The sequence below is a fragment of the Kitasatospora sp. NPDC088742 genome (assembly GCF_055584905.1).
Window position 1 is genome coordinate 1 of record NZ_JBVJLD010000004.1, and the last position, 55,538, is coordinate 55,538.

The 55,538-nt window shown below is 73.5% G+C and carries 52 protein-coding genes and 1 riboswitch (1 of these 53 running past the window's edge); of the genes, 27 read left to right on the forward strand and 25 right to left on the reverse strand.

Going from position 1 to position 55,538, the window contains the following annotated elements; all coding sequences use genetic code 11:
• Window positions 1-23: 23 nt before the first annotated feature.
• Window positions 24-587, reverse strand: a complete 564-nt coding sequence (locus ACZ6ZR_RS05595) for a YidB family protein (protein ID WP_465640054.1) — start codon at window positions 585-587, stop codon at window positions 24-26.
• Window positions 586-767: riboswitch (cobalamin riboswitch) on the forward strand. It overlaps the preceding gene by 2 nt.
• 69 nt (window positions 768-836) lie before the next feature.
• Here ACZ6ZR_RS05595 and ACZ6ZR_RS05600 point away from each other — a divergent pair.
• The 6 genes from ACZ6ZR_RS05600 to ACZ6ZR_RS05625 all read left to right on the forward strand — a co-directional run bounded on the left by ACZ6ZR_RS05600 (window position 837) and on the right by ACZ6ZR_RS05625 (window position 7,914).
• Window positions 837-1,793 carry a cobalamin biosynthesis protein gene (locus ACZ6ZR_RS05600; protein WP_465639653.1) on the forward strand — a complete coding sequence of 319 codons (957 nt, stop codon included), beginning with the start codon at window positions 837-839 and terminating at the stop codon, window positions 1,791-1,793.
• The gene (locus ACZ6ZR_RS05605; protein ID WP_465639655.1) at window positions 1,790-3,310 is read left to right on the forward strand and encodes a cobyric acid synthase; all 1,521 of its coding nucleotides are present in this window, start codon (window positions 1,790-1,792) and stop codon (window positions 3,308-3,310) included. The genes ACZ6ZR_RS05600 and ACZ6ZR_RS05605 overlap by 4 nt, the downstream gene beginning before the upstream one ends.
• On the forward strand, window positions 3,307-5,325 hold the full coding sequence (locus ACZ6ZR_RS05610; RefSeq protein ID WP_465639657.1) for a putative cobaltochelatase: 2,019 nt from the start codon (window positions 3,307-3,309) through the stop codon (window positions 5,323-5,325). Before ACZ6ZR_RS05605 ends, ACZ6ZR_RS05610 begins: the two co-directional genes overlap by 4 nt.
• Window positions 5,326-5,329: 4 nt before the next feature.
• On the forward strand, window positions 5,330-5,926 hold the full coding sequence (gene cobO, locus ACZ6ZR_RS05615) for a cob(I)yrinic acid a,c-diamide adenosyltransferase (protein ID WP_402300539.1): 597 nt from the start codon (window positions 5,330-5,332) through the stop codon (window positions 5,924-5,926).
• Window positions 5,927-5,942: 16 nt separating this feature from the next.
• Entirely contained in the window at window positions 5,943-7,307 is a 1,365-nt protein-coding gene (locus ACZ6ZR_RS05620) for a cobyrinate a,c-diamide synthase (protein WP_465639659.1), read from the forward strand.
• A 139-nt stretch (window positions 7,308-7,446) separates the two neighbouring features.
• Entirely contained in the window at window positions 7,447-7,914 is a 468-nt protein-coding gene (locus tag ACZ6ZR_RS05625) for a hypothetical protein (RefSeq protein WP_465639661.1), read from the forward strand.
• Here ACZ6ZR_RS05625 and ACZ6ZR_RS05630 read toward each other — a convergent pair.
• The 6 genes from ACZ6ZR_RS05630 to ACZ6ZR_RS05655 form a co-directional block, all read right to left on the reverse strand.
• Complete coding sequence (locus tag ACZ6ZR_RS05630) at window positions 7,907-8,473, reverse strand: GNAT family N-acetyltransferase (RefSeq protein WP_465639663.1); 567 nt, start codon at window positions 8,471-8,473, stop codon at window positions 7,907-7,909. The two genes, ACZ6ZR_RS05625 and ACZ6ZR_RS05630, sit on opposite strands and share 8 nt — an antisense overlap.
• Window positions 8,474-8,541: 68 nt before the next feature.
• Entirely contained in the window at window positions 8,542-9,675 is a 1,134-nt protein-coding gene (locus tag ACZ6ZR_RS05635) for an FAD-dependent monooxygenase (protein WP_465639664.1), read from the reverse strand.
• A gap of 41 nt (window positions 9,676-9,716) precedes the next feature.
• Entirely contained in the window at window positions 9,717-10,280 is a 564-nt protein-coding gene (locus ACZ6ZR_RS05640) for a GTP-binding protein (RefSeq protein WP_465639665.1), read from the reverse strand.
• Window position 10,281: 1 nt separating this feature from the next.
• Window positions 10,282-10,638: a DUF742 domain-containing protein gene (locus ACZ6ZR_RS05645; protein ID WP_465640056.1), complete on the reverse strand. Its 357-nt coding sequence runs from the start codon at window positions 10,636-10,638 to the stop codon at window positions 10,282-10,284.
• Window positions 10,639-10,682: 44 nt separating this feature from the next.
• A complete protein-coding gene (locus tag ACZ6ZR_RS05650; protein ID WP_465639666.1) occupies window positions 10,683-11,123 on the reverse strand; it encodes a roadblock/LC7 domain-containing protein in 441 nt (146 codons plus the stop codon).
• Window positions 11,120-13,570 carry a nitrate- and nitrite sensing domain-containing protein gene (locus tag ACZ6ZR_RS05655; RefSeq protein ID WP_465639668.1) on the reverse strand — a complete coding sequence of 817 codons (2,451 nt, stop codon included), beginning with the start codon at window positions 13,568-13,570 and terminating at the stop codon, window positions 11,120-11,122. Before ACZ6ZR_RS05655 ends, ACZ6ZR_RS05650 begins: the two co-directional genes overlap by 4 nt.
• A 318-nt stretch (window positions 13,571-13,888) precedes the next feature.
• Here ACZ6ZR_RS05655 and ACZ6ZR_RS05660 point away from each other — a divergent pair, with 318 nt between their 5' ends.
• Both ACZ6ZR_RS05660 and cobC read left to right on the forward strand, forming a co-directional pair.
• Window positions 13,889-14,365: an OsmC family protein gene (locus ACZ6ZR_RS05660; protein WP_465639670.1), complete on the forward strand. Its 477-nt coding sequence runs from the start codon at window positions 13,889-13,891 to the stop codon at window positions 14,363-14,365.
• A gap of 67 nt (window positions 14,366-14,432) precedes the next feature.
• Complete coding sequence (gene cobC, locus ACZ6ZR_RS05665; protein WP_465639672.1) at window positions 14,433-15,914, forward strand: Rv2231c family pyridoxal phosphate-dependent protein CobC; 1,482 nt, start codon at window positions 14,433-14,435, stop codon at window positions 15,912-15,914.
• Here cobC and ACZ6ZR_RS05670 read toward each other — a convergent pair.
• The 4 genes from ACZ6ZR_RS05670 to ACZ6ZR_RS05685 all read right to left on the reverse strand — a co-directional run bounded on the left by ACZ6ZR_RS05670 (window position 15,908) and on the right by ACZ6ZR_RS05685 (window position 19,387).
• Window positions 15,908-16,540: a hypothetical protein gene (locus tag ACZ6ZR_RS05670; protein WP_465639674.1), complete on the reverse strand. Its 633-nt coding sequence runs from the start codon at window positions 16,538-16,540 to the stop codon at window positions 15,908-15,910. The genes cobC and ACZ6ZR_RS05670 overlap by 7 nt on opposite strands.
• A gap of 80 nt (window positions 16,541-16,620) precedes the next feature.
• Window positions 16,621-17,898: a VWA domain-containing protein gene (locus tag ACZ6ZR_RS05675; protein ID WP_465639676.1), complete on the reverse strand. Its 1,278-nt coding sequence runs from the start codon at window positions 17,896-17,898 to the stop codon at window positions 16,621-16,623.
• Window positions 17,899-17,999: 101 nt separating this feature from the next.
• Window positions 18,000-18,830 carry an ammonia-dependent NAD(+) synthetase gene (gene nadE / locus ACZ6ZR_RS05680; protein WP_465639678.1) on the reverse strand — a complete coding sequence of 277 codons (831 nt, stop codon included), beginning with the start codon at window positions 18,828-18,830 and terminating at the stop codon, window positions 18,000-18,002.
• 41 nt (window positions 18,831-18,871) lie between these two features.
• A complete protein-coding gene (locus tag ACZ6ZR_RS05685) occupies window positions 18,872-19,387 on the reverse strand; it encodes an HAD domain-containing protein (RefSeq protein WP_465639680.1) in 516 nt (171 codons plus the stop codon).
• 164 nt (window positions 19,388-19,551) lie between these two features.
• On the opposite strand from ACZ6ZR_RS05685, the gene ACZ6ZR_RS05690 reads away from it, so the two are divergent.
• A complete protein-coding gene (locus tag ACZ6ZR_RS05690) occupies window positions 19,552-19,851 on the forward strand; it encodes a hypothetical protein (RefSeq protein WP_465639681.1) in 300 nt (99 codons plus the stop codon).
• 332 nt (window positions 19,852-20,183) lie between these two features.
• Here ACZ6ZR_RS05690 and ACZ6ZR_RS05695 read toward each other — a convergent pair whose 3' ends face one another.
• The 5 genes from ACZ6ZR_RS05695 to ACZ6ZR_RS05715 all read right to left on the reverse strand — a co-directional run bounded on the left by ACZ6ZR_RS05695 (window position 20,184) and on the right by ACZ6ZR_RS05715 (window position 25,526).
• Window positions 20,184-21,326: a M48 family metalloprotease gene (locus tag ACZ6ZR_RS05695; protein ID WP_465639682.1), complete on the reverse strand. Its 1,143-nt coding sequence runs from the start codon at window positions 21,324-21,326 to the stop codon at window positions 20,184-20,186.
• A gap of 85 nt (window positions 21,327-21,411) precedes the next feature.
• Window positions 21,412-22,434 (reverse strand): glutamine synthetase, encoded by a 1,023-nt coding sequence (glnII, locus tag ACZ6ZR_RS05700; RefSeq protein ID WP_465640057.1) that lies wholly within the window; start codon window positions 22,432-22,434, stop codon window positions 21,412-21,414.
• 185 nt (window positions 22,435-22,619) lie between these two features.
• Window positions 22,620-23,570 (reverse strand): SCO1860 family LAETG-anchored protein, encoded by a 951-nt coding sequence (locus tag ACZ6ZR_RS05705; RefSeq protein ID WP_465639684.1) that lies wholly within the window; start codon window positions 23,568-23,570, stop codon window positions 22,620-22,622.
• A gap of 127 nt (window positions 23,571-23,697) precedes the next feature.
• Window positions 23,698-24,378, reverse strand: coding sequence for a uracil-DNA glycosylase (locus ACZ6ZR_RS05710; protein ID WP_465639686.1), 681 nt, complete (start codon window positions 24,376-24,378; stop codon window positions 23,698-23,700).
• 62 nt (window positions 24,379-24,440) lie between these two features.
• Window positions 24,441-25,526, reverse strand: coding sequence for an amidohydrolase family protein (locus ACZ6ZR_RS05715; RefSeq protein ID WP_465639688.1), 1,086 nt, complete (start codon window positions 25,524-25,526; stop codon window positions 24,441-24,443).
• A 97-nt stretch (window positions 25,527-25,623) separates the two neighbouring features.
• Here ACZ6ZR_RS05715 and ACZ6ZR_RS05720 point away from each other — a divergent pair, with 97 nt between their 5' ends.
• Both ACZ6ZR_RS05720 and ACZ6ZR_RS05725 read left to right on the forward strand, forming a co-directional pair.
• Entirely contained in the window at window positions 25,624-26,706 is a 1,083-nt protein-coding gene (locus tag ACZ6ZR_RS05720; RefSeq protein ID WP_465639690.1) for an aminotransferase class V-fold PLP-dependent enzyme, read from the forward strand.
• Between the two features lie 99 nt (window positions 26,707-26,805).
• A complete protein-coding gene (locus ACZ6ZR_RS05725) occupies window positions 26,806-27,192 on the forward strand; it encodes a VOC family protein (protein WP_465639692.1) in 387 nt (128 codons plus the stop codon).
• Here ACZ6ZR_RS05725 and ACZ6ZR_RS05730 read toward each other — a convergent pair.
• The 3 genes from ACZ6ZR_RS05730 to ACZ6ZR_RS05740 form a co-directional block, all read right to left on the reverse strand.
• Window positions 27,173-27,349 carry a hypothetical protein gene (locus ACZ6ZR_RS05730; protein ID WP_465639694.1) on the reverse strand — a complete coding sequence of 59 codons (177 nt, stop codon included), beginning with the start codon at window positions 27,347-27,349 and terminating at the stop codon, window positions 27,173-27,175. The genes ACZ6ZR_RS05725 and ACZ6ZR_RS05730 overlap by 20 nt on opposite strands.
• 141 nt (window positions 27,350-27,490) lie before the next feature.
• On the reverse strand, window positions 27,491-29,059 hold the full coding sequence (locus ACZ6ZR_RS05735) for a glycoside hydrolase family 53 protein (RefSeq protein ID WP_465639696.1): 1,569 nt from the start codon (window positions 29,057-29,059) through the stop codon (window positions 27,491-27,493).
• 57 nt (window positions 29,060-29,116) lie between these two features.
• The gene (locus ACZ6ZR_RS05740; RefSeq protein ID WP_465639697.1) at window positions 29,117-31,135 is read right to left on the reverse strand and encodes a beta-galactosidase; all 2,019 of its coding nucleotides are present in this window, start codon (window positions 31,133-31,135) and stop codon (window positions 29,117-29,119) included.
• Between the two features lie 159 nt (window positions 31,136-31,294).
• Here ACZ6ZR_RS05740 and ACZ6ZR_RS05745 point away from each other — a divergent pair, with 159 nt between their 5' ends.
• From ACZ6ZR_RS05745 to tmpA, 6 genes are all read left to right on the forward strand, one after another.
• Window positions 31,295-32,614, forward strand: coding sequence for an extracellular solute-binding protein (locus ACZ6ZR_RS05745; protein ID WP_465639699.1), 1,320 nt, complete (start codon window positions 31,295-31,297; stop codon window positions 32,612-32,614).
• Between the two features lie 77 nt (window positions 32,615-32,691).
• Window positions 32,692-33,606 carry a carbohydrate ABC transporter permease gene (locus tag ACZ6ZR_RS05750; protein ID WP_465639700.1) on the forward strand — a complete coding sequence of 305 codons (915 nt, stop codon included), beginning with the start codon at window positions 32,692-32,694 and terminating at the stop codon, window positions 33,604-33,606.
• Entirely contained in the window at window positions 33,606-34,460 is an 855-nt protein-coding gene (locus ACZ6ZR_RS05755) for a carbohydrate ABC transporter permease (RefSeq protein WP_465639702.1), read from the forward strand. The genes ACZ6ZR_RS05750 and ACZ6ZR_RS05755 overlap by 1 nt, the downstream gene beginning before the upstream one ends.
• A 52-nt stretch (window positions 34,461-34,512) precedes the next feature.
• Entirely contained in the window at window positions 34,513-35,556 is a 1,044-nt protein-coding gene (locus ACZ6ZR_RS05760; protein WP_465639704.1) for a LacI family DNA-binding transcriptional regulator, read from the forward strand.
• Window positions 35,557-35,783: 227 nt separating this feature from the next.
• The gene (locus ACZ6ZR_RS05765) at window positions 35,784-36,779 is read left to right on the forward strand and encodes a zinc metalloprotease (RefSeq protein ID WP_465639706.1); all 996 of its coding nucleotides are present in this window, start codon (window positions 35,784-35,786) and stop codon (window positions 36,777-36,779) included.
• A gap of 135 nt (window positions 36,780-36,914) precedes the next feature.
• Window positions 36,915-38,522, forward strand: coding sequence for a 2-trimethylaminoethylphosphonate dioxygenase (gene tmpA, locus ACZ6ZR_RS05770; protein WP_465639708.1), 1,608 nt, complete (start codon window positions 36,915-36,917; stop codon window positions 38,520-38,522).
• A 32-nt stretch (window positions 38,523-38,554) separates the two neighbouring features.
• Here tmpA and ACZ6ZR_RS05775 read toward each other — a convergent pair whose 3' ends face one another.
• The gene (locus tag ACZ6ZR_RS05775; RefSeq protein ID WP_465639709.1) at window positions 38,555-39,385 is read right to left on the reverse strand and encodes an inositol monophosphatase family protein; all 831 of its coding nucleotides are present in this window, start codon (window positions 39,383-39,385) and stop codon (window positions 38,555-38,557) included.
• Window positions 39,386-39,416: 31 nt separating this feature from the next.
• Window positions 39,417-40,184: a GntR family transcriptional regulator gene (locus tag ACZ6ZR_RS05780; protein WP_465639711.1), complete on the reverse strand. Its 768-nt coding sequence runs from the start codon at window positions 40,182-40,184 to the stop codon at window positions 39,417-39,419.
• 267 nt (window positions 40,185-40,451) lie between these two features.
• On the opposite strand from ACZ6ZR_RS05780, the gene ACZ6ZR_RS05785 reads away from it, so the two are divergent.
• From ACZ6ZR_RS05785 to ACZ6ZR_RS05820, 8 genes are all read left to right on the forward strand, one after another.
• A complete protein-coding gene (locus ACZ6ZR_RS05785) occupies window positions 40,452-41,627 on the forward strand; it encodes an ABC transporter substrate-binding protein (protein ID WP_465639712.1) in 1,176 nt (391 codons plus the stop codon).
• Window positions 41,628-41,635: 8 nt separating this feature from the next.
• Window positions 41,636-42,592 carry an ABC transporter permease gene (locus tag ACZ6ZR_RS05790; protein ID WP_465639714.1) on the forward strand — a complete coding sequence of 319 codons (957 nt, stop codon included), beginning with the start codon at window positions 41,636-41,638 and terminating at the stop codon, window positions 42,590-42,592.
• Entirely contained in the window at window positions 42,592-43,407 is an 816-nt protein-coding gene (locus tag ACZ6ZR_RS05795; RefSeq protein ID WP_465640059.1) for an ABC transporter permease, read from the forward strand. The genes ACZ6ZR_RS05790 and ACZ6ZR_RS05795 overlap by 1 nt, the downstream gene beginning before the upstream one ends.
• A gap of 22 nt (window positions 43,408-43,429) precedes the next feature.
• Window positions 43,430-44,491, forward strand: coding sequence for an ABC transporter ATP-binding protein (locus tag ACZ6ZR_RS05800; RefSeq protein WP_465639715.1), 1,062 nt, complete (start codon window positions 43,430-43,432; stop codon window positions 44,489-44,491).
• Between the two features lie 24 nt (window positions 44,492-44,515).
• Window positions 44,516-45,250, forward strand: a complete 735-nt coding sequence (locus ACZ6ZR_RS05805; RefSeq protein ID WP_465639716.1) for an HAD family hydrolase — start codon at window positions 44,516-44,518, stop codon at window positions 45,248-45,250.
• Window positions 45,250-45,570 (forward strand): DMT family transporter, encoded by a 321-nt coding sequence (locus ACZ6ZR_RS05810; protein ID WP_465639717.1) that lies wholly within the window; start codon window positions 45,250-45,252, stop codon window positions 45,568-45,570. Before ACZ6ZR_RS05805 ends, ACZ6ZR_RS05810 begins: the two co-directional genes overlap by 1 nt.
• A 206-nt stretch (window positions 45,571-45,776) precedes the next feature.
• Complete coding sequence (locus ACZ6ZR_RS05815; RefSeq protein WP_465639718.1) at window positions 45,777-46,937, forward strand: serine hydrolase domain-containing protein; 1,161 nt, start codon at window positions 45,777-45,779, stop codon at window positions 46,935-46,937.
• A gap of 104 nt (window positions 46,938-47,041) precedes the next feature.
• Window positions 47,042-48,589: a S8 family peptidase gene (locus ACZ6ZR_RS05820; protein ID WP_465639719.1), complete on the forward strand. Its 1,548-nt coding sequence runs from the start codon at window positions 47,042-47,044 to the stop codon at window positions 48,587-48,589.
• A 27-nt stretch (window positions 48,590-48,616) separates the two neighbouring features.
• Here the strand turns inward: ACZ6ZR_RS05820 and ACZ6ZR_RS05825 are convergent, their stop codons facing one another.
• Window positions 48,617-48,760 carry a hypothetical protein gene (locus ACZ6ZR_RS05825; RefSeq protein WP_465639721.1) on the reverse strand — a complete coding sequence of 48 codons (144 nt, stop codon included), beginning with the start codon at window positions 48,758-48,760 and terminating at the stop codon, window positions 48,617-48,619.
• Between the two features lie 29 nt (window positions 48,761-48,789).
• Window positions 48,790-49,818 (reverse strand): NADP-dependent oxidoreductase, encoded by a 1,029-nt coding sequence (locus tag ACZ6ZR_RS05830; protein ID WP_465639723.1) that lies wholly within the window; start codon window positions 49,816-49,818, stop codon window positions 48,790-48,792.
• A gap of 140 nt (window positions 49,819-49,958) precedes the next feature.
• On the opposite strand from ACZ6ZR_RS05830, the gene ACZ6ZR_RS05835 reads away from it, so the two are divergent.
• Entirely contained in the window at window positions 49,959-53,159 is a 3,201-nt protein-coding gene (locus ACZ6ZR_RS05835) for an AfsR/SARP family transcriptional regulator (protein ID WP_465639725.1), read from the forward strand.
• Here the strand turns inward: ACZ6ZR_RS05835 and ACZ6ZR_RS05840 are convergent.
• Window positions 53,141-54,154 carry a phosphotransferase family protein gene (locus ACZ6ZR_RS05840; RefSeq protein ID WP_465639727.1) on the reverse strand — a complete coding sequence of 338 codons (1,014 nt, stop codon included), beginning with the start codon at window positions 54,152-54,154 and terminating at the stop codon, window positions 53,141-53,143. The genes ACZ6ZR_RS05835 and ACZ6ZR_RS05840 overlap by 19 nt on opposite strands.
• A gap of 90 nt (window positions 54,155-54,244) precedes the next feature.
• On the opposite strand from ACZ6ZR_RS05840, the gene ACZ6ZR_RS05845 reads away from it, so the two are divergent.
• Entirely contained in the window at window positions 54,245-54,820 is a 576-nt protein-coding gene (locus ACZ6ZR_RS05845) for a 3'-5' exonuclease (protein WP_465639729.1), read from the forward strand.
• Between the two features lie 21 nt (window positions 54,821-54,841).
• Here ACZ6ZR_RS05845 and ACZ6ZR_RS05850 read toward each other — a convergent pair whose 3' ends face one another.
• Window positions 54,842-55,538 carry the 3' portion of a helix-turn-helix transcriptional regulator gene (locus tag ACZ6ZR_RS05850; protein ID WP_465640061.1) on the reverse strand. The gene runs 326 nt beyond the window's last position, so 697 of the gene's 1,023 nt are visible here — the last part of the coding sequence; the start codon falls outside the window, past its right edge; the stop codon is at window positions 54,842-54,844.

Below are 55,538 nucleotides of genomic sequence, written 5' to 3' on the forward strand. Positions count from 1 at the left end.
CCCCTGGGGTGACCGCTTCGCCATCAGTGGAGCTTGCCGAAGAGTTCCTCGATGGTGGCCGGGGTGGGGAGTTCGCCGTTGGGGGTGAGGCGGTCGACGGTGGTGGGGAGGTGGGCGGCGAGGGTGTCCGCGGCCTGGGTGGGGGTGATGCCGGCGTTGCGGGCGAGCATTTCCAGTTCGCCGGGCGGGAGGGCGGCGGCGAGTTCGTCGCCGGTGACGGGGTGGTTGTCGCCGGTGCCGACCCAGGAGCGGGCCTGGGAGCCGAGGCCGCCCTCCGTCAGTTGTTGGAGCAGGGCGGCGAGCCCGTTGCCCCGGCCCGCGCCGTTCGCGGCGAGCGAGCCGAGCAGGATGGAGAGCAGGTTCCCCGCGCTGCCGTTGCCACCGCCGCTGCCGCCGAGCAGGCCACTGAGGAGTTTGCCGAGATCGGTCATCGCCGTCCCTCTGTTCTTCCGGGTCCGGCGCGGCAACGCTGCCGCGCCATGGTCAGCCTCGCCCGCCGCGAGGCGCGCCGCACGGCGGGGCGGACAACCGTGTGACCAAGCCCTCCGCCGGCTTTGTTGACGCCCGGTCGAGGGGCGTGGTGGGATCTTTCAGCCAATCGGAGGCAAGGAGAGGAAGCCGGTGCGAATCCGGCGCGGTCCCGCCACTGTCACCGGGGAGCACGCTCGATCCATGGTCACGACGGCCCGCCCAGGCGGCTGTTGGAAGGCCCGAGGGTGCATCGGACCCGGAAGCCAGGAGACTCTCGCCGCCGCTACGTCGATCCAGGGCGCGGACCCTGAGTGAGGACACGCACTGATGCCGCCTGCCCGGAGCCACACCGACTCGCCCGCACCGTGCGTCGTCTGACCCCCTTTCTGCTGGGCGCCGCCGCCGGCTACCTGGCGGACGCCCGCTTCGGCGATCCCCGGCGCGGCCATCCGGTGGCGCTGTTCGGTTCGGCCGCGACGCGGCTGGAGCGCCGGGTGTGGCGCGACGACCGGGCCGTGGGCGCCGCGTACACCGCCGTCTGCGTGGGAGCCGTCGCCGCCGGGGCCGCGCTGGCCGGGCGGGTGGTGCGCCGCAGCCCGGTGGGTACGGCCGCGCTGGCCGCCGCCGCGACCTTCACGGTGCTGGGCGGCAGTTCGCTGACGAAGGAGGCCCGGACCATCGGGGCCTCGCTGGAGGCCGGGGACCTGACGGCGGCTCGGGAGCGGCTGCCACACCTGTGCGGGCGGGACCCGAGCGGGCTGGACGGGCAGCAGATCGCCCGCGCCGTGGTGGAGTCGGTGGCCGAGAACACCGCCGACGCCGTGGTGAACGCGCTCGCCTGGGGCGCCCTGGCCGGGACGCCGGGGCTGCTGGCCTTCCGGGCCGTCAACACGCTGGACGCGATGGTGGGGCACCGCTCGGCGCGGTACCTGCGGTTCGGCTGGGCCTCGGCGCGCCTGGACGACGTGGCGGGCTGGCCGGGGGCGCGGCTGACCGCGCTGCTGGCGGTGGCGGCCGCGCCGGAGCCGGGGACGGCCTGGCGGGTGTGGCGGCGTGACGGTTCGTCACACCCGAGCCCGAACGCCGGGCAGGCGGAGTCGGCCTTCGCGGGCGCCCTGGGGGTGCGCCTCGGGGGGACGCTGCAGTACGGGGAGCGGGTGGAGCACCGGCCGGTGCTCGGGGCCGAGCTGCGCCCCGTGGGCGTGCGGGACATCGAACGGGCCTGCGCCCTGTCGCGCCGGGTCGGCGCGCTGGCGCTGGGCGTCGCACTGGTCGGACGGGCCGTCATCTCCGGCACGGGCCGGAAGGGGAGGACAACGTGAGCAACGCGCTGCTGGTCGCCGGGACCACCTCGGACGCCGGGAAGAGCGTCGTGACGGCGGGCATCTGCCGCTGGCTGGCCCGGCAGGGGGTGCGGGTCGCTCCGTTCAAGGCGCAGAACATGTCGCTGAACTCCTTCGTCACCGCCGACGGCGCCGAGATCGGCCGGGCCCAGGCGATGCAGGCGCAGGCCGCCCGGGTGGAGCCGGAGGCGGCGATGAACCCGGTGCTGCTCAAGCCCGGGGCGGATTCGCGCAGCCAGGTGGTGCTGCTGGGCAAGGCGGTGGCCGAGGTCGGCGCCATGGACTACCGGGAGCGCAAGCCGTACCTGCTGGAGCGCTCGCTGGAGTGCCTGGCCGATCTGCGCAGCCGCTTCGAGGTGGTGGTCTGCGAGGGCGCCGGTTCGCCGGCCGAGATCAACCTGCGGGACCGGGACATCGCCAACATGGGGCTGGCCACGGCGGCGAAGCTGCCGGTGGTGGTGGTCGGCGACATCGACCGGGGCGGGGTCTTCGCCGCGATGTACGGGACGCTGGCGCTGCTGTCGGCCGAGGACCAGGCGCTGGTGGCGGGCTGGTTCGTCAACAAGTTCCGGGGCGACGCGCGGCTGTTGGAGCCGGGGCTGAAGATGCTGCACGACCTGACGGGCCGTCCGGTGCTCGGCACCCTGCCGATGCTGCCGGGCCTGTGGCTGGACGCCGAGGACTCGCTGGACCTGACCACGGTGGTGGACCGGGGCGCGGTGCGCGGGCCGGTCGGCAAGGACGTGCTGCGGGTCGCCGTGGTGCGCTTCCCCCGGCTGTCGAACTTCACCGACCTGGACGCGCTGGCCCAGGAGCCGGGCGTGCTGGTGCGCTGGGCGACCAGGGCCGAGGAGCTGGCCGACGCGGACCTGGTGGTGCTGCCCGGCACCCGGGCCACCGTGGCGGACCTGGCCTGGCTGCGCGAGCGCGGCATCGAGCCGGTGCTGCGCGAGCGGGTGGCGGCGGGCCTGCCGGTGCTCGGGGTCTGCGGCGGGTACCAGATGCTCGGCCGGGAGATCGTCGACGAGGTGGAGTCCAAGGCCGGGCGGGTGGACGGTCTCGGGCTGCTGCCGACCCGGGTGGTGTTCGGCCGGGAGAAGGTGCTGGCCCGGCCGGTCGGCGAGGCGTTCGGCGAGCGGGTGGAGGGGTACGAGATCCACCACGGCGTGGTGACGGTCGAGGGGTCGACGGAAGCCTTCTTGGACGGCTGCCGGGTCGGGCCGGTGTACGGCACCACCTGGCACGGGGCGCTGGAGAACGACGGCTTCCGCCGCGAACTGCTGAGGATGGTCGCGAAGTTGGCGGGGAGGGCGTTCGTGCCCGCCCCGGACACCTCTTTCGCGGCCGCCCGCGAGGAGCGGCTGGACCGGCTCGGGGACCTGATTGAAGAGCATGCCGACACGGATGCCCTGTGGAGAATGATCGAGTCCGGCGCACCGGCCGGCCTGCCCTTCGTCCCGCCGGGGGCGCCGCACACCGTGGAGACCGACCGATGACCGACGTGCGTTACCCCTTCACCGCGATCGTCGGGATGCCCGACCTGCGGCTCGGGCTGCTGCTGAACGCGGTCTCCCCCGCCGTCGGCGGGGTACTGGTGCGCGGCGAGAAGGGCACCGCCAAGTCCACCATGGTGCGTGCGCTGGCCGGGCTGCTGCCCTCGATCGCCACCGTGCCCGGCTGCCGCTTCGCCTGTGACCCGGCGAGCCCGGACCCGCAGTGCCCGGACGGCCCGCACTCCGAGCCCGCGGCGGACGAACGGCCCGCCCACCTGGTCGAGTTGCCGGTCGGCGTCACCGAGGACCGGATCGTCGGCTCGCTCGACCTGGAGCGGGCACTGGCCGAGGGCGTGAAGGCGTACGAGCCCGGGCTGCTGGCCAGGGCGCACCGGGGCGTGCTCTACATCGACGAGGTGAACCTCCTGCAGGACCACGTGGTGGACCTGCTGCTGGACGCCGCCGCGATGGGCCGCTCCTACGTGGAGCGCGAGGGCGTCTCGGTGCGGCACGCGGCGCGCTTCCTGCTGGTCGGCACGATGAACCCGGAGGAGGGCGAGCTGCGCCCGCAGCTGCTGGACCGCTTCGGGCTGACCGTGGAGATCGCCGCCACCCGGGACCCGGAGGAGCGGGCCGAGGTGGTCCGCCGCCGGCTGGCGTACGACGCCGACCCGGCGGGCTTCGCGGCGCGGTTCGGGGCCGAGGAGGACGCGCTGGCCGAACGGATCACCACCGCACGGGAGTTGCTGCCGCAGGTGGAGCTGACCGACCTGGCGCTGCGTCAGATCACCGCCGTCTGCGCCGCGTTCGAGGTGGACGGCCTGCGGGCGGACATCGTGATGGCCCGCACCGCCGTCGCGCTGGCCGCCTGGGAGGGCCGGACGGAGGTGCTGGAGGAGGACGTCCGCAAGGCCGCCCAGCTGGCCCTGCCGCACCGGCGCCGCCGCAACCCCTTCGACGCGCCGGGCCTGGACGAGGAGCAGCTGGACCGCACCCTGGACGAGCACCGCGAGGAGCCCCCGCAGGGCCCCGAGGACGACGGCCCGGACAACGGCGGCGGCCCGGACGGCGGTGGCGAGCCCGAGCCGCAGGGCGACGCGCCCGACGGCAGCGCGGCCTCCGACGCGCCCGCCGGCGAGGAGCCCAACGTTCCTTCGCAGGGCGGGAGTTCGAACGCCCCGGTGGCCTCCGCCGGGGAGCCGTACCGGACCAGGCTGTTCAAGGTGCCCGGTACCGGGAAGGGCGCCCAGGGGCGCCGCTCCCCCGCCGAGACCGACGGCGGGCACACCATCCGGGCCCGGCGGCCGCAGGGCCACCTCTCCCGGCTGCACCTGAGCGCCACGCTGCAGGCCGCCGCGCCGCACCAGGTGGCCCGCGGCCGGTCCGACCGGGCGTTGCTGCTGCGCAAGGACGACTTCCGCGAACAGGTGCGCCAGGGACGGGAGTCCAACCTGGTGCTGTTCGTGGTGGACGCCTCCGGCTCGATGGCGGCCCGGCAGCGGATGACCGCCGTCAAGGGCGCCGTGCTCTCCCTGCTGATGGACGCCTACCAGCGCCGGGACAAGATCGGCATGGTCACCTTCCGGGGCGCCGGCGCCGAGTTGGCGCTGCCGCCCACCTCCTCGGTGGAGGTCGGCGCGGCCCGGCTGGAGCAGCTGCCGACCGGTGGGCGGACCCCGCTGGCGGCCGGGCTGCTGCGGGCCCACGAGACGCTGCGGATCGAGCGGATGCGCGATCCGCACCGCCGCCCGCTGCTGGTGGTGGTCACCGACGGCCGGGCCACCGGCGGCAAGGACGCGCTGGCGCAGGCCGGGCGGGCCGCCGGGCTGCTGGCCGCGCAGGGCACCGCCAGCATCGTGCTGGACTGCGAGTCCGGCCACGTCCGGCTCGGCCTGGCCCGCACCCTGGCCGGTCAACTGGGCGGCCCCGCCGTCACCCTGGACGAACTCCGCGCCGAGGGCGTCGCCGCCCTGGTGCACGCGCACCGCCCCTCCTCCTCCCTGCGAAAGGCAGCCTGAACCCATGCCCAAGGGCCAGCCCGAGACCGTCCCCGACGACGGTCTGACCACCCGTCAGCGCCGCACCCAGCCGATCACCGCCGTGCACACCGGCCCCGGCAAGGGCAAGTCCACCGCCGCCTTCGGGATGGCGCTGCGGGCCTGGAACCAGGGCTGGCCGGTCGGGGTGTTCCAGTTCGTGAAGTCGGCCAAGTGGAAGGTCGGCGAGGAGAACGCGCTCAAGGTGCTCGGCGCCTCCGGCGAGGGCGGCCCGGTGGACTGGCACAAGATGGGCGAGGGCTGGTCCTGGGTCCAGCGCGACATCGAGTCCTCCGAGGAGGCCGCCAAGGAGGGCTGGGAGCAGGTCAAGCGCGACCTTGCGGCGGAGAAGTACCGCTTCTACGTGCTGGACGAGTTCACCTACCCCATGCACTGGGGCTGGGTGGACGTGGCCGAGGTGGTGGACGTGCTGAAGAACCGCCCGGGCAACCAGCACGTGGTGATCACCGGCCGCTACGCCAAGGACGAGCTCCTCGAACTGGCCGACCTGGTCACCGAGATGACCAAGGTGAAGCACCCCATGGACGCCGGCCGCAAGGGCCAGCGCGGCATCGAGTGGTAGTAGGAAGCACAGCTACGTGAACATCCCCCGTCTGGTCGTGGCCGCCCCCTCCTCGGGGGCGGGCAAGACCACCGTCGCCACCGGTCTGATCGCCGCGCTCGCCGCGCGCGGGCTCGCCGTCTCCCCGCACAAGGTCGGGCCCGACTACATCGACCCCGGCTACCACGCGCTGGCCGCCGGGCGGCCGGGCCGCAACCTGGACGCCTTCATGTGCGGCCCGGAGCGGATCGCCCCGCTCTTCCTGCACGGCGCCGCCGGGGCGGACGTGGCGGTGGTCGAGGGCGTGATGGGCCTGCACGACGGGGCCGCCGGGCGCGGGGAGCTGGCCTCCACCGCGCACGTGGCCAAGCTGCTGCGGGCGCCGGTGGTGCTGGTGGTGGACGCCTCCTCGCAGTCCCGCTCGGTGGCCGCGCTGGTGCACGGCTTCGCCTCCTGGGACCCGGAGGTGCGGCTGGCCGGGGTGATCCTCAACCGGGTCGCCTCCGACCGGCACGAGCAACTGCTGCGGGAGGCCCTGGAGGAGGGCGGCGGCGTGCCGGTGCTCGGCTCCGTCCGGCGCTCGGCCTCGGTCGCCACGCCGTCCCGGCACCTGGGCCTGATCCCGGCCGTGGAACGCTCGGAGGCCGCCCTGGCAGCCGTCCGGGACATGGGTGAACTGATCGGCGCCTCGGTCGACTTGGACGCCGTCCTGGAGCTGGCCCGGACCGCTCCCGATCTGCCGGACGCACCCTGGTCCGCGGCGGCGGAGGTCGAGGTCGTCCCCGGGCGGCCGCGGATCGCCCTGGCGGGCGGGGCGGCGTTCTCCTTCTCGTACGCGGAGAACGCGGAGCTGCTGGCGGCGGCGGGGGCCGAGGTGGTCCCGTTCGACCCGCTGCGGGACACCGAACTGCCGTCCGGCACGGCGGGGTTGGTGATCGGTGGCGGCTTCCCCGAGATGTACGTCGGCGAGCTGAGCGCCAACGAGGGGCTGCGGAAGGCGATCGCCGGGCTGGCGGCGGCGGGGGCGCCGGTGGCGGCGGAGTGCGCCGGACTGCTGTACCTGGGGCGGGAGTTGGACGGGGTGGCGATGTGCGGCGTGGTGGACACCACGGCCCGGATGACGCAGCGCCTGACCCTCGGCTACCGCGAGGCGGTGGCCCTGACCGACAGCGTGCTGGCCCCGGTCGGCACCCGCCTGCGCGGCCACGAGTTCCACCGGACGGTCTGCGAGCCCGGGGCCGGCCCCGCCCCGGCCTGGGGCTGGCGCGGGCCGGACGGACCCCGGACGGAGGGCTTCGTCGAAGGCTCGGTGCACGCCTCGTACCTGCACCTGCACTGGGCGGGCGCACCGGAGCTGGCCGTCCGCTTCGTCCGCGCGGCGGCTGCCCACCGGGACCACTGAGCGCGTGTGCCCTTTCGGGCAGCCCTCGTCCGCATTCGAACATCCTCCGACGGGAGGCGTTGACGGGGCGTCAGATCCACCGGGAAGGTGACGGGGGCATGCCCGTTCGTGGGCTACCCGTCACCCTCCAGGAGGACCCTTGCCGAACTTCCGTACCCTCGCCGGCGCCGTCGCGCTCGCCGGGACCGTACTCGCCACCGTGCCGGCGCAGGCCGGTGCCGCGACCGCACCGAAGTCGGACGCGCCGGCGGCAGCCGTCACCATCCAGGCCGCGCGCAGCATGCTGGTGACGGTGCAGAACCGGGCCAACTACACGCTGAACCTGCAGTCGGCCACCCTCCGCCACGGATGCTGGACGGACAACCTGTTCCCGGGCAGCGTCGCCCCCCACACCAACCTCGTCTTCAGCAGCCAGTCCTGCGGCGCGCTGACCGGCACCGAGGGGACGGCGAGCTTCACCTCCCCCGTCGGGGAGTTCACGATCACCTGGAACAACCCCTACGCCGGATCCAACTCCAGCGACTGCACGTTCCCGCGCAACGGGCCCCGCTGCGCGCTCAGCGGGGGCAGCGGCGACAACGCGCACCTCGTGGTGACGATCAGCTAGTGCCGTGCCCGGTACTAGGCAGCGGGAGTTCGTAGATCAGCTCCAGGCCGTCCTCCTCGTCCCACTGTTCGCCGCAGTGGACGAAGCCGAAGGCGATGACGGTGGCGAGGGAGGCCTCGTTGTCCGGGCTGATGGTGGCGCGGACCACGGTGACGTCCGGTTCGGCGGCGGCCCGGCGGATCATCGCGGCCAGGATGGCCTTGGCGTAGCCGCGGCGGCGGTGGGCGGCGTCCACGCCGTAGCCGACCTCGACCATGCCGCGCTCGTCCGGCGGGCCGTGGAACCCGGCCGCGCCGATCGGGACGTCGCCGGAGAGGACCGCGCGGGTGACCCAGTCGGCGCTGGTGGGGTCCTCGGCGATCTGGTGGTAGCGGCGGCGCCAGGTGCCGCGCATCTTCTCGTCGGCGACGTAGTCGGCGAGCGGAAGGCCCAACTCGGCCACCGCGGCGGGGAGGTCACCGGCCATCAGGAGGCCCATCACGGGGCGGGGCACCTTCACCAGGCTGACCTGGAGCGGGGCGTCGGGGGCGGAGGTCCACGGAGCTGATCGTTCTGTCACGGACGGATGCTCGCCCACCCGGCGGGGGCTGTCCAGCGGTTATCGGCCGGACAGCCCCTGACGGCGGATCAGTACGGCTTGACCAGGACGTGGGCGGCGCCGGGGATGCCGATCTTGAGGAGTTCGTCCTCCTCGGGGGTGGTGGGCGTGCCGGTCTCCTGCTTGAGCACCGCGCGGGAGAGCGACTGGACGAACATCGCACGCGGGCGGCGGCGGGCCTCCCAGGCCGCCAGGGCGGCGGGCAGCGACTCGGCGGCGTCCAGCTCCTGGGCGAGCACCAGGGCGTCCTCGACGGCCATCGCGGCGCCCTGGGCCAGGTGCGGGGTGGAGGCGTGCGCGGCGTCGCCGGCCAGCACCACCCGGCCGACGTGCCAGGGCTCGTCCACGGTGACCTGGGAGATCCGGGAGTACACCACGGCGGCCGGGTCGGTGACGTGGCCGAGCGCCTCGGCGACCGGGCCGGCGAAGCCGGACAGCCGCTCGGCGAGCTGCTCGTGGGCCCGCTCCGGGTCCGGGCGGAAGTCCTCGGCCTCGGCGAACACGGCGCCCAGGTACATGAGTTCGTCGGTGATCGGGGTGAGCAGCGCCTTGGCGGCCTGGTTCCCGGTGCTCATCACCACGCCCTGCACCTCGGGCTGGCGGGGCACGGTGACCCGCCAGTTGGCGAAGCCGGTGTACTCGGGGCGGTGGCGGTCGCCGTACAGGCGGGTGCGCAGCGGGGAGCCGATGCCGTCGAAGCCGACCACCAGGTCGTAGCGGCCGGTGGAGCCGTCGGAGAGGGTGACGTCCACGCCCTCGCCGTCGTCCGCGAGTTCGGCGATGGTGGTGGAGAAGCGCACCGTGGCGCCGGCCTCGGCGGCGGCCCGGCCGAGCACCTCGGCCAGCGCCGGGCGGGGTATGCCGTTGTTGGCGGGGGCGTCGTCCATCCGGGGCTGCGGGATCTTCGCCAGGGTGGCGCCGGCCGGGTCGCAGATGGTCAGCACCTCCCACTCGAAGCCGGCCTTCAGGCACTCGCCCAGGACGCCGAGTTCACGCATCACGTGCAGCGCGTTGGAGGGCTGGATGATGCCGACGCCGAGGGCGTCGAGCTGGTCGCGGAGCTCGGCGACCTCGACGGTGTGGCCGCGGCGGGCCAGTGCGACGGCGAGGCTGAGGCCGCCGATGCCGCCGCCGTGGACGAGGACGCGCAGGGGTTGTGCCATGGGTGTCTCCGGGGGGAGTTGGGGAGCTGGGGAAGGGCCGGTCAGCCGACCGGGAGGGCCATCAGGTGGTCGACCAGGGCGAGCAGCACGTCCCGGCCGAAGGGCCGTTCGCGGATGTCGCCGACCAGCATCGGCACGTGCGGGTCGAGGTCGAGCGCGGCCCGGATCTCGTCCGGGGTGCGGGTGTTGACGCCGTGGAAGCAGTTGATCGCCACCACGAAGGGGATGCCCCGGCTCTCGAAGAAGTCGATCGAGGCGAAGCTGGTCTCCAGTCGGCGGGTGTCGGCGATGACCACCCCGCCGAGTGCGCCGTTGACCAGGTCGTTCCACATGAACCAGAAGCGCTCCTGGCCCGGGGTGCCGAACAGGTAGACCACCAGCTCGGGGCTGACGGTGATCCGGCCGAAGTCCAGGGCGACGGTGGTGGTGTCCTTCTGGTCGACCCCGGCCAGGTCGTCCACGCCGACGCTGGCGGTGGTGAGGTACTCCTCGGTGCGCAGCGGGGCGACCTCGCTGACGGCACCGACCATGGTGGTCTTGCCGACGCCGAAGCCGCCGGCGATCAGGATCTTGACGGCGTTGGCGCCCGCCTGAGTGGTCGTCATCTCAAAGCCTCCTCAGTCCCTCGCGTACGGCGGCCAGCAGGCCTCGGTCGGCCCCGCCCGCGGCCCGGGCCACCGAGATCGGGGCGCGGGCGGTCAGCAGGCCCTGCTCGACCAGGTCGCCGAGCAGGATCTTGGTCACCGAGACCGGCAGGTTCAGGTCGGCCGCGACCTCGGCCACCGCGGCGGGCCGGCGGCAGCGGTCCAGGATCATCCGGTGCTCGGGCTGGAGCCGGCCGGGCCGGGCCGGGCCGCCGTAGGCGTCGGCCGGCGCCGGCACGCTGGTGAGCAGGGTGATCAGGGTGAGGTCGTCCCGTTCGGACACGGTGCGGCCGGAGGTGATGGTGTACGGCCGGACCATGCTGTCCGCGCCGTCGTCGCCCTCCTCCTCGTCCCAGTACGGGTTCACCCGCGCTGCCCACCCCGAGCGGCGAACGCGTCGAACTCGCCGCGCTGCGCGGCCCCGAGCTTCTGGCCCACCTGCTGCACCAGGTTGTGCATGGCCAGCGACATCACCTCGGCGTCGACCTCCTGGGAGGCGACCACGGCCAGGTGGGTGCCCTGGCCCGCGGCGATGACGAACAGCCAGAGCTCGGCCAGCTCGACGATCACCTGGTGCACCGGACCGCCGTTGAACAGCTGGCCGACGCCGCGGGCCAGGCTCTGCTGGCCGGTGGCGACGGCGGCCAGGCGCTCGGCGTCGGAGCGGTCGATGCTGCGGGAGTGGCTGACCACCAGGCCGTCGTCGGAGAGCAGGACGGCGTTCCTCGTGCCGGCCACCTGGTCCACCAGGCCGTCCAGCAGCCAGTCGAGGTCGTGGTCGGTGGCGGTCGTACGCGTCGTCATGTCCGGTCTTCTCTCGTCGGGATGGTGTGGTGGTTGCCGGTGTCGCCGGAGCGCGCCTCCCGGGACCGCCGCTGGAACGCACCGATGGCTGCTCCGGCCCGTCGGGGGGCCGGTCGGAACAGCGGGTTCTCGTCCCAGCGGGGCGGCACGGGGGCGGACGGCGGGCCGTCCGGGTCGATCCGCAGCTCGTCCACCAGGCTGGCCTGGCGGACCCGGCGGGGCAGCGGCGCCTCGCCCTCCGGCGGAGCGGGCAGCGGGTCGGGGCGGTAGGGCTCCGGCTCGGGTTCCGGCCGGTAGGACTGCGGCTGGTACGGCTCCGGGTTGTACGGCTCCGGGTGGTGGTACTGCGGCTGGTACGGCTCCGGGGCCCCGTACGGCGGCGGCAGCGCGGGGAGGTCGTGACGGGCCGTCAGCTGCTCCTCCGGCGGCGGCGCCGCCGGCAGTGCGCCGAACTGCGGGAGCGGCTCGACGGTGGCGTACCGGTCGGCGCCGCCGATGGCGGTGACGCCGGCCAGCGCCTGGCCGCGCGAGCGGGTGGGCAGGCCGCCGTGCTGCTGCGGGGCCGCGGCGACCGGGCGGAGGGTCGGGTCCGCGACGATCAGCTCCTCCGGGACGAGCACCACGACCCGGGTGCCGCCGAAGGCGGACTGGCGGAACTCGATCCGCAGGCCGTGCTGGGCGGCCAGGCGGGCCACCACGTAGAAGCCGAGCCGGATGTCGTCGCCGCGGGCCAGCACGTCGGTGCGGGGCGGACGGGTCATCAGGCGGTTGGCCTCGGCGATCTGTTCCTCGTCCATGCCGAGGCCGCGGTCCTCGACCTCGATCGCCACGCCCCGGCTGACCCGGCCGGCCCGGAGCTCGACCGGGTTCGGCGGGCGGGAGAAGCTGAGCGCGTTCTCGATCAGCTCGGCGAGCACGTGGGCCACCGGGCCGACGGCGCGCTCGGAGAGCCAGGGGCTGCCGTCCAGGTCGATGACGACCCGGCGGTAGTCCTGCACCTCGCCCTGGGCCGCGCGCATCACGTCCAGCAGCGGGACCGGCTTGCGCCAGCGGCGGTGCGGGGTGCCACCGGCCAGGATCACCAGGTTCTCCTCGTACCGGCGCAGGCGTGCGGTGAGGTGGTCGAGGTCGAAGAGGCCCTCCAGGATCTCCGGGTCCTCGTGCCGGCGCTCCAACTCGTCCAGCTTCTTCAGCTGCTGACCGATCAGCAGCTGGGTGCGGCGGGCGATCCGCTGGAGCAGCCGCTCGAAGCCGCGGTGCTGGTCGGCCTGGGCCACGGCGGCCTGGAGGGCACTGGTGCGGGCCAGGTTGAAGGCCTCGGCCAGCTTGGCCAGCTCGTCCTCGGTGCGGGCCCACGGGTCGGGCTCGATCGCCCGGGCCAGCTCCTCGGAGTCGATCTGCTCGCCGTTGCCGAGCCGCTCGACCACCGCGGGCAGGTCGTTCTCCAACTGCTCCGCCTGCTCCTGGAGGCGGCCGATCCGGCGGCGCAGGGTGCGGGTGAGCCGCCAGCTGGTGACCGCGACCGCGACCACCGCGATCAGGCCGACCACGGTGGTCAGCAGGAGTCGCAGGGCCAGGGACATGATGCTGCCCTTGCCCTCCTCGACCACCAGGCCGGTGCGGTGCTCCAGCAGCGCGACCAGCTGCGGGGTGATGGCGTCGACCGACTGGCGCCAGGCGTCCCGGTCCACGCCGAGGGCGATCCGGCCGTCCCGGCCGGGGGCGGCCTGCTTCACCAGCTCCTGCTCGGCGCGGGTCTTGGCCTGCCAGGCCTGGCCGGTGGCGATCTGCTGCCACATCGCGGTCTCGTCGGCGGGCAGGTAGGGCGCGACCTGGGTGTTGAACTGGAAGGTCTGCTCGGCGATCGCCTGCCGCAGCTGCTGGTGGTCGTCGGGGGCGAGCGAGCCGCTCGGCCAGCCCCGGGCCAGCAGGGCGTCCGAGCGGGAGATCATCTCCTTCGCCCAGAACAGGTCCACCAGCGGCTGGGAGATGGTGGTGATCCGGCCGTTGTCGACGTGGCTGAGCGCGGAGAACAGCTTCAGGTCCACCGCGATCAGGTCGGTGTAGTAGCCGTAGACGGCGGCCTGCTGCTGCTCACCGCCACTGTTCACCAGGGCCCGCTGGGCGGGCAGCTGGTTGATCGCCTGCCGGGCCTGCCGGACCGCCTCGCGGACCTCCTCGGGCGCGTCGTCGGCCGACACTCCCGAGAGCTTCTGGAAGTCGGCGATGGCCTGGTCGGTCTTGACCCGCTGCGCCCGCAGCGCGTCGCCGACCCCGCCTCGGTTGGCGAGGACGTCGGCGCTCAGCCGCCGCTCCTCCTGGAGGTTGTAGTACACGATGTTGGACGGCTGGCCGGCCTCCTGGGCGAGCAGGCCCTGGGCGGCCTGACGCTGGAAGTCGAGGAAGAGCTGTCCGCTGGTGACCGCCCACAGGGCGGCAAGCGCCACTCCGGGGACGATGGCCAGCACGAGCAGGGTCGCGCGGAGCGACAGTCGGCCCGTGACGATCCGGCTGGAAGCGCGCGTGCGCAGGGCTAGCTCCTTCGGACGTGGCACCAGTCGGTCACAACTGGTCGAATCTGATAGGACTCTGACGGATGGATATTAGTCGCACCGCATATCGACGGGTGAAACCACCATGGCGGTCAGATGAACGACGCACCGTCACACCCCCGCTGAACTGCCCTTCCTTACAGCTGAACTGATGCACGGGCCGGCTCCGACAGGTCCAGACCTCACGACCACCCCGCACCCTCCGGAGACGTGATGAGCCGTCAGCACACCTACACCCTCGCCGTGACCTGGACCGGGAACACCGGCGCCGGCACCGCGAACTACCGCGCCTACGAGCGCTCCCACGAGGTCGCGGCCGAGGGCCTGCCGACCATCATCGGCAGCTCCGACCCGCTCTTCCGGGGCGACCCGTCCCGCTGGAACCCCGAGCAGCTGCTGCTCGCCGCGCTCTCCCAGTGCCACCTTCTCTCCTACCTCCACCTGTGCGCGGTCAACAAGGTGGTGGTCACCGCCTACGTGGACGAGCCGGTCGGCACCATGGTCGAGGGAGCCGGGGACGGCCGCTTCACCGAGGCCGAGCTGCGGCCCCGGGTGGTGGTGACCGACCCGGGCATGGTGGAGAAGGCCCTCGCCCTGCACGCCGACGCCAACCGGGCCTGCTTCATCGCCAACTCGGTCAACTTCCCGGTGCACCACCGGCCCGAGGTGACGGTCGCCACGGCCGATTGACCGTCCCGTCCGGGCGTGATGGGATTCCGGCGGTCCATCGGTCGTCGGGAGTCCGGAGTAGCCCCTCGTGCAGCAGCCCTCCCTGGTCATCGGCGTCGGCGGCGGCAGCGGGGTACCCGGCGCCGAAGTGCTGGCCCTGATCGACTCCACCCTGGCCGGGCTCGGCCGGGCACGGCAGGACGTGGCCCGGCTGGCCACCGTGTCCGCCAAGACCACCGAGGCCGGGCTGCTGGCCGCCGCCGCCGAGCTCGCCGTGCCGCTGGCCGGCTACCCCGCCGAGGAGTTGGCCGCCGTACCGGTGCCCGGCCCCTCGGGAGCGGTGGCGGAGGCGGTCGGTACCCCGAGCGTGGCCGAGGCCGCCGCCCTGCTCGCCGCAGGGGCCGGCGGCCGGCTGCTGGCCGGCAAGCAGAAGTCCGCCCGGGCCACCGTGGCCGTCGCGACGGCGGCATCTGCCGTCGGCACTGACGAAGGCACTGACGAGGGCACAACCCTCCCCGCCGAGGCCGCCCCTGACGGGGAGCCGGATCTGCGGCACCACGGGGACGTGGAGGTGCGGGCGGCCGGGCTGGTGGACCTGGCGGTGAACGTGCGGACCGGGACCCCGCCGCAGTGGCTGCGGGAGCACCTGGCCGCGACGCTGGGAGAGCTGGCCGCGTACCCCGAGGGGAGCCGGGCCCGGGCCGCCGTGGCCGCGCGGCACGGGCGGCCGGTCGAGGAGGTGCTGCTGACCTCCGGGGCGGCGGAGGCGTTCGTGCTGCTGGCCCGGGTGCTGGCGCCCCGTCACGCCGTGGTGGTGCACCCGCAGTTCACCGAGCCGGAGGCGGCGCTGCGCGACGCCGGGCACCGCGTCGCCCGGGTGCTGCTCTCCCCCGCCGGCGGCTTCCGCCTCACCCCCGGCGCGGTCCCCGAGGAGGCCGACCTGGTGGTGGTCGGCAACCCGACCAACCCCACCTCCGTCCTGCACCCCGCCGCCACCCTGGCGTCCCTCGCCCGCCCCGGCCGGACCCTGGTGGTGGACGAGGCCTTCGTCGACACCGTCCCCGGCGAGCGCGAGAGCCTGGCCGGCCCGCGCGAGCTCCCCGGCGAGGTGGTGGTGCTGCGCAGTCTGACCAAGACCTGGGGCCTGGCCGGGCTGCGGATCGGCTACGTGCTCGGCCCCGCCGCACTGATCGCCCGCCTCGCCGCCGCCCAGCCGCTCTGGCCGGTCTCCACCCCCGCGCTGGCCGCCGCCGAGGCGTGCAGCACCCCCGCCGCACTGGCCGAGGCGGAGGCCGCCGCCCACACCATCGCGGCCCAACGCGCCCACCTGCTGGCCCGGTTGGCGGAGTTCCCGGCCGTCACGGTGTACGGGGAGCCGGCCGCGTCCTTCCTCCTCGTCCACGTCCCCGGCGCGGCCGCGCTGCGCGAGCGCCTGCGCGAGGCCGGCTACGCGCTCCGCCGGGGCGACACCTTCCCCGGCCTGGGCCCGGACTGGCTGCGGATCGCGGTCCGGGACGAGGCCACCACGGACGCCTTCGCCGCGGTGCTCGCGGAGGCCCTCGGTCAGTGACCGCCCTTGGGCTCGACGCAGCCGCCCTCCATGTAGACCCCGTGCACCTCGGCGGTCGCCTTGGCGGTCGCCTTGGCAGCGAAACGGACCGTCACGCAGGGACCGACCCCGGGCACCATCAGGGCCAGTGAGCCCGGCGCGTAGTCCAGCTGGAGCTCCACGTTCTCCCTCGGGTACCCGAGGTTCTCCAGAGTGGTCCGCACTGCGGCCGCCCCCGCCGCCGGCCCGTCCGCGGGCAGGGCCGCCAGCATCCGGGCGGCGTGCGCCTCGCCTCGGCAGCGGGCCGTGGCGGTGAGCGTGAGGGTGGTCTTGAAGGCGTGGTTCTCCGCGTACTTGGGGTTCTCCGGCGCGGGGCCGCTCCCACCGCCCACCGTCGGGGTCGGGGTCGGCGACGGGGTCGCGTCGGTGACGGCGGCGCAGCGCTTCGCCACCTCCGGGAAGCGCGCGTCGTGCACGGCCACGGCCTCGACGGCCTTCTGCGAGGCCGAGGCCTGAGCCGACGCCTGGGCCGAGGCCCTGGTCTCCGTCGCCCCGGTGCTGCCCGGAGCGGGGCGGCTGCCGCAGCCGGCCGTCGTCAGGAGCAGGGCGGCGGCGCCGGCGACGGCGGGCAGCAGGAGGCGTCTCACGGTGGGCTCCGGTGGGCGGGGTGCGGCGGCAGGGTCCCGTCGATCATGCCGCACCGGTCCGCCACCGGTCGTGAGTACCCCTACTCAGATCCCGTGCGGCGCACGATGCCCAGCGCCGTGGCCTCGGCCAGCCAGCGCGGGTACTCCTCCAGCAGGGCGTCGTAGAGCGCGTCCTCCTGCCAGCTGCGCGGGTCGTCGCCGGCCGCGAAGAAGTCGGCGTTGTCCACCTTGCGGCCGTCCAGGTCGTCCAACCCGGCCAGGAAGCCGAGCTGTTCACGGCGTCCGAAGCCGACGAACTTCCAGAACAGCGGCTGCTTGGAGGCCGACTTCAGGGCCCGCCGGGTGGCGCCCCCGTCCGAGGGGTCGCCGTCGGTCTGGAAGACCACCAGGGCCGGGGTGCCGGGGGCGCGTCGTTCGTGCAGCTTGGTCACGGCCTTGATCGCCGGGGCGTAGGCGGTGCCGCCCATGTAGAGACCCTGCCGCAGCTCGTTGATCCGGCCCTGGTGGGTGGCGAGTTCGAGCTCGGCGGTCTTGGCGACGGAGTGGGAGAAGAGCACCAGCGGGACGGTGCCGTCGTCGTCCAGGTTGGCCGCCAGGCCGAGCACCTGCTCGGCGAAGACCTGCACGTCGCCCCGGTCGTAGTAGTGGCCCATGCTGGCCGAGTAGTCCAACACCAGGTAGACGGCGGCCCGTTGGCCGGAGAGGCCGCGCCGTTGGAGGGAGGCGCCGGCGCTCTGGTACTTCGTCAGCAGCGCGGGGGCGACGGCGGCCACCTTCTCGAAACTGATCGCGGCACCACTGGGCACCGGGGCGGGGGCGGGGGCGGGCGTGGCAGCGGGGGCCTCGGCCGGTGCCTCGTCCCGCTCGACGCTCACCCCGTAGTCGGTGGCCAGGGCGGCCAGCCCACCCGCGTAGCCCTGACCCACGGCGCGGGCCTTCCAGAGCGTGCCGCGCCGGTACAACTCGGCCAGCACCACCACGGTCTCGCCGTCCGCCATCCCCGGCGGGACGAACTCCAGCTCCGCCGCACCGTCGCCGATCAGCACCGAGGGCGTGGTCTCCGGCCGGAAGATGGTGCCCGGCAGTTCCACGTCCACGCTGGCGACCACCACCACGGACGCCACCCCGGCCGGCACCTCCGTGAACCGGGCGGTGATCCGCGCACCGTCCAGCCGCACCCCGTCCCGGCCCGGGTTGTTGAAGAAGACCAGGTCCTCGTCGGTCCTGACCTTGCCCCGCTCGTCCACCAGGAGCGCCGAAACGTCCACCGCCACCCCGCCGGAGACGACCGTGACGGTCACCTCCGGTCCGGCGAGCGTGGCGTTGGCGCCCTTGGCAAGGCTGCTGGTACCCGACATCTGCATCCCCCGTGTCCCCCGAGTCGTTGCGGAGGTCACAGGGTCACGGTCGGGCCGACGGCCCGTCAAGGGAGGCGGGTGGCCAAGGGCTTCAGGGGACGTCAGGGGGCGATCGGGAGGCGGCGCTTGTGGTCAGTCAGCCGGTAGCGGTTGACGATCTTCTCGAAGGAGGCGGCGTCGACCGGCTTGCCCTCCAGGAAGTCGTCGATCTCGTCGTAGGTGACGCCGAGGGCGTCCTCGTCGGCCTTGCCCGGGGCGAGGTTCTCCAGGTCGGCGGTCGGCACCTTCCAGACCAGTTCGGCCGGGGCGCCGAGGGCGTCCGCGACGGCGCGGACCCGACGCTTGGTCAGGCCGGTGAGCGGCACCAGGTCGGCGGCGCCGTCGCCGAACTTGGTGAAGAAGCCCGAGACCGCCTCGGCCGCGTGGTCGGTGCCGACCACCAGACCGTCGTGGGCGCCGGCCACCGCGTACTGGGCGATCATGCGCTGGCGGGCCTTGACGTTGCCGAGCAGGAAGTCCTGGTGGTGGGCGTCGCGGAAGGCGGCGCCGCCTTCCAGCACGGCGGCCAGCATGGCGTCGCTGGCGGGCTTCACGTCGACGGTCAGCACGTGGTCGGCCTGGATGAAGGAGAGCGCCAGCTGGGCGTCCTTCTCGTCCGCCTGCACGCCGTACGGCAGCCGCATCGCGTAGAACTCGGCCTGGTGCCCGGCCGCGCGGGCCCGCTCCACGGCCAGCTGGCAGAGCCGGCCGGCGGTGGTGGAGTCGACCCCGCCGCTGATCCCGAGCACCAGCGACCGCAGCCCGGTGGAGGTCAGCCGCTCGGCCAGGAAGGCCACCCGCCGCTCGATCTCCGCCTCGGCTTCGAACACCTCCGCGACCTCGAGGTCCCGGGCGATCTCCTGCTGAAGGGCACTGGCGGCCGGCTCACTCACGTCTGCTCCTACTGCTGTCCCGACACTCTGTCCCACCCACCCTACTCAGCCCCACCGCGCAGCCCTCCGGCCCACTCCACCAGCAACGCGAAGTGGGCTCCGCCCAGCCCGTACCGGTGGTCCACCGACACGGTCAGGGCGAGCCCGGGATGGTGCCGGGCGATCCACGCGGTGTCCTGCGGCTCGAGCTCGTCGTCCACCCAGGCGAACGGCCGCCCGGCGGCCCACTCGACGATCCGCCGGGTCTTCCAGTGCAGCCCGTCGGGATCACCGCCGTGCGCGGACGGCCAGTCCACGTAAGGGAGTTGGGGCAGGCCGAGCAGCGGGGAGATCCAGGTGTCGGCCTCCGCCTGCCAGCTGGTGCACCAGACCAGCTGGTACGGCAGGGCGAGCAGTGCGGGCCCGTGCGCCGGATTCAGCCGCACCGTGCGGGGCAGCCGGGGCGAGGTGGGGTGCACGTCGTGCGGGGCGTAGCCGTCGGGGCAGTGGGTGGGGTCGGCGGTGTAGGGGCTGAGCGGGCCGTCGACGTCGAGGAGGAGCAGAGGGCGGTCCGTCATGGTGTCAGAATGCGGCCGCACCCGCCGGAGATCCACCGTACGGGTGATGGAGCGTCACCCCTGACGGCGAAGTAGGGCCGCCAGGGCCGTACTTCGGGCTTTCTGGGGTGCGGAGGGCTGGATGATCGGGGGCGACCACGATTCGTCTGTGAGAGGCACCTCTGATGATCCGTAAGGCCGCGACCGCCGTGACCGTCGCCACTCTGGCCGCGTTGGCCTTCGCTCCCGCCACCGCGCAGGCCGTTCAGGAGGAGGACGGGCTGAAGGGCGCGCTGGACACCTCGTGCGAGGAGGTCGGCAAGCTGGGCACCCAGCAGGGGCTGGCGATGGCCGGGTTCCTCGCCCAGGGGCTGCCGGGCGGGCACGCGCTGGGGAACTGCACCGCGCACGCCGTCTCGGAGGGCGACGGCCAGCTGGCCTCGATGCTGAACGCCACCCCGATCAGGTCGGTGGACCTGCGCTGACGGCGGCCCCGGGCTAGGGGCTGTCCCCTTGGTGGGGTCGGCTGTGACATCGTGCGGCTCCGCCGCGTGAGCGGGCGTCGCTGGGGTGCGTGGCTCGGCGGCGCCGAGAAGGGGGCACCTCCCGGCCGAAGGCTGGGATGCCGAAGGCTGGGTGGGGGCACCTCCCGGCCGAAGGCTGGGATGCCGAAGGCTGGGTGGGGGCACCTCCCGGCCGAAGGCTGGGGGAGAGTCCATGCGGAGCATCGGCGACCGACGAGAAGCCGGCGAAGGGCCCCTCCTGCCCGATGGCGGGCAAGGAGGGCGCGTGCCCCGGCGGCGCCCGCCCGGCCCCATCAAGGAGACAGCCCCTGGGCCGCCGTCCAGGCCCGGGCGGCGGCGATCCGGGCGGTGGTGGTGGGGTGGGTGGCGAAGAGCAGGACGACCCAGCGCGGCGGGTCCACGTCGGCGACGTTGGTGACCGCGAGGCGGCGCTGCATGGCGATGAACTGCTCCGGTTCGCCGGTGAGTTCGAGGGCGTGCCGGTCGGAGCGTGCCTCGATCCGGCGGCTGGCGGCGCACTGTGCGGGCCCGGCCAGGGCGGAGAGCAGTGCCCCGCAGGCGGCGAACAGGAAGAGCGAGCGCGGGTCGGCCGCCGAGTCGGCGCCGGCCGCGGTGAGCAGGGGCTGCCAGGAGGTCAGCAGGCCGAGCAGGGCGACCGCGAGGGCGGTGCCGAGGGCGGCGAGGGCGGTGCCGGTGAGGACGTCCCGGTGTTTGACGTGGCCGAGCTCGTGGGCGACCACCAGCTCGGTCTCGCGCGGGTCGGCGGTGGCGAGCAGGGTGTCGTAGCAGACGATCCGCCGGGTGGCGCCGAAGCCGGAGACGTAGGCGTTCAGCGCGGTGGTCCGCCGGGAGGCGTCGGCGACCAGCACCTCGCGCACCCGGATCCCGTCCCGGCGCGCCAACTCCAGGAGTGCGGTGCGCAGTTCGCCCTCGGGCAGCGGGGTGAAGCGGTTGAACAGCGGCTCCACCACCAGCGGGAAGAGGAAGGAGAGCAGCGCCACCAGCACCGCCGCCGCCCCGGCGGCGGGCAGCCACCAGCCGTGCGGGGAGAGGCCGGTGAGCGCGTACAGCCCGAGCCCGAGCGGCAGGCCGAGCAGCAGGCTCAGCGCCAGGCCGCGCAGCTGGTCGACCGCCCAGCCGCTCCAGCCCTGGGTGACCAGCCCGTACCCGCGGCGGATCTCCCGCAGCCGGGCCCCGAACGGGAGCCCGGCGAGCTGGGAGAGCAGCACCAGGGCCGCCACCCCGGCCAGCACCTCGGCGGTGCGCGAGCCGCCGAACAGTCCGCCGGCCCAGGAGACCAGCCCGGCCCCGGCGGGGGTCAGGCCGAGCGCCAGCGGGAGCAGCAGGCCGGCCGCGCGGGCGCCGAGCGCCCAGGGCAGTTGGGCCCGGCGCAGTGCCCGGCCGCGGGCGAGCTGTTCGGAGGTGAAGTCGTCCATGCCCGCAAGGATGGCAGGCAACGGCAACGGCCCGCCCTCCCCCTGCGGGGTGGGCGGGCCGGCGCGTGACGGGTCGTCAGCCGGATCAGACCTGGCCGGCCTTCTCCAGGGCCGCGCAGCAGGTGTTGATCAGAAGGCGGGTCACCACGTACGGGTCGACGTTCGCGTTCGGGCGACGGTCCTCGATGTAGCCCTTCTGGTCGACCTCGACCTGCCACGGGATGCGGACCGAGGCGCCGCGGTCGGAGACGCCGTAGGAGTACACGTTCCACGGGGCGGTCTCGTGCTTGCCGGTCAGGCGGGACTGGATGTCGTCGCCGTAGTTGTTCACGTGCTCCAGGACGATCTCCTGCGAGGCGCCGAGCGACTCGCAGGCGGTGATGATGGCCTCGTAGCCCTCACGCATCGCCTTGGTGGAGAAGTTGGTGTGGGCACCCGCGCCGTTCCAGTCACCACGGGCCGGCTTGGCGTCCAGGGTGGCGTCGATGCCGAACTCCTCGGCGGTGCGGTAGAGCAGGTAGCGGGCGATCCACATGTCGTCCGAGACGGTCAGCGCGTCGACCGGGCCGATCTGGAACTCCCACTGGCCGGGCATGACCTCGGCGTTGATGCCGCAGATCGCCAGGCCGGCGTCCAGGCAGCGGTCCAGGTGCAGCTCGACGATCTCGCGGCCGAAGACCTCCTCGGCGCCGACACCGCAGTAGTAGCCGCCCTGCGGGGCCGGGAAGCCGCCCTCCGGGAAGCCGAGCGGGCGGGAGCCCTTGAAGAAGGTGTACTCCTGCTCGATGCCGAAGATGGCCTCCTGGGCCACGTACTTCTCGGCCGCCTCGCGCAGCGCGGCGCGGGTGTTGGACTCGTGGGCGGTGCCGTTGGTCTCCAGCACCTCGCAGAGGACGAGGATGTTGTCACCGCCGCGGATCGGGTCCTTGGTGACCTTCACCGGGTCGAGCACACGGTCCGAGGCGTGACCCTCGGCCTGGTTGGTCGAGGAACCGTCGAAGCCCCAGGTGGGGATCTTGTCGGCGTTCGGCAGGACGCGAGTCTTGGAACGGAGCTTCGCGGTCGGCTTCGTGCCGTCGATCCAGATGTACTCGGCCTTGATCGCCATTGCGGTGAACCTCACTGCTTGGGTGGTGGGTGCCCGCGTAGCGTCGCAAGCCGCCGTTTCCCGGTTGTTCCTCCTATGTAACGCCCATGTGAACCAACCGTCCGCAGCGGCACCGGTACGGTCCGACAGTGTCAGGTCCGGAATGCGGGACGGCGATCCCGCCAGTCGGGACGTTCTCGGGACGGTCAGCGCCTGCGGGCGTGGGCCCGGCGGCGGCGGGTCAGGCGCAGCGCGACCGCTCCGACCAGCAGCAGCGTGCCGGCGGCGGCCAGCGTGGTGCCGGTGCCGCTGACTCCGGTGGAGGCGAGCTGCTCGCCGCCCCTCGACGCGGCGGGGCTCGGGCTCGGGCTCGCCACGGCGGGGACGGCGCGGTTGGCCCGGCTCGGCTCCGCGCTGGGTCCTGCGCTGGGCGCGGCGCTGGGAGAGGCGCTCGTGGACGGGCGGGGGGCGGGCTTCTCGCAGCTGACCGAGGCGACGGTGATCTTCCCGGTGACCTTGGCGACGTTCAGCTGGAGCGGGTTGAGGTCCAGCTGGACCTCCAGCGCGGAGGCGGCGGCGGTGCTGGTCGTGGTGGTGCGCCTGGAGAAGCCGACGTCCACCGTGCCGACGCCGGGGACCTCCACGTGGGTCGGGCCCTCGACCTTGAGGGTGACGGGCTTGCCGAGGACGGTCAGCCGGGCCGGGGAGTCCACCTTCGCGGTCGGCGGGCCGTCCACCGGGCAGGTCACCTCGGCGGTGAGCGCCTCGACCACGAGCAGCGGGGCCCCGACCAGACCGGGCGCGCCGAGGTCGGCCTTGGTGAGCTGCACCCGCGCGGAGGAGCCGCTCGCGTCCGCCTTGGTGGTCGAACGGCCCACCTCGGCCCGGACCAGGTTGACCGGGCGGCCCTGGTCGACGCCGGCCACGGTGGCGGTCAGCGCCGTACCGTCCTTGCTGGCCGGGGACTGCACCTTGTTCAGCGAGATGTTCACCGGAACGGTGGCCGTCCGGCCCAACACGCTGACGTCCAGCTCGAGTTCGGCCGTGACGGCGGAGGCCTTGCCGGCGGGCTCGGCGGCGTGGGCGGTGGGTACCGCCAGGAACGCGACGAGGGCGGTGGCGGCGGCGGTGCGGAGGACGGTGCTGTGCACGGGCATGGCGGAGGAGACCCCTGTGGAGTTGGCCGGACTGGATGAGCCGCCCAGTCTGGTCCGAACAGTCCGTCACATCAGTAACACTGTCGGTTAGTTCACTCGTTGGGGTTGTTTACCCGAAAGATGCCGCCTACGAGGGGAGGCGCCAGTCGACCGGGGTGGCGCCCTGTTCGGCCAGCATCTGGTTGGCGCGGCTGAAGGGGCGGGAGCCGAAGAAGCCGCGGTCGGCGGACATCGGGCTCGGGTGGGCGGACTCCACCGCGGGGACGGGGCCGAGGATCGGGCGGAGGTTGCGCGCGTCGCGGCCCCAGAGGATGGCGACCAGCGGGCCGCCGCGGGCGACCAGGGCGCGGATGGCCTGCTCGGTGACCTCCTCCCAGCCCTTGCCGCGGTGGGCGGCGGGCTTGCCCGGGGCGGTGGTGAGGGCGCGGTTGAGCAGCAGGACGCCCTGCTGCGTCCACGGCGTCAGGTCGCCGTTGGCGGGCGGCGGGAAGCCGAGGTCGCGGCCGTACTCCTGATAGATGTTGATCAGGCTGCCCGGGATGGGCCGCACGTGCGGCGCCACCGAGAAGCTCAGCCCGACCGCGTGGCCCGGCGTGGGGTACGGGTCCTGACCGACGATCAGGACCCGGACGGCGTCGAAGGGCTGCTGGAACGCGCGCAGCACGTCCGGCCCGGACGGCAGGTAGGTCCGGCCGGCGGAGAGCTCGCCGCGTAGGAAGCCCCCCATCTCGGCCACCCGGCCGGCCACCGGCTCCAGCGCCCTGGCCCAACCAGGTTCGACGATCTCGTTCAGCGGACGTGCACCCATACGGCCCAGCCTATCCGCAGGGGCGGACAGCCCAGACCGACCGGCAATTGGGGGGTGGGTCTCTAGCGGACGATCCGCCCGCGCAGCACCACCAGCTGAGGGTCCGCCAGCACCCGGACGTCCGCCCGTGGGTCCTCGGCGTAGACCACCAGGTCGGCCGGGGCCCCCTCGGTCAGCCCCGGGCGGCCGAGCCACTCCCGGGCGCCCCAGGTGGTGGCGGAGAGCGCCTCTACGGCCGTCAGCCCGGCCTTGGTCAGCTCGGCCACCTCGTCGGCGACCAGACCGTGCGCCAATGAACCACCCGCGTCGGTGCCGACGTAGACCGGCACGCCCGCGTCGTGCGCGGCCGCCACGGTGTCGTAGCGGCGCTCGTGCAGCCGCCGCATGTGGGCGGACCAGACGGGGAACTTGCTCTCGCCGCCGTCCGCCAGCTTGGGGAAGGTGGCGATGTTGACCAGGGTCGGCACGATCGCGACGCCGCGGGCGGCGAAGGCCGGGATCAACTCCTCGGTCAGGCCGGTGGCGTGCTCCACGCAGTCGATCCCGGCGGCCAGCAGGTCGGGCAGCGACTCGGCCGCGAAGCAGTGCGCGGTGACCCGCGCGCCCTCCTCGTGCGCCGCCGCGATCGCCTCCTTCAGCGCGTCACCGGGCCAGCAGGCGGCCAGGTCGCCGCAGCCGCGGTCGATCCAGTCGCCGACCAGCTTGACCCAGCCGTCGCCGCGCCGGGCCTCGTCCCGGACGTAGGCGGCCAGGTCGCCGGGCTCGATCTCGTGGGCGTAGTTGCGGATGTAACGCCGCGTCCGGGCGATGTGGCGGCCGGCCCGGATGATCCTCGGCAGGTCCTCGCGGTCGTCGATCCACCGGGTGTCGGCGGCCGAGCCGGCGTCCCGGATCAGCAGGGTGCCCGCGTCCCGGTCGGTGACGGCCTGGCGCTCGCTGGTCTCGGCGTCCACCGCGCCGTGCGCGTCCAGGCCGACGTGGCAGTGCGCGTCCACCAGGCCGGGCAGCACCCAGCCGCGCACCGTGCGGGCCTCCGCGGCGGGCCGTCGGTACGTCACCCGGCCGTCCACCACCCAGAGTTCGTCCCGGACGTCCTCCGGACCGACCAGCACCCGCCCCTTGACGTGCAGCACCGCACCATCGCTCATGGGCGCACTCTACCGACGGGGGTAGCCACTGCCGAGGGCACCGACAGGGCAGACTGTTCGGGAACGCTCCTCCGCCGAAAGACCGAAAGGCCGTCCCGTGAGCCCCTTCCTCGACCTCCCGCCGCTCGGTGCGGCCCGGTTCGCCGCGATCGAGGACCGGGTCGCGGCGCTGCTGCACACCCGGGCCGACGTGATCGTCATGCAGGGCGAGGCGCTGCTGCCGCTGGAAGCCGCGATCCGGGGCGCCGTGCGGCCGGGCTCCACCGCGCTGAACGTGGTCACCGGGCCGTACGGGCAGACCTTCGGCGGGTGGCTGCGCAGTTGCGGCGCCGAGGTGGTGGACCTGGCGGTGCCGTTCACCGGCGCGGTGACGGCGGCTCAGGTGGCCGAGGCGCTGGCGGCCCGGCCGGAGATCGACTTCGTCTCGCTGGTGCACGCCGAGGCCGCCACCGGGAACACCAATCCGGTCGCGGAGATCGCCGAGGTGGTGCGGGAGCACGGGGCGCTGCTGATGCTGGACGCGGTCGCCTCGGTGGCGGCCGAGCCGCTGCACACCGACGCCTGGGGCGTGGACCTGTGCGTGATCGGGGGTCAGAAGGCGATGGGCGGCCCGGCCGGGGTCTCGGCCGTCTCGGTCAGCGCCCGGGCCTGGGAACGGATCACCGCCAACCCGGCCGCGCCGCGCCGCTCCTACCTCTCCCTGCTGGACTGGAAGGAGTGCTGGACGGACGCCGGGCGCACCGTACTCCCGCACGCCCCGGCCCAGTTGGAGATGCTCGCGCTGGAGGCCTGCCTGGACCGGATCGAGACCGACACCCTGGACGCCACCATCGCCCGGCACCGCGCCGCCGCCGCGGCCCTGCGCGCGGGCGTCCGCGCCCTCGGCTCCCTCTCCCCCTACGTGGTCGAGGACCGCGCCGCCGCCCCCGTCGCCACCACCCTCCTCACCCCGCCCACCCTGGACGCCGCCACCCTGGCCACCGCCCTGGGCCGCACCCTCCCCGTCCAGTCCGGCGGCGGCGCCCTCTCCACCACCATGCTCCGGGTCAACCACTACGGCCCCCACGCCTCCCTGGACACCGTCCTCGCCGTCCTGACCGCCCTGGCCGAACACGCCCCGGGCGGCGGCGAGTTCCTGGAGGCCGCCGAGAAGGCCTGGTCCGCGGCGCTCGCGGAGTAGTTTCCGACGGGCCGTCACACTCTCGGGCCGGCGCACGTCGACGAGGTACGGAGTACCGAGAACACCGACCCGAGAGGCAGCACAGTGCTGACCAGCGTCATGTACACCACGCTCTACGTCACCGACCAGGACCGCGCGCTCACCTTCTACACCGAGCAGCTCGGCCTGGAGAAGCGGATCGACTTCCCCGGCCCCGACGGGCGCTTCCTCACCGTGGGCGTCCCCGGCAGTCCGCTGGAGATCATCCTCTGGTCGCACGCCGCCGCCTCCGGGCAGCCGGTCGAACCCCAGGCCGGCGGCACGCCCGGTCCGGTCTTCCTGGAGTCGGACGACCTGCGGAAGGACTTCGAACTCTTCCGTGGTCGCGGGGTGACCTTCGATTCGGCGGAGCCGGAGGAGTACGGGTACGGCGTCCGCATCGAGGCGGTGGACCCGGACGGGAACCGGATCTCGCTGCGCCAGCGGATCACTCCGGCTGCCCGCTGAGGGCCGACTCGGCTGGTGCTCGCCGGACTTGGAGAAGCGGCAGGACGGCGAGCACGCTGAGGCCGTAACAGAGCGCCACCGCGCCGAAGAGCAGGAACGGGCCCGCGGCGGTCAGGACGGTGCTGAACAGCAGCACCACCGGACCGCCGCGCGCCACCGCCAGGAAGGCCAGCCGGCCCGCGGTGGAGAGCAGCAGGCCGATCAGGATGGAGCGGGCCAGCAGGCGGTGCTGCCGGCGCCACGCAGGGGCGCGCCCTCGGCCGGGGGAGGTGAGGGCGCGCCCGGGGGTGAGGGACGGTCAGCGGTGCTTGAACCAACTCGCGGCGCTGGTGACCTTGTTGGTGTAGTCGAACAGCGCCTGGTTCTCCCAGGCGTTGCCGGAGGTGGAGTCGGCCGGGTCCCAGCCGTTGCCCGCCACGGCGGTCCAGGACGGTTCCCAGTAGAAGACGCCGAGGCCGCGGCCGTTGGGGACGGCTTCGACCACGTTCATCACGTCGCGCAGGTTGGCGGCCTGGCCCGCCTGGGTGGCGGGGTAGCCGCTCTGGACGTCGGCGGCGAGGAAGTTGTTCTCCAGGGCGTCGTTGTCGGCGGTGGTGAAGGCGTAGGCGGTCTCGGCGACGAAGACCGGCTTGCCGTAGCGGGCGGCCGCGTCGTCCAGGGTGGCCTGGAGGTCGCTCAGCGGGCCGTGCCAGTAGCCGTAGTAGGAGAGCCCGATCAGGTCGAACGGCACCCCGTTGGCCACCGCCTGGTCGAAGAACGCCCGGGTGCCGGCGAGGTCGCCGCCCTTGGCGAGGTGCAGCGCCACCTTGGTCGAACCGCTCACCGCCTTGGCCGCGTTGGCGCCCTGCTTGAGCAGTGCGGCCAGGCCGGCCCAGTTGGAGGTGGAGCCGTTGGGCAGCAGCATGCCGCCGTTGATCTCGTTGCCGATCTGCACCATGTCCGCCGTGGTGCCCTGCGCCTTGAGGGCGTTCAGCACGTCGAAGGTGTGGTTGTAGACGGCGGTCTGGAGCTGGGCCTGGGTGTAGGAAGCCCAGGCGGCGGGCTTGTCCTGCTGGCCGGGGTGGGCCCAGTGGTCGGAGTAGTGGAAGTCCACCAGCACGCCCATGCCGAGCGCCTTGGCGCGCTTGGCCATGGCCAGCACCTGGGTCTTGGTGTTGTAGCCGTCGGCCGGGTTCACCCAGACCTTGAGGCGGACGTAGTTCATCCCGTTGGAGTTGAGGATGGTCATCGCGTCGCCGCCGGTGCCGGAGGCGTACTTGTAGACGCCGCCCTTGTCCTCGCTCTTCTTCAGGGAGGAGAGGTCACCGCCCTTGACCGCCAGGCCGGTGGCGCCGGGGGTCAGGGTGAGGTCGTCGACGTTCAGCCAGTTCCCGGCGTTGGCATCGGAGTTGATGCTGACGGTGCACTGGTTGGCGGTGACGGCGACCGAGGTGACGATCCGTATCCAGCTGCCGTTGGGGGTCGGCGGCAGGTCGGTGCGCTGTTCGGCGGAGCCGCAGTTGCGCAGGGCGAGGTAGGCCGCGTTCTGGCCGCCACCGGAGCGGACCCAGGCGCTCAGGGTGTACGTCCCGTTGGCGAGGCCGGAGAGGTACTGGTAGGTCTCCACCTTGTAGGCGGAGGCCGACCAGTGGCTGAGCCGGTACGAGCCGGTGTGGCCGCCGGCCTCGGTGAAGGAGGCGGCGTTCTGCCCGGCGGCGGAGAAGGTGGACCAGCCGGTGGGGGTGGCGGTGCCCGAACCGTCCGTCTCGAAGCCGGAGTTGGTGAGTGTGCTCGCGGCCTGGGCGCTGGTGGGGAGCGCACAGACGGCGGCGGAGAGCAGGAGCGTGGCGGTGGCGCTGCTCAGCAGGCGCTTGGTTCCCTGGTGCATCGTCATCCTTGGCGATGAGGTGGGGTGGGGGAGGTAACGCGGACCCCGGGCACGGCACTAGCGGGTGTGGACCACCCGGGCGGTACCGGCGGGGACGGAGAGGTGGCCGGTGACCGGAGCGCCGGTGAGGAGCTCGGTGCCCGGGAAGGCGAGCGGGACGACGGCGTCCGCCTCGCTGTGGTTGATGGCGAACAGGTACCGGCCGTGCTCGCCGTCCCGCTCCACCACCTCGACGTCGAAGGGCAGTCGGCGCTCCGCCAGCCCGGCGTCCGCGCAGGCGCGGGCCAGCACGGTGTCCAGGTCGCCGCCGCTCAGCCGGCTGGAGACGTACCAGGCCGAGCCGGCGCCGAGCACGTGGCGGGTGACGGCGGGGTGCCCGGCGGCGGGGCCGTCGGCGTAGCTCCAGACCGTCTCCGCGCCGCGCGGGACGACGAACTCCGACCAGACGTCGCCGGTCAGGGCGCCGGCGGGGCCGGTCAGCGAGACCCGCTCCCCCGCCCGCAGTGGCGCGAACTCCTCGACGGTGAGCCCGAGGACGTCCCGCAGCGCGCCGGGGTGGGGCCCGGGCTGCACGGTGTCGTGCTCGTCGACGATGCCCGAGAAGCAGGAGACGGCGAGCGTGCCGCCGTCCCGGACGTACCCGGCGAGATTGGCCGAGGCCGCCTCGGTCATCAGGTAGAGGGCCGGGACCAGCACCAGCGGGTAGCGGCCGAGCTCGGCCTCGGGGTGGGCGAAGTCGACCGTCAGGTGGCGGTCGTAGGCGGCGGCGTACCAGGTGTCGGCCCGCTCGCGCGGGTCCAGGTCGACGCTGGGGCGCCACTCCAGCTTCTGCGCCCACCAGGACTGCCAGTCCCAGAGGATCGCCGCGTCGGCCTTCACCCGGCTGCCCCGGACGGCGCCGAGCGCGGTCAGGTCGGCTCCCAGCGCGACGACCTCGCGCCAGATCCGGCTGTCCGTGCCGGCGTGCGGCAGCATCGCGGAGTGGAACTTCTCGGCGCCGTAGCGGGAGGCCCGCCACTGGAAGAACATCGCGCCGTCCGAGCCGCGGGCGACGTGGGCCAGGCTGTTCCGGGCCAGCTCACCGGGCCGCTTGGCGATGTTCCGGGGCTGCCAGTTGACGGCGCCGGTGGAGTGCTCCAGCAGCAGCCAGGGCTTGCCGCCGGCCACCGAGCGGGTGATGTCGGCGGACATCGCCAGGTTGACGTGGTTCCGCTCGGCCTCGGCGACCAGGTAGTGGTCGTTGGAGACGATGTCGACCTCGCGGCCCCAGGTCCAGTAGTCCAGTGACTCGCACTGGGAGAGCGCGGTCATGAAGTTGGTGGTGACCGGGATGCCGGGCGCGAGCTCGTGCAGCACGTCCCGCTCGCGCTTGAAGTTGTCCAGGATGGCGTCGTTGGTGAACCGCGCCCAGTCCAGCTTCTGCGCCGGGTTCCCTGCGGTCGGGGTCAGCCGGGGCGGGCGGACGTCCTCCCAGCGGGTGTACTGCTGGCCCCAGAAGGCCGTCCCCCAGGCCGAGTTGAGCTCGGCGAGGGTTCGGTAGCGGTCGGTCAGCCAGCGCCGGAAGTGGGCGGCCGAGGTCTCGCAGAAGCACTCGCTGACCGGCACGCCGTACTCGTTGTGCACGTGCCAGAGGGCGAGCGCGGGGTGCTTGCCGTAGCGCAGCGCGAGCTGCTCGGTGATCGCGAGCGCGGCCTCCTGGTAGGCGGGCGAGCTGTGGCAGATCGCGCCGCGCCCGCCGAACTCGTACCGGACGCCCTCGCGGGTGACCGGGAGCGCCTCGGGGTGCTCGCGGTAGAACCAGGCCGGCGGCACCACGGTCGGGGTGCCGAGGTCGGCCCGGATGCCGTTCGCGTGCAGCAGGTCGAGCAGCCGGTCCAGCCAGCCGAAGTCGAACACGCCGCGCTCGGTCTCCAGCAGCGCCCAGGAGAAGATCCCGACGCTGACCATGGTGACGCCGGCTTCACGCATCAGCCGGACGTCCTCCTGCCAGACCTCCTCCGGCCACTGCTCCGGGTTGTAGTCCCCGCCGAAGGCGAGCGCGTCCAGACCCACGGGCCAGGTCAGCGGGTGTTCCATGTGAGGCTCCATCAGACGATTCTGTGAACGTGCACAGCCCGCCGGGCGCTGTGTCTCGCCTAGATAACCGTACGACTCGAAGCATTGACAAGTGTCCGGGAGATTTCCCTACTGTGAACGTGCACAGCCGATGACCAGTGATCCCCGGAGGACCCCCACATGAACCGTCGCCTCCCCGCCGCAGCCGCAGCCGTGCTCGCCGGCGTGCTCGCGCTCTCCGCCTGCTCCAGCTCGACGGGCACCGGGGGCGAGGCGGTCAAGCAGGCCACCGGCCCGGTGAACCTGACCTTCTGGTCCTGGACGCCGAACATGGACAAGGTGGTGGCGATCTGGAACCAGGCCCACCCCGAGATCCAGGTGAGCGTGCAGAAGCAGGCCAGCGGCGACGACCTGGTCACCAAGACCATCACCGCCGCCAAGGCGGGCAACGCCCCCGACCTGGTCCAGGCCGAGTACCAGGCGCTCCCCACCCTGGTCTCCAACGACGTGCTCGCCGACATCGCCAAGCAGAGCGGCGCGGCCAAGGCGCAGTTCGCCGCCGGGGTCTGGCAGCAGGTCTCGCTCGGCTCGGACGCGGTCTACGCGATCCCGCAGGACACCGCACCGCTGGCCTTCTACTACCGCACCGACCTGTTCCAGCAGTACGGCCTCAAGGTGCCCACCACCTGGGCCGAATTCGCCGACACCGCCCGGCAGTTGAAGCAGAAGGACGCGAGCAGGGCGCTCACCACCTTCTCCGCCAACGACTCCGGCCTGTTCGCCGGCCTGGCCCAGCAGGCCGGGGCCAAGTGGTGGACCACCTCGGGCGAGAACTGGAAGGTGGCCATCGACGACACGGCCACCAAGAAGGTCGCCGACTTCTGGGGCGGCCTGGTCAAGGAGGGCGCCGTCGACAACCAGCCGATGTACACGCCCGCCTGGAGCAAGGCGCTGAACGACGGCTCGCAGATCGCCTGGGTCTCCGCGGTCTGGGCCCCCGGCGTCCTCACCAGCTCCGCCCCCGACACCAAGGGCAAGTGGGCCGTCGCCCCGCTGCCGCAGTGGACCGCGGGCGAGTCCGTCACCGGCAGCTGGGGCGGCTCCGCGACCGGTGTCACCACCGGCGCCGCGAAGGCCGGGCACTCCGACGCAGCCGCCAAGTTCGCCACCTGGCTGAACACCGACCAGGCCGCCGTCACCGCGCTGGTCAAGGAGGCCAACATCTACCCGGCCGCCACCTCGGCGCAGACCGGCCCGGCGCTGGCCACCGCCCCCGAGTTCTTCGCCACCCAGCCCGACTTCTACGCCAAGGCCGCCGAGATCGCCAAGGGCACCGCCCCGGCCGCCTGGGGCCCGAACGTGAACGTCGCCTACTCCACCTTCAAGGACGCCTTCGGCAAGGCCGCCCAGGGCAAGAGCGACTTCGGCCCGGCGCTGACCGCCATGCAGCAGGCCACCGTCGCCGACATGAAGAAGAACGGCTTCAAGACCGAGGGCTGAGAGCCTCCGACCAGTCGACCAGGCCCGGGGCCGGCCGCTCTTCGGCCCCGGGCACCGCACCGAACCCAAGGACCGCCATGGCGCCCCCGCAGCCCCGGCCGACCAGGCGACTCGCGCCGTACGCCTTCCTCGCCCCCGCCACCCTGCTGTTCGCCCTGTTCTTCGCCCTGCCGATCGGCTACGCCGTCCACCTGAGCTTCCGTGCCGTCCGGGTGAAGGGCCTCGGCCTGGGCTCCGGCGCCCGCACCGAGGTGTGGGCCGGGCTCTCCAACTACACCTCCGCGCTGGGAGATCCCGAGCTGCTCGGCGGCGCCGGGCGCACCCTGGTCTACGGCGCACTGCTGGTGCCGGCGATGCTCGGCGCCGCGCTGTTCTTCGCCCTGCTGCTGGACACCCCGGCGGTCCGCTTCGGCGCCTTCTCCCGGCTGGCCATCTTCCTGCCGTACGCGGTGCCCGGCATCGTCGCCTCGCTGCTCTGGGGCTTCCTCTACCTGCCGACCGTCAGCCCCGGCTACTTCCTGCTGACCAAGGCCGGGATGGACGGGCCCGACCTGCTGTCCGGGAACGGCCTCTACGTCGCGCTGGCCAACATCGCGGTCTGGGGCGGCACCGGCTTCAACATGATCGTGATCTACACCTCGCTGCGCTCGATCCCCATCGAGCTCTACGAGGCGGCCCGGCTGGACGGCTGCTCCGAGCTGAAGATCGCCCTGAAGATCAAGATCCCGATGGTGCTGCCCTCGCTGGTGCTCACGTTCTTCTTCTCGATGATCGCCACCCTCCAGGTGTTCAGCGAGCCGATGACGCTCAAGCCGATGACCAATGCGCTCAGCTCCACCTGGAGCCCGCTGATGAAGGTCTACCGGGACGCGTTCATCCAGGGCGACATCCACTCCGCCGCCGCCACCTCGGTGGTGGTGGCCCTCGCCACCCTGGTCCTTTCCTTCGGCTTCCTCAAGCTGGTCAACAAGCGCACCGACGGGGGCAGCTGATGCGTAGTCCGATGACACCCGGCCCGAAGCCCACCCGGTGGATACCCACCCTGATCCTGCTGCTCGGCGCGGTCTACTGCCTGATCCCGATCGTCTGGGTGGTGATGGCCTCCACCAAGAACGGGCAGGAGCTGTTCACCACCTTCACCTTCGCGCCCGGCTCCGGCTTCCTGGACAACCTGTCCGAGCTCTCCTCCTACCGGGACGGCGTCTACTGGCGCTGGATGCTCAACTCCGCGCTGTACGCCGGGCTCGGCGCCCTGCTCTCCGCCTCGCTCTCCGGGGTGACCGGCTACGCCCTCGCCAAGTACCGCTTCCGGGGCCGGAACGCGCTGTTCAGCATCCTGCTGGCCGGCGTGCTGATGCCGCCGATCACGCTGGCCATCCCGCAGTACCTGCTGATGGCCGAGGCCGGTCTCGCGGACAGCTACTGGTCCGTGCTGCTGCCCAGCATCCTCAGCCCGTACGGCATCTACCTGGCCCGGATCTACGCGGCCGCCGCGATCCCGGACGAGGTGATGGAGGCCGGACGGGTCGACGGGGCACGGGAGTTCAGGCTGTTCCGGAGCGTGGCGCTGCCGATGATGGTGCCCGGCCTGGTGACGGTCTTCCTGTTCCAGTTCGTGGCGATCTGGAACAACTTCCTGCTGCCGTACATCATGCTCGGCGACGACTCGAAGTTCCCGGTCACCGTCGGCCTGTACTCGCTGCTCCAGCAGGGGGCCAACGCGCCCGCGCTCTACACCCTGGTGATCACCGGTGCGCTGCTCTCGATCGTGCCGCTGATCGCGCTCTTCCTCGGCCTCCAGCGCTACTGGCGGATCGACCTGCTCTCGGGCGCCGTCAAAGCCTGACGCGGCATGAGAGAGTCCTGACAGACCACCAGAACACCGATCGAGGAACGACATGACGGAGCCAGCGCCCCGACGGCAGACCGGCCGGACCAGGCGCCCGCCGACCATCCACGACGTGGCCGCCGAGGCGGGCGTCTCCCGGGGCACCGTCTCGCGGGTGCTCCAAGGCGGGCACAACGTCAGCCCCGCAGCCCTGGATTCGGTGAACGCGGCCATCAAGAAGCTCGGCTACGTGGTCAACCGGGCCGCCCGGAGCCTGGTCACCCAACGCTCGGGCTCGGTCGCCTTCCTGCTCACCGAGCCGCAGGAGCGCTTCTTCGAGGACCCCAACTTCGTGACGCTGCTGCGGGGTTGCACGGCGGCGCTGGCCGACCACGACATCCCGCTGATCCTGATGACGGCCGGGAACGAGGCCGAGCGCCGCCGGGCCACCCGGTACCTGGCGGCCGGTCACGTGGACGGGGTGCTGCTGGTCTCCTCGCACACCGGCAACCCGATCCTGGAGGAACTGCGCCGGGCCGAGCTCCCGGTGGTCTGCTGCGGCAAGCCGCTCGGCCACCGGGGCCGGACCGCCTACGTCGCGGCCGACGACCGGGAGGGCGCCAAGGACATGGTCCGCCACCTGTTCGACTCCGGCCGCCGCCGGGTGGCCACGGTGGCCGGCCCGCAGGACACCCCGGGCGGGGTGGAGCGGCTGATCGGCTACCGCGAGGTGCTGGCCGAGTACGGCTACCCGTACGAGGAGGAGCTGGTCGCCTTCGGTGACTACAGCCGCACCGGCGGCGAGGCCGCCACCACCGCCCTACTGGAGCGCTCCCCCGGGCTGGACGCCCTCTTCGTCGCCTCCGACCTGATGGCCGAGGGCGCGCTGGCCGCCCTGGAGCGGGCGGGCCGCACCGTCCCCGGTGACGTCGCGGTCGGTGGCTTCGACGACTCCCCCGTGGCCCTGAGCGCCCGGGTCCCGCTGACGACCATACGGCAGCCCTGGGACCGGATCAGCGAGGAGATGGTCCGCCTCCTGCTCGCCCAGATCGCGGGCGACGAACCCGCCACCGTGATCCTGCCGACCGAGCTGGTGGTCCGCGCCTCGGCCTGACCGTGACGGTGAGAAGGGCGGTTTTCGGACAGGGTGGCGGATTGCGGGCGGGTAACAAGTGACGGCACCGCCTCCGTCACCAGGGAAGATCTGCGGTGAACTGACGGGATATCAGAATATTTTACGGCCGGAACGGGTCTGACACGTTCACGCCGAGCCTGCGTAGCCTCTCCTGCACGGCAGCCCCTCACCGCCGTACACCCCCACAGGACATCCAGGAGCAGCAGATGCGTCTTCCTGTCCGTTCCCTCTCCCTCACCTCCAGCCGGGTGCTCGGCGTGGCCGCGCTGGCGGGCCTGCTGACCGCGGGTCAGTTCGTGGCACCGGGTTCGTTCGGGGCGCTGGCCGCGCCGGGCGCCGCCGCGTGCGCCCCGGACTCCGGGAGCGCCTCGGCACGGCTGCCCAAGGGGGCCCACGCCGACGAGCCGAACGCGCTGACCGCCGCCCAGGTCAAGGCGATCGACGCCGACCTGGGCGCCCGGGTGGCGCACCTGCAGAGCAGCGCCAACGGGCAGAACCTGCTGGCCAAGAGCGGCGAGCTGGCCGCCACCACCATCCCGGTGTACTTCCACGTGGTGCACGCCGGGACCACCGGCAAGCTCTCGGCGACGGCCATCAACAACCAGATAGCGGTGCTGAACGCGGCCTACGGCGGCCAGGGTTCGGGCAACACCGCCACCCCGTTCAAGTTCCAGCTGGCCGCCACCGACTACACCGACAACTCGGGCTGGTACAACGGGATCACCCCGGGCTCCTCGGCCGAGAAGTCGATGAAGACCTCGCTGCGCAAGGGCGGCGCCAACGCGCTCAACCTCTACACCGCCAAGCTGGGCCAGTCGCTGCTGGGCTGGGCCACCTTCCCGAGCTCCTACAACTCGAACCCCAAGGACGACGGCGTGGTGATGCTGGACTCCTCACTGCCGGGCGGCTCGGCCACCAACTACAACGAGGGCGACACCGCGACCCACGAGGTCGGCCACTGGCTGGGGCTCTACCACACCTTCCAGGGCGGCTGCAACGGCCAGGGCGACTCGGTCAGTGACACGCCTGCCGAGGGCAGCGCAGCGTTCGAGTGCCCGACCGGCCGCGACTCCTGCGCGAGCAAGCCGGGCCTGGACCCGATCAAGAACTTCATGGACTACACCTACGACTCCTGCATGACCCAGTTCACCCCGGGCCAGGTCACCCGGATGACCAACGCCTGGGCCTCGTACCGCGCCTGACCGCCGCTCAGGGCCCCCGTCCGGGCCCGCCGGAGCCCCCGTCCGCACCGCGCGGACGGGGGCTCCGGCATGTCGGCCGCCGTTCGCGGTCCGGACAGCTGCCGGTCGTCTGGATCTCACCCGAGCCGCTGAGAGTTGTCTGTACAACTTGACCCGGAGGATGAGATGGAAACGTCCCTGTACTGGCTCCGCGACAACTGCCCCTGCGCCGAGTGCCGAGACCCGCGCACCGGCCAGAAGCTGTTCCAGATCAACGACCTGCCCGAGGAGTTGACGATCCGCCGGGAGTCCGAGCAGGACGGCCTGCGCTCCGTCGAGTGGTCGGACGGGCACCTGTCGCACTACCCGCCCGGCTTCACCGCCGAGGGCGCCCCCGGTGACGACGGCCGCACCGAGCAGGGCCGCCCGCTCTGGGCCGCCGCCGACTTCGCGGCCGGCCTGCCGGAGGCGGACTGGTCCGCCTACCTGGCCGACCCCGCCGAGCGGGCCGCCGTGCTGGGGGCGGTGCGGCGGTTCGGGTTCGCCCTGCTGCGCGGGGTGCCGGTGGTGGAGGGCCAGGTGCTGGAGGTGGCCCGCAGCTTCGGCTTCGTCCGGCAGACCAACTACGGCGAGCTGTTCGACGTCCGGGTCGAGCCCGACCCGAACAACCTGGCCTTCACCAACGCGGCCATCACCCCGCACACCGACAACCCCTACCGCGACCCGGTGCCCACCCTCCAGCTGCTGCACTGCCTGCACAACGAGGCCGAGGGCGGCGACTCCGGCCTGGTGGACGGCTTCCGGGCCGCCGCCCTGCTGCGCGAGGAGCACCCGGAGGACTTCGCGGTGCTCACCCGCACCCCGGTGCCCTTCGTCTTCCGGGACCGGCACACCGAGCTGCGGGCCGACCGGCCGCTGATCGAGACCGACCCGCTGGGCCGGATCCGCGAGGTGCGGTTCAACAACCGCTCGATCTCCACCCTGCGCGGGCTCACCGGGCCGGAGCTGGACGCCTTCTACACCGCCTACCGCCGGTTCGCCGCGATCACCCTGCGACCGGAGCTCCAGCTGGAGTTCCGGCTCGGGCCGGGCGACTGCCTGATCTTCGACAACACCCGGCTGCTGCACGCCCGGACGGCCTTCGAGGCGGACGGCGCCCGCCACCTCCAGGGCTGCTACGCCGACCTGGACTCGCTCGCCTCCACCCTCGCCCTGCTGCACCGTCAGGAGGAGGCGCTGGAGCGGATCGCCGGGCTGTTCGCCGGCGAGGGCGCTGCGGAGTACCTCGGCGAGGAGGTCACCATGGCCGAACACATGCTCCAGGCGGGCGCGTTGGCCGAGGCGGCCGGGGCGCCCGACCACCTGGTGGCCGCCGCCCTGCTGCACGACGTGGGCCACTTCGACGGCACCGGGCTGGAGTTGATGGCCGGCAAGGACAACCGCCACAGCTCCACCGGCGCCGACTGGCTGGCCCAGTGGTTCGGCCCCGAGGTCACCGAGCCGGTGCGGCTGCACGTGGCGGCCAAGCGCTACCTGTGCACCGCCGAGCCCGGCTACCGCGAACGACTGTCCGCCGCCTCGGAGTTCACCCTCCAGGTGCAGGGCGGTCCGATGACCGAGGAGCAGGCCGCCGCGTTCGCCGCCCGGCCGGGAGCGGTGGACGCGGTGACGGTGCGACGCTGGGACGAGCAGGCCAAGGAGGCGGACGCCGAGGTGCCCGGCTTCGACCACTACCGCCCGCTGCTGGCGCGGCTGATGGGCTGACCCGGTAGCGGGGCCGGTTGCCTGACGGCCGCTCAGCCGCCCGTCAGCAGCCGGCGGATCCGCTCGGCGGTGGCCGCGTCCCGGGCCGCCGTGAACGGCAGCGCGTTCCCGCCCGCCAGGCGGAACGGTTCACCGCTCACGGTGGTCTGGGCGCCGCCCGCCTCGGTGACCAGCAGCAGCCCGGCCGCGTGGTCCCAGGCGTTCTCCCAGTCGTAGGCGGTCCCGTCGAACTCGCCCCGGGCCAGCGCCAGGTACTCCAGCCCGGCCGAACCGGCGGAGGGCCGGAGCCGCACCCCCGGCACCCGCAGGCCGAGCAGCGCCCGGCGCCGCTCGGGGGTGGTGTACTCGTGGTGCGAGGAGGAGACCTCCAACTCGGCGCCGGGGGTGGCCGATCCGGTGCTGAGCCGCTCGCCGTCCTGCCAGGCGCCACCGCCGCGGACGGCAGTGGCGAACTGCTCCAGCGCCGGGGCGTAGGTCCAGGAGGCCAGGGTCTCGCCGTGGTGGGCGAGGGCCACCAGGGTGCAGAAGCCGGTCCTGCCGTGGACGAACGGGCGGGTGCCGTCCACCGGGTCGACGATCCACACCGGGGCGTCGCCGGCCAGCGCCGCGTACCGCGACGGCTCGGCGTGCACACCCTCCTCGCCGACCACGGCCGACCCCGGCAGGATCGCGGTCAACGCCCGGGTCAGGTACGCCTCCGCCTCCCGGTCGGCGGCGGTCACCAGGTCGTACGGGCCCTTCTTCTCGGCCACCTCACCGGGGGCCAGATGCCGGAACCGGGGCATGATCTCGGTGGCGGCGGCCTCCCGGACCGCCTCCTCGACACGGGGCAGCAGGGCGGCGAGAGCGCGTTCGTCGATCACGGGCCCATCAGACCACAGGAGCCCGCGGTTCTCAGTCGTTCTGCCGGGTGTGCCGGGACAGCGCCGACGAGGCCAGCGAGTTGTGGATGCTGAAGGCCACCGTCCCCGGCAGGTAGCGGTCCTGGGACCACTCGACCGGGGTGCCGGTCGGGTCGGTGGTGCGCCGCTTCTCGCGCAGCAGCGGCGACCCCCGGCGGCAGCCCAGCAGCCGGGCGTCGTCCGCGTTGGCGGCCACCACGTCGATGGTGTGGTCGGCGTCGGTGAAGAGGATGCCGTGCTCGCGCAGCGGCTCGGTGTGGGAGACCACGTCCGGCGGGAGCTGGGCCACCAACTCGCCCACCCGGGGCGGGTAGACCGTCCGCTCGACCATCACCGGCGTGCCGGAGAGGGTGCGCAGACGGAGCGTCACGTACACCTCGGTGCCGGGCTCCAGCCGCAGCTGCTCGCGCTCCGCCGCGTCGGCCGGCCGCCGGGTGAAGGACTCCAGCCGGCCGCCGGGCTCCTCGCCCATGGAGCGGGCCCAGTGGGTGAAGGAGAGCAGCTCGGAGAAGCTCTGCACCCGGGCGGTGCCGAGCACCACCCGGCGGGTGCCGCGGCGGGAGGTCACCAGGCCGTCGGCGCGCAGCACCGCGAGCGCCTGCCGGACGGTGCCGCGCGAGACGCCGTACTGCTCGGCCAGGGCGCCCTCGGCGGGCAGCCGGCCGGCGTCGCCGTACGAGCCGGAGGTGATCGCCTCCCGCAGGTCGGCGGCCACCTTGCGGTAGAGCGAGCCGGCGGTGCTGTCCTGGTCGAGTGCCACGTGCGTCAAAGTCCTTCCCGGCGCTGGGTCCTGGCCTGCGGATGCGCCGGCGGACGTAGCCGACTGTAGCCGCTGTGGATCACCCCGCAGCGGGCCGTGGCCACCGTTCCCGCAGCCGCCCCCTGTACTGGGCCATCCGTTCACCTTCCCGTCACCGTACTCGGGCGTACTTACCCCGGCGGCCAAGTTGGCTGGCCAACTTGGCGCAGCGTCAGCTACGCCCCCTCACTTCCCCTCGTGAACTCCCCTTCTTCAGGAGATCCACCCGTGATCGTGCACCGCTCCCGTGCCGCCGCCCTCGCGGCCGTGCTCACCGCCGCCGCGCTCTCCCTGACCGCCTGCGGCTCGGCCGGCTCGGCCGCCAAGTCCGGTGACACCGCTGCCAAGGGCGGTGCCGCCAAGGAGGCCAAGGACGCCACCTCGGCGGCCGACCTCGGCGGCCTGGACGCCCTGGTCGCCGCCGCCAAGAAGGAGGGGAAGCTGCACGTCATCACGCTCCCCCGGGACTGGGCGAACTACGGCAAGATCCTCGACGGCTTCAAGGCCAAGTACGGCATCGAGATCGAGGAGGAGAACCCGGACGGCTCCAGCCAGGACGAGATCAACGCGATCAACTCCCGCAAGGGCCAGGACCGCGCCCCCGACGTGGTCGACCTGGGCAGCGCCTTCGCGCTCCAGGCGGTCAAGGACGGCCTGCTCGCCCCCTACAAGGTGGCCACCTTCGACAAGGTGCCGGACAGCATGAAGGACGCCACCGGCGCCCGGGTGAACGACTACGGCGGCTACATCTCGATCGGCTGCGACGCCAAGAAGATCCCGACCTGCCCGAAGACCTTCGCCGACCTGCTCAAGCCCGAGTACAAGGGCAAGGTCGCGCTCAACGGCAACCCGACCAAGTCCGGCTCGGCCTTCGGTGGCGTCTACGCCGCCGCGCTGGCCAACGGCGGTTCGCTGGACAACATCCAGCCCGGCATCGACTTCTTCGGCAAGCTGAAGCAGTCGGGCAACTTCAACCCGGTCGAGTCGACCCCGGCCACCATCGAGAAGGGCGAGACCCCGATCTCGATCGACTGGTCGTACCTGAACGCCGGTTACACCGACAAGTTCAAGCCGAAGGGCATCGACTGGCAGGTCTCCATCCCGGTCGACGGCTCCTACGCCCAGTACTACAACCAGGCCGTCAACAAGTGGGCGCCGCACCCGGCCGCCGCCCGCCTGTGGCAGGAGTACCTCTTCAGCGCCGAGGGCCAGAACCTCTTCATGGGCGGCTACGCCACCCCCTCCACCTTCGAGGCCATGAAGAAGGACGGCTCGCTCGACGCGGCCGCCGCTGCCAAGCTGCCGACCGTCGAGAAGCCCTTCACCACCTTCCCGACCCAGGACCAGATCACGGCGGCCAAGAAGGTCATCACCGAGAACTGGACCAAGGCGATCGCGGGCTGATCACCGAAATGACTACGGCTCCCACCCCGGTGCCGACCCCCGCCGCCACCGAGAACGGTGGCGGCGTGGGGGTCCTCACCGCCACAACCCCCGCCCCCCGCAAGCGCGTTGCCGGCCTGCGCCGCTTCGGCGGCAGCTGGCTGGCCACCGTGCCGCTGCTGCTCTTCTTCCTGGTCTCCTTCGGCCTGCCGGCCGTGGCGATCGTCAGCGGTGCCTTCACCGCCTCCAGTGACGCCGAGTCCGGTGCCGGTGCGTTCACCACCGCCAACCTCACCGACTCGGTCCAGGGCGCCTACTGGACCGCCCTGCTGAGCAGCCTCAAGCTCTCGGCGCTGACCGCCCTGCTGGGCACCCTGATCGGCCTGCCGATCGCCCAGGCGGTCGTCACTTCCCGGTTCCGCGCGCTGCGCGAGGCGGTGCTCACCGCCTCCGGCGTGCTGGCCAACTTCGGCGGCCTGCCGCTGGCCTTCGCCTTCGTCGCCACCCTCGGCAACGCCGGCGAGATCACCAAGCTGTTCAACCTGACCGACCACGGCTGGACGCTCTACTCGTTCACCGGCCTCACCATCGTGTACCTGTACTTCCTGGTGCCGCTGATGGTGCTCACCATCACCCCGGCCCTGGACGGCCTGCGGGTGCAGTGGCGGGAGGCCGCGCAGAACAACCGCGCCACCGCCCTCCAGTACTGGCGGCACGTCGCGCTGCCGATCCTGCTGCCCTCGCTGCTCGGCGGCTTCGTGCTGCTCTTCGGCAGCGCCTTCGCCGCGTACGCCACCGCCGCCGCGATGGTCGGCGCCACCGTCCCGCTGATCAGCCGCTCGATCGCCGACGCGCTGTCCGGCAACGTGCTGGTCGGCCAGGGCAACCTGGCGCTCGCCCTCAGCCTGGACATGATCCTGGTCGCCGTCCTGGTGATGGCCGTCTACCTGCCCCTCCAGCGCCGGAGTGCAAAGTGGCTCAGCTGATCTCTCGTCTCCGGGTCTGGCGCGGGCTGGTCCTGCTGGTTGCCGGGATCTACTTCCTGGTACCGATGGCCGCCTCGCTCTGGTTCTCCATCGACACCAACGAGGGCATCGACTTCGCCGCCTACACCGGCCTGTTGAGCGCCCCCGGCTTCACCGAGAGCCTGGTGCTCACCCTTGAGCTGGCCGCCGTCACCGTGGTGGTGCTGCTGCTCCTGCTGGTGCCCGCGCTGATCGCGGTCCGGCTCGGCGCTCCCCGGCTGCGGCCGGTGCTCGAAGTGGTCTGCACCCTCCCGCTGGTGGTGCCGCCGGTCGCCCTGACGGCGGGTCTGATCGGCGTGCTGCGCTGGGGCCCGGACTACCTGATGGACACGCCGTTCTTCCAGACCTTCGTGTTCGTCCAGGACCCGGCCTTCCCGCTGGTGCTGGTCATCGCGTACGTGCTGATGTCGCTGCCACTGGCCTACCGGGCGCTGGACGCCGGCCTGCGCGCGGTGGACGTGCGCACCCTGGTCGAGGCCGCCCGCAACTGCGGGGCGAGCTGGCCGCGCGCCGTGGTCACGGTCGTGCTGCCGAACCTGCGCGGAGCGCTGCTGAACGCCTCCTTCCTGACCCTGGCCCTGGTGCTGGGCGAGTTCACCGCCTCCTCGATCCTCGGCTACCAGCCCTTCGCGGTGTGGATCTACACCGTCGGCAACAGCGAGGGCCAGATGTCGGTCGCGGTCTCGATCCTGAGCCTGCTGATCACCTGGGTCCTGCTCCTCCTGCTCGCCTCCGCAGGCCGCGAGCGACGCGCCAAGACCGCCGCCACCTCCTGACACGTCGTTGGAGACAACCCCCATGAGCACCGCCACCATCACGACCGGCGCCACCGTCGAGTTCCGCGGCCTGCGCCGCGCCTTCGGCCCCACCACCGCGCTGGACGGCCTCGACCTCACGGTCAACCCGGGCGAGCTGCTCGCCCTGCTCGGCCCCTCGGGCTGCGGCAAGACCACCGCGCTGCGCATCCTGGCCGGCTTCGAGACCCACGACTCCGGCCAGGTGCTGGTGGACGGCCAGGACATCACCGAGGTCCCGGCCCACCGCCGCGACGCCGGCATGGTGTTCCAGTCCTACAGCCTCTTCCCGCACCTGACCGCCGCCGACAACGTCGCCTTCGGCCTGCGGATGCGCGGCACCGGCAAGGCCGAACGCCGCAACCGCGCCCAGGAGTTGCTGGAGCTGGTCGGCCTGCCGCAGCACGCCGCGCGCTACCCGCACCAGCTCTCCGGCGGCCAGCAGCAGCGCATCGCGCTGGCCCGGGCGCTCGCCCTCCAGCCGCGGGTGCTGCTGCTGGACGAGCCGCTCTCCGCGCTGGACGCCAAGGTCCGGCTCAACCTCCGGGACGAGATCCGGCGCCTGCAGCAGGAGTTGGGCATCACCACCCTGTTCGTCACGCACGACCAGGAGGAGGCGCTCTCGATGGCCGACCGGGTCGCCGTGCTGCGGGCCGGGAAGCTGGAGCAGTGCGCAGCGCCCGCCGAGCTGTACTCCCGCCCGGCCACCGCCTTCGTCGCGGAGTTCGTCGGCACCATGAGCCGCATCCCGTGCACCCGCTCCGGCAGCTCCGTGGAGCTGCTCGGCCGGACCTTCCCGGTCGACGGCGAGCTGCCCGCCGAGGGTGAACTCGACGTCCTGGTAAGGCCGGAGAACGTCGGCCTGGTCTCCGACGACGCCGGGGCCGCGATCGTGGTCGGCGCTTCCTTCCTCGGCAGCGCAACCCGGATCACCGTACGGTTGTCCGACGGCACCGAGATCAAGGCCGACCTGCCGACGGAGGCCGCCGCGGCCCTGCCGATCGGCAGCAACGCCGACGTCACGCTGCCCGACCGCCCGGTGCTGGTCGACCGCCGCACCGCCTGATCCGTTCCTGCCGAAGGTACCGCCATGCCTGCATCCTCATCCGCCAACCCCTCTGCCAGTGAAGGAAGTTCACCTCCGAGCGAAGCCACCGGCCCGCGGCCGGCCGCCGTGCTGTTCGACATGGACGGCACGCTGGTCGACACCGAGGAACTCTGGTGGCAGGCCGCCGTCGAGTGCGCCGCCGAGGTCGGCCTCACCCTCACCGAGGACGACCTGCCCGAGGTGCTCGGCCAGGCCGTCGAGCACACCGCCGCCCACCTGCACCGCCGGGCCCCGGGCCGCTCCGACCAGGCCGGGCTGACGGCCCGTCTGGACGAGGCCTTCGCCTCCCGGGTGGCCGCCGAGGTGGTCCCCCGCCCCGGTGCGCTCGACCTGCTGAGCCGCCTGCGGGCGGCCGAGGTCCCGATGGCCCTGGTCTCGGCCTCGCCGCGCCGGGTGATCGACCTGGTGCTGGCCACCCTGGGCCGGGACTGGTTCAGCACCGTGCTGGCCGCCGAGGACACCCCGCGCACCAAGCCCGCCCCGGACCCGTACCTGGCCGCCGCCGCCCGCCTCGGCCTGGCCCCGGCCGCCTGCGTTGCCGTCGAGGACACCCCGACCGGCGTGGCCTCCGCGCACGCGGCGGGCTGCGCGGTGCTGGCGGTCCCGTCCGCCGTGCCGATCCAGGCCTCCGAGCGGGTCACCGTGCTGGACAGCCTGGTGCACGCGGACCTGCCGCTGCTGGCCTCGCTCACCGCGGCCGCGGCCGAGCCGCGCTGATGCCGTACCTGCTGCTGGCCCTGGCCATCATCAGCGAGGTCGCGGCCACCAGCTGCCTCAAACTGACCGAGGGCTTCAGCAGGTTCTGGCCGAGCCTCGGCGTCGGGATCGGCTACGTGCTCTCCTTCGCCCTGCTCGGCCGGGCCCTGAAGCACATCCCGGTCTCGGTCGCCTACGCCGTCTGGTCCGGCGCCGGCACCGCCGCCGTGGCGGGCATCGGCGTGGTCGCCTTCGGCGAGCACCTGGGCAGGGCGCAGTGGCTCGGCCTGGCCCTGATCATCGTCGGCGTGGTCGTGCTCAACCTGCGCGGCAGCCACTGACGGACGGCCCGGCGGACCGCCGGCGGCTGCCCCTGACGGGATGTCAGGGGCAGCTACGCCGCCGGAACCAGAGCCCGGCACTCCGACGGTAGGACCGTGGGACTGCCGGGCTCGTCCCGTGTGCCGATGCCCCCGCCGGGCGGCCCGTGGTGACCTGGGAGGGACCGGGAGCGGGCTGCGCTCCCCGCCCTGGAGGAGCCCCGCCCATGGCCATACCCGCACTGCGCCGTGCCGCCGTCGTCACCGTGACCGGCCTCGCGCTGCTCGCCCCCGCCGCGCCGGCGCTGGCCGACGCCGCTCCAGCACTGGCCGACGCCTCCCGCCCGGCCCGCTCCCCGCTGCAGGGGCAGTTGGACTCCCTGGTGGCCGACCTCGGGGTGCCCGGGGCGGTGGCCACCGTGCGGGACCGGGACGGCCGGGTGGAGAGCCGGACGGCCGGGGTCGGCGATCTGGCGACCGGCGCCCCGGTGCCGAGGGACGGCGCGATCCGGGTCGGCAGCAACACCAAGACCTTCGTCGCCGTCGCGGTGCTCCAACTGGTGGGCGAGCGGCGGATCGAGCTGGACCGGGACGTCGACCACTACCTGCCCGGGCTGGTCCGCGGCCCGGGGGGCGACGGCCAGCGGATCACGGTCCGTCAGCTGCTGGGACAGACCAGCGGCCTGCCCAACTACAGCAACTACCTCGCCGACGAGATCCGCCACTACGAGCCCGGCGAACTGCTCGCCATCGCCCTCGCCCACCCGGCCACCTCGGCTCCCGAGGACCGGGTCTGGGCGTACAGCAACACCAACTACCTGCTCGCGGGCCTGCTCGTGGAGAAGGTCACCGGCCAACCCCTGGCCCAGGAGCTGGACCGGCGGATCATCCGGCCGCTGGGCCTGCGGCACACCTACTTCCCCGCCGGGGGCGAAACCACCATCCAGGGGCCGCACCTGCGGGGCTATTACCGGGACACCCCGGACGAGCCCTTCACCGACATCACCGACCTCGACCACTCCTGGGCCTGGGCGGCGGGCCAGCTGGTCTCCACCCCCGGTGAACTCGACCGGTTCTTCACCGCGTTGGTGCGGGGCGAGCTCCTCGGCCCCCGCCAGCTGGAGCAGATGCGCACCAGCACCTCGGACGGCTCCGCCACCTTCGGCCCGGGCGCCCGGTACGGCCTGGGCCTGGTGAGCCGCCCGCTCTCCTGCGGCGGCGTGTACTGGGGCCACGGCGGCAGCATCCCCGGCTACGAGAGCCGGGTCGGCGTCACCGAGCACGGCCGGCGGGCCGCCGCCGTCGCCGTGAACGAGCAGCGCGGGGACGCCGGGCGGCAGCGACTGGACCGGGTGGTCGATGCCGCGCTCTGCGCCTACCACCCCTGAGGTATTTCAACTCACCTTGCTTGCAAGGCATCTGACGATGCGTCACCCTCTGGGGAAGGGGTGCCGGGGGGCAGCTGTCCCCCGGCCGGGCGAGGGGGGTTCGGATGAACGGATGGGTTCAGAGCTGCCGGGGAGCGGCGGCGGCGCTGCTGCTGGTGGGCGCGGTGGCGGCAGGCGCGCCGGCCTCGGCGGCCGAGCGGGAGGGCGTGGTGCGGCACGTCGGCAGGGCGGACGCGGTGCCGGGCAGCTACCTGGTGGTGCTCAAGGAGACGGCGTTCAAGGGGACTTCGGCGCCGGCCCTGGCCTCCCGCTACGGCGGCCAGGTCCGGCGGAGCTTCGACTCGGCGCTGCACGGGTTCTCGGCGAAGCTCACCGACCGTCAGGCCCGCCGCCTGGCGGCCGACCCGGCGGTGGCGAGCGTGTCGCAGGACCGGCGGGTGAAGCTCGACGCCACCCAGACCTCCCCGCCGTCCTGGGGGCTGGACCGGATCGACCGGCACCGGCTGCCGCTCGACGACCGGTACGTCTCCCCGGACGGCGGCGGGCGCGGGGTGACGGTGTACGTGATCGACACCGGGGTGAACATCGAGCACCAGGACTTCGGCGGCCGTGCCCGGTACGGCTACGACGTGATCGACGGGGACACCAGCGCCGACGACGGCAACGGCCACGGCACCCACGTCGCCGCCACGGCGGTGGGCACCACCTACGGGGTGGCCAAGGCCGCCTCGGTGGTCGCCGTCCGGGTGCTGGACGACGACGGCTCCGGGACGTACGAGCAGGTGATCGCGGGCGTGGACTGGGTGACCAGGAACGCCGTCAAGCCCGCCGTGGTCAACATGAGCCTGGGCGGCGACGCCGACGAGACGCTGGACACCGCCGTCCGCAACTCCATCGCCTCCGGCCTGACCTACACCCTCGCGGCGGGCAACCAGGGTGTCGACGCGAACGAGCACTCCCCCGCCAGGGTGGCCGCCGCCATCACCGTCGGGGCCAGCGAGGTGGACGACCAGGTGGCCTGGTACTCCAACTACGGACCGCTGGTGGACCTGTACGCCCCGGGCTCCGACATCGTCTCCGCCTCCAACGGCTGGGACCAGGCCGAGCAGACGCTCTCCGGCACCTCGATGGCCTCCCCGCACGCGGCCGGCGCCGCCGCCCTCTACCTGGCCGGGCACCGCACCGCCACCCCGGCCCAGGTCTCCGCCGCCCTGGTCTCCACCGCCACCACCGGCTCCCTCGGCGGCCTGCCGGAGGGCTCGCCCGACCGCCTCCTGTACCTCGGCCCGCCCCCGGCCACCGGCCCGCACCCGCGGTTCGCCAACCCCGCCGTCCAAGCGATCCCCGACCCGGGCGTCCTGAACTCGACCGTCACCGTGACCGGCGTCCCGGGCAAGGCCCCCGCTCAGCTGGACGTCGAACTGGACGTCACCCACGACTTCATGGGCGACCTCCTGATCGACCTGATCGCCCCGGACGGCACCGCCTACCGCCTCAAGGACGGCGACTTCGCCTGGGGCTCCGACACCATCCGGACCACCCTCGGCGTCGACGCCTCCTCCTCGACCGCCAACGGCGTCTGGACGCTCCGTCTCGACGACCAGTGGGAGTACCTGGCGGGCCAGCTGAACGGCTGGGCGCTGCGGTTCTGACCCCGCGTCCGGCCCCGGGGGCCGCGCTCAGAACCGCAGCGCGGCCCCCGGCTCGGGGAACGGGTCGAGGGCCGGCCGGACCGCGAGCGGGCGGCCGTCCTTGCTGACCGTCCCGAGGGTGGTGACGAAGCCCGCGCCCGCGTGGCGCGAGATCCTCCGGAGCCTCCGCAAGGTCCAGCCCTCGGGCGTCCCGCAGGCCGTCAGGAGGCCAGCCGGACCAGCATCTTGCCGGTGTTGGCGCCGTTCATCATGCCGAGGAAGGCGGCCGGGGCGTTCTCGATGCCGTCGACCACGGTCTCGCGGTTGGTGAGGGTGCCGTCGGCGAGCCAGGCGGCGGCGCGCGGGACGTAGTCGGCGAAGCGGTCGAACCAGTGGGTGACCAGCATGCCCCGCAGGGTGGCCTGCTGGGTGGCGGCGCGGAAGAGGTTGGCGGGGCCGGGCTGCGGGGTGGTGGCGTTGTAGGTGCTGATGGCGCCGACCAGGGCGATCCGGCCGTCGAGGCGGATCGAGGCGATGGCGGCTTCGAGGTGGTCGCCGCCGACATTGTCGAGGTAGACGTCGATGCCCTCGGGCGCGGCCCCGGCGAGCTGGTCGGCCACGGAGCCGGCCCGGTAGTCGATGGCGTCGTCGTAGCCGAACTCGGTGAGCAGCTTCCCGGCCTTGACCGGGCCGCCGGCCGAACCGATCACCCGGGAGGCACCCAGCGCCCGGGCCAGCCCGCCGGCCACGCTGCCGACCGCACCCGCCGCCCCGGAGACGAAGACCACGTCGCCGGGCCGGACCGGGGCGGTCTCGGTGAGCGCGATGTACGCGGTCAGACCGGTGGTGCCGAGCACGCCCAAGTAGGCCTGGGCCGGGGCGAGTCCGGGGTCGACGACGGTGACGGCGGCCTCGTCCAGCACGGCGTGCTCGCGCCAGCCGAGGAAGTGCGACACGGTGGCGCCGACCGGCACCGCCGCCGAACGCGAGGCGATCACCTCACCGACCGCACCACCCTGGAGCGCGGCGCCGAGGGCGAACGGCGGGAGGTAGGACTCGACGTCGTCCATCCGGCCGCGCATGTACGGGTCGACCGACATCCAGGTGTTGCGGACCAGGACCTGACCCTCCGCCAGCTCGGTGGGGAGCTCGACGGTGGCGAGGGAGAAGTGCTCGGGGCCGGGGGCACCGACCGGGCGGGCGGCGAGGCGGATCTCACGGCTGGTGACGGTGCCGGCATTGACGGACATGGGGTGCTCCGTAGGGTGTTCGCGGGGGTTCCTGCTGACGGGGAACACCCTGTCGGTGGGGTGTTCGGGAATCGTTCGGGGCCGGTTCGGGCGAGTTCGGGAGCCCGGATCGCCATGATCAACTGCATTACGGTGGGGACATGCGATTCGGGGTGCTGGGCGGGGTCGAGGTGCGCACGGACGGCGGGCGGGAGGTCGCCGTGCCGGAGGCGAAGGTCCGCACCCTGCTGGCCGCGCTGCTCGCCGCCACCGGGCGCCCGGCCTCCGCCGAGCGGCTGATCGACGCGCTCTGGCCGGAGGAGCCGCTGCCCGGCAGCCCCGGACGGGCGCTCCAGGCCAAGGTCTCCCAGCTGCGCCGGGCGCTGGAGGAGGCCGAGCCGGGCGCCCGCGCCCTGGTCGAGGCCGTTCCCGGCGGCTACCGGCTGGCCGCGACGGCCGCGGACGCCGCACTCTTCGGCGAACTCGTCGAGCGGGCAAGGGAGTCGGCGGACCCGGCGGAGCGGCGGTCCCTGCTCACCGAGGCGCTGGACGTCTGGCGCGGTCCGGCCTTCGCGGGCTTCGAGGACCGCCCGTTCGCCCGTGCCGCCGTCACCCGGCTGACCGAGCAGCGGCTCACCGCCCGCGAGGAGCTCGCCGAGGCGCGGTTCGCCCTCGGCGAGTACGCCGGACTCATCGCTGACACGGCTGAGTTGATAGAGAACCATCCACTCCGGGAGCGCCCGCGCGCGGTGCACTGGCGGGCGCTCCACCGCACCGGACGGACGGCCGAGGCCCTGACCGGGTACCAGGAGTTCCGGGAGCTGCTGGCCGAGCAGCTGGGCACCGACCCGGGAGCCGAACTGGCCGAGCTGCACCGCGAGTTGCTGCTCCAGGCCCCTGCCGCTGCGCACACCCCGGGAGCGACCCACCTCCCGGCCCCGGTCACCGGGCTGCTCGGGCGGGACGCCGACCTCGCCGGAGTCCGGCGGCTGCTCGAAGGCGGCCGGCTGGTGACCCTGACCGGCACCGGCGGCGTCGGCAAGACCCGCCTCGCGCTGGCCGCCGCCGAACAGGCCGGGCCCCACCACCCCGACGGCGTCTGGCTGGTGGAACTGGCCGGCCATGGGCCCGGCACCGACCCCGCCGAGCTGGTCTGCGCCGCCCTGGGCATCCGCGACGACGGCAGCTGGGGCCCCGCGCCGGGCCGCACCGCCACGCCCGCCGAGCGGCTCGCCGGGGCGCTGCGCGGGCGGCGCCTGCTCCTGGTGCTGGACAACTGCGAGCACCTGGTGGAGCCCGTGGCCCTGCTGGTCGCCGCACTGCTGCGGGCCGCACCCGGCCTGGTGGTGCTGACCACCAGTCAGGAGCCGCTGGCCGTGGACGGCGAGACGCTCTGGACGGTCGGGCCGCTGGACGAGCCGGACGCCGTGGCGCTCTTCACCGCCCGGGCCGCCGCCTCCGCCCCGGGCTTCGCCCCCGACCGGGCCGAGCGCGCCGCCGTCGCGGCGATCTGCCGGCGGCTGGACGGCCTGCCGCTCGCCCTGGAGCTGGCCGCCACCCGGGTCCGCTCGCTCGGCGCGGCGGAGCTGCTGGCCCGGCTGGACGACCGATTCCGCCTGCTCACGGCCGGCCGGCGCGGCGCACCCGCCCGTCAGCAGACCCTGCGGGCCGTGATCGACTGGAGCTGGGGCCTGCTCGGCGAGCCCGAGCGGACCGTGCTGCGCCGCCTGGCCGTGCACGCCGAGGGCTGCACCCTGGACGCGGCCGAACGGGTCTGCGCCGGGGGCGTGGTGACGGAGGCCGAGGTGGTCGACGTCCTGGCCCGGCTGGTCGACCGCTCACTGCTCACCGTCCGCCCCGGCCCCGACGGGGCGCCGCGCTACCGGCCGTACGAGTCGGTGGCCGCCTACGCCCTGGAACAGCTGGAGCTGGCCGGGGAGTCGCGGGGCGTACGGGAGTTGCACCGCGCGCACTACACCGAACTGGCAGCCCGCGCCTCGGCCCGGCTGCGCGGCCCCGAACAGCGCCACTGGCTGGACCGGCTCAGCACCGAGAGCGCCAATCTGACGGGCAGTCTGGAGGAGGCCGTCCGGGCCGGGGACGCCGGACAGGCACTGCGGCTGGTCGACTCGCTGGCCTGGTGCTGGGTGCTGCGCGGACGGCTCGGCGAGCTGCGCCGTGCGCTGGACGCGGCCCTCACGGTACCCGGCGGCTCGCCGCTCGACCGGGCCCGGGCCGCCGCCTGGCAGGCCGGGACGGCGGTGCTCAGCGGCGCCACGACGGACCGGACCAGCCGGTACGCCACCGCCCTCGCCGCCCACCGGCCCGCCGTGACCGGAGGGGCGGCCGCAGCCGCCGGCTCTGCGGACGCGGACGGCGGACTGGCGCTGGCCGAGGCCCGGTGGTTCCTCGGGCACGCGGTGAGCAGCATCGGCGACCTGGCCGCCGGCGAGGAGCTGACCACGCTGGCCCTGACCGACTTCGAACGGCTCGGCCACCGCTGGGGCACCGCCGCCGCGCTCGGTGACCGGGCGGTGCAGCTGCTGGCCCGGGGCGATCTGGAGGGCGTCCGGCTGCACGGGGAGCGCAGCGCCGCCACCTTCCGCGAACTCGGCGACCGCTGGGGCGAGTTGCGCACCGTCTACCCACTGGCCGCCCGGGCCGAGATCCTCGGGGACTACCGGCAGGCCACCGAACGGCTGCGGGCCGGCCTGGCGATGGCGGAGGAGCTCGGGCTGGCCACCACCGCCGGGGACCTGCTGGCCGGGCTCGGCCGGATCGCCCTGCTGACCGGCGACCTCGCCGGAGCGCGCGAACTGCACCGGCAGGCGCTGCGCCGCAGCACCGAGCACGACTTCCGGGCGGGCCAGGTGAACGCGGAACTCGGCCTCGCCCTCGGCGCCCGCCGCGAGGGCGACCTGGACACCGCCGAGACCCACCTGCTGGCCGTCCTGGCCTGGCACCGGGAGGCCGGGCTGGAGAGCGCCAACGCGCTGGTGCTGGCCGAGTTGGGCTTCGTCGCCGAGCTGCGCGGCGACGCTGCGGCCGCCCTCGCCCACCACCGGGCCGGACTCTCCGCCGCCCGCGGCACCGGCGACCCCCGGGCCGTGGCCCTCGCCCTGGAGGGCCTCGCCGGAGCGGAGGCCCTGACGGCGGCCGCGCCGTCCCACCGGCGGGCGGCGGTGCTGCTCGGCGCCGCCGCGGCCGCCCGGGCGGGGAGCGGAGCACCGCTCCCGGTGGCCGAACGCGCCGACGTCGACCGGATCACCACCGCCGTCCGCACCGCCCTCGGCCTCGAGACCTTCACCGCCGCCTTCGCGGAGGGCACCGGACTGACGCCGGATCAGGCGGTCGCCGCCTGATCTGGCGTCAGGGCCGCCAGGATCTGGGCGAGGTGGTACTCGACGATGCCGAGCATGAAGGCGCGGTCGGGGAAGCCGCCGTCGAGCAGGCGGAGCGGGCCGGCGACCAGGGAGAGGCTCATCGCCAGGGCGTAGAGGGCCAGGCGGTGCCGGTCGAGGGCCTCGGTGCGGAGGTGGGGGTAGTGCTCGGCGAAGCGCAGGCGCAGGAAGACGTGCTCCCACTCCAGGTCGAAGTACATCAGCCCCTCGATGTCGATGAGCACCGGCTGCCCCTGACGGTCCACCAGCACGTGGTCGGGCCCGAGTTCGCCGTGGACCAGCACGTACTCCGAGCGCGGGCGGACGGCGCGGGCCAGTCTGCGCAGCTCGGCCTCGACCCGGTCGCGGACGGCGGCCGCCCGCCGGTCACGGGAGGCGGCCTCGGCCAGGTCGGCGAGGGCGCGGTCGAGTACCAGCTGTTCGCACGAACTGCCGTGGGAGGTACCGCCGTTGTCGACCAGGGCGACCTTGCCGAAGCCCGGGGCGGGGTGACGTCGCATCAGGTCGAGGGCCTCGGCGAGCCGCGCCAGGACCGGCGCAGCGGCGTCCGGGTCCCGTTCGAGGAGAGCCTCCAGGCTCTCACCGGGGACGTCCTCCACCACCGCGAGCTCGGCCGGGTAGTGGCTCCTGCTCCGGTCGGCCAACAGGAGGCGGGGCGTGCGGACGCCTGCGGAGCTCAGCCGGCGGTGGGCGGCCAGGAAGAGGTCGATCCCGGAGGCGTGCGAGAACGGGTCCGCGTGGTCCTCGGCGTCGGCCGCCGTGGGCCAGTAGTTCTCGGCCTCGTCCCAGAGGTAGGCGATCGCGGTGGAGCCGTCGTCGAGGAGGAGCCGGTAGACGCCCTTCTTGCTGCCGCCCCGCAGGCGCGAGACGCCGACCAGACTGCGCTCCGGCCCCAGCGCCGCCCGCGCGACCCCCGCCAGCTGACCGACCGTCACGATGTCGCGTGCCACGCCCATGCCCCCTTCCGAGCAGAGGGGCGATTCTAGGGGAAGTCCGCCGGTGGAAAAGGAGATTTACCGGGCCGGGCAGGCCCTTACGCTCGCCGGATGAGCGATGGCGCACAGCTGGTGAACGTGGTCGACGTCGAGGCGACCTGCTGGGACGGGCAGCCGCCGCCCGGGGCGGTGAGCGAGATCATCGAGATCGGGCTGACGGTGGTGGACCCGGCCGCCGGGCGGCGGTTGGGGCGGCACCGGATCCTGGTGCGGCCGGCCCGGTCCACCGTGAGCGCGTTCTGCACCGAACTGACCGGGCTGACCCAGGCGGAGGTCGCGGGCGGGGTCGAATTCGCCGAGGCCTGCCGCCTGTTGGCGGCCGAGCACCTCAGCGGACAGCGGGTGTGGGCGAGTTGGGGCGACTACGACCGGCATCAGTTCACCCGGCAGTGCCAGGCCGCCGGGGTGCGGTACCCGTTCGGGCGGCGGCACGTGAACGCCAAGGCGGTGTTCACCGAGGTGTACGGGCTGCGCAAGCGTCCCGGGATGGCGCGGGCCCTGGAGCTGGCCGGACTGCCGCTGGAGGGGCGGCACCACCGGGGCGAGGACGACGCGTGGAACATCGGCGCGCTGGTCCTGGACGTGGCGGCCCGCGGTGGCTGGCCCGACAGTGACCGGTCGAGCTAGTGCCGTGCCCGGCACTAGTCGTCACCCGGCGCGCGCGATGACCTGCGCGTTCGTCCGCGCGCCGTCGTGGCTGCCCGAGGCGGCCGGCTCCTCCTCGGCGGCGGCGAGCAGGCGCCGGCCGAGCGCGCGGGTGCAGTGGCGCAGCTCCTCGCCGCCCTGGATGCGGAACGGGGCCGGCAGTGCGGCGAGTTGCTCGGCGTACCACCACGGGTTGCCGGTCGTTCCGGTCAGGCGGCAGGTGGTGGCGTCGAGTTGCTCCAGCCGTCCCAGAGCCGGCGGCAGGTGTGGTGCGACCTCGTCGAGCGGGGCGTCGATGACCACCTCCGCGGTGTACTCCCAGCCGACCGCGAGGTGTTCCTCCAGGACGGCGACGGGATCGAGGCCGGCCGGTGGCTCGAAGCCGGTGCCGAGCAGCTCGACGGCGCCGACCCGGTCGATCCGGTAGGCCCGGCGCCCGTCGGAGGTGTGCGACCAGCAGAGCAGGTACCAGCGGCCGTGGCGCACCACGACCGCCCACGGGTCGACCTCGGTGTCGTAGGCCGAGCCGGCCTCGGAGCGGTACGCCAGCCGGATCCGCCGGTGCTCCGAGCAGGCCTGGACGAGGTCGGCCGTGATGGCGGGGTCGGGCCGGGCGGCGGTGCGGTCGGGGGCCGGGGCGGTGGCCCGGCGGACGGCTTCGGCCTGGGCGGCGACCGCCTCCGGCAGGGCGCGCACGATC

Excerpts from the sequence above, each read along its gene's own strand:
- ACZ6ZR_RS05800 (WP_465639715.1), top strand. The coding sequence starts at position 43,430 with ATGAGCACCGCCACCATCACGACCGGCGCCACCGTCGAGTTCCGCGGC.
- ACZ6ZR_RS05835 (WP_465639725.1), top strand. The coding sequence starts at position 49,959 with ATGCGATTCGGGGTGCTGGGCGGGGTCGAGGTGCGCACGGACGGCGGG.
- ACZ6ZR_RS05685 (WP_465639680.1), bottom strand. The coding sequence starts at position 19,387 with ATGACGGACCGCCCTCTGCTCCTCCTCGACGTCGACGGCCCGCTCAGC.
- ACZ6ZR_RS05690 (WP_465639681.1), top strand. The coding sequence starts at position 19,552 with ATGATCCGTAAGGCCGCGACCGCCGTGACCGTCGCCACTCTGGCCGCG.
- cobO (WP_402300539.1), top strand. The coding sequence starts at position 5,330 with ATGCCCAAGGGCCAGCCCGAGACCGTCCCCGACGACGGTCTGACCACC.
- ACZ6ZR_RS05745 (WP_465639699.1), top strand. The coding sequence starts at position 31,295 with ATGAACCGTCGCCTCCCCGCCGCAGCCGCAGCCGTGCTCGCCGGCGTG.
- ACZ6ZR_RS05740 (WP_465639697.1), bottom strand. The coding sequence starts at position 31,135 with ATGGAACACCCGCTGACCTGGCCCGTGGGTCTGGACGCGCTCGCCTTC.
- glnII (WP_465640057.1), bottom strand. The coding sequence starts at position 22,434 with ATGGCGATCAAGGCCGAGTACATCTGGATCGACGGCACGAAGCCGACC.
- ACZ6ZR_RS05765 (WP_465639706.1), top strand. The coding sequence starts at position 35,784 with ATGCGTCTTCCTGTCCGTTCCCTCTCCCTCACCTCCAGCCGGGTGCTC.
- ACZ6ZR_RS05735 (WP_465639696.1), bottom strand. The coding sequence starts at position 29,059 with ATGCACCAGGGAACCAAGCGCCTGCTGAGCAGCGCCACCGCCACGCTC.
- ACZ6ZR_RS05840 (WP_465639727.1), bottom strand. The coding sequence starts at position 54,154 with ATGGGCGTGGCACGCGACATCGTGACGGTCGGTCAGCTGGCGGGGGTC.
- ACZ6ZR_RS05640 (WP_465639665.1), bottom strand. The coding sequence starts at position 10,280 with ATGACGACCACTCAGGCGGGCGCCAACGCCGTCAAGATCCTGATCGCC.
- ACZ6ZR_RS05645 (WP_465640056.1), bottom strand. The coding sequence starts at position 10,638 with ATGGTCCGGCCGTACACCATCACCTCCGGCCGCACCGTGTCCGAACGG.
- ACZ6ZR_RS05660 (WP_465639670.1), top strand. The coding sequence starts at position 13,889 with ATGAGCCGTCAGCACACCTACACCCTCGCCGTGACCTGGACCGGGAAC.
- ACZ6ZR_RS05830 (WP_465639723.1), bottom strand. The coding sequence starts at position 49,818 with ATGTCCGTCAATGCCGGCACCGTCACCAGCCGTGAGATCCGCCTCGCC.
- ACZ6ZR_RS05710 (WP_465639686.1), bottom strand. The coding sequence starts at position 24,378 with ATGGGTGCACGTCCGCTGAACGAGATCGTCGAACCTGGTTGGGCCAGG.
- ACZ6ZR_RS05805 (WP_465639716.1), top strand. The coding sequence starts at position 44,516 with ATGCCTGCATCCTCATCCGCCAACCCCTCTGCCAGTGAAGGAAGTTCA.
- ACZ6ZR_RS05715 (WP_465639688.1), bottom strand. The coding sequence starts at position 25,526 with ATGAGCGATGGTGCGGTGCTGCACGTCAAGGGGCGGGTGCTGGTCGGT.
- ACZ6ZR_RS05815 (WP_465639718.1), top strand. The coding sequence starts at position 45,777 with ATGGCCATACCCGCACTGCGCCGTGCCGCCGTCGTCACCGTGACCGGC.
- ACZ6ZR_RS05695 (WP_465639682.1), bottom strand. The coding sequence starts at position 21,326 with ATGGACGACTTCACCTCCGAACAGCTCGCCCGCGGCCGGGCACTGCGC.
- ACZ6ZR_RS05705 (WP_465639684.1), bottom strand. The coding sequence starts at position 23,570 with ATGCCCGTGCACAGCACCGTCCTCCGCACCGCCGCCGCCACCGCCCTC.
- ACZ6ZR_RS05790 (WP_465639714.1), top strand. The coding sequence starts at position 41,636 with ATGACTACGGCTCCCACCCCGGTGCCGACCCCCGCCGCCACCGAGAAC.
- ACZ6ZR_RS05675 (WP_465639676.1), bottom strand. The coding sequence starts at position 17,898 with ATGTCGGGTACCAGCAGCCTTGCCAAGGGCGCCAACGCCACGCTCGCC.
- ACZ6ZR_RS05755 (WP_465639702.1), top strand. The coding sequence starts at position 33,606 with ATGCGTAGTCCGATGACACCCGGCCCGAAGCCCACCCGGTGGATACCC.
- ACZ6ZR_RS05820 (WP_465639719.1), top strand. The coding sequence starts at position 47,042 with ATGAACGGATGGGTTCAGAGCTGCCGGGGAGCGGCGGCGGCGCTGCTG.
- ACZ6ZR_RS05750 (WP_465639700.1), top strand. The coding sequence starts at position 32,692 with ATGGCGCCCCCGCAGCCCCGGCCGACCAGGCGACTCGCGCCGTACGCC.
- ACZ6ZR_RS05650 (WP_465639666.1), bottom strand. The coding sequence starts at position 11,123 with ATGACGACGCGTACGACCGCCACCGACCACGACCTCGACTGGCTGCTG.
- ACZ6ZR_RS05845 (WP_465639729.1), top strand. The coding sequence starts at position 54,245 with ATGAGCGATGGCGCACAGCTGGTGAACGTGGTCGACGTCGAGGCGACC.
- ACZ6ZR_RS05810 (WP_465639717.1), top strand. The coding sequence starts at position 45,250 with ATGCCGTACCTGCTGCTGGCCCTGGCCATCATCAGCGAGGTCGCGGCC.
- ACZ6ZR_RS05760 (WP_465639704.1), top strand. The coding sequence starts at position 34,513 with ATGACGGAGCCAGCGCCCCGACGGCAGACCGGCCGGACCAGGCGCCCG.
- ACZ6ZR_RS05610 (WP_465639657.1), top strand. The coding sequence starts at position 3,307 with ATGACCGACGTGCGTTACCCCTTCACCGCGATCGTCGGGATGCCCGAC.
- ACZ6ZR_RS05725 (WP_465639692.1), top strand. The coding sequence starts at position 26,806 with ATGTACACCACGCTCTACGTCACCGACCAGGACCGCGCGCTCACCTTC.
- ACZ6ZR_RS05635 (WP_465639664.1), bottom strand. The coding sequence starts at position 9,675 with ATGGCACAACCCCTGCGCGTCCTCGTCCACGGCGGCGGCATCGGCGGC.